Annotated in this window: 50 protein-coding genes and 1 pseudogene (1 of these 51 running past the window's edge); 22 read left to right on the top strand and 29 right to left on the bottom strand. The window is 65.7% G+C overall.

The annotated features are described in order from the left end of the window. Positions 1-39: 39 nt before the first annotated feature. Together ACZ5BM_RS10470 and ACZ5BM_RS10465 are read right to left on the bottom strand one after the other, a co-directional pair. Complete coding sequence (locus tag ACZ5BM_RS10470; protein WP_498907867.1) at positions 40-423, bottom strand: DsrE family protein; 384 nt, start codon at positions 421-423, stop codon at positions 40-42. Further along, positions 420-1,217, bottom strand: coding sequence for a HesA/MoeB/ThiF family protein (locus ACZ5BM_RS10465; RefSeq protein ID WP_498907866.1), 798 nt, complete (start codon positions 1,215-1,217; stop codon positions 420-422). Before ACZ5BM_RS10465 ends, ACZ5BM_RS10470 begins: the two co-directional genes overlap by 4 nt. Before the next feature lie 157 nt (positions 1,218-1,374). On the opposite strand from ACZ5BM_RS10465, the gene ACZ5BM_RS10460 reads away from it, so the two are divergent. The 4 genes from ACZ5BM_RS10460 to ACZ5BM_RS10445 all read left to right on the top strand — a co-directional run bounded on the left by ACZ5BM_RS10460 (position 1,375) and on the right by ACZ5BM_RS10445 (position 5,702). Next, positions 1,375-1,980 (top strand): DUF2939 domain-containing protein, encoded by a 606-nt coding sequence (locus ACZ5BM_RS10460; RefSeq protein ID WP_498907865.1) that lies wholly within the window; start codon positions 1,375-1,377, stop codon positions 1,978-1,980. Positions 1,981-2,057: 77 nt separating this feature from the next. Beyond that, positions 2,058-3,287, top strand: a complete 1,230-nt coding sequence (locus ACZ5BM_RS10455) for a putative DNA modification/repair radical SAM protein (protein WP_498907864.1) — start codon at positions 2,058-2,060, stop codon at positions 3,285-3,287. 43 nt (positions 3,288-3,330) lie between these two features. Next, complete coding sequence (locus ACZ5BM_RS10450) at positions 3,331-4,809, top strand: UdgX family uracil-DNA binding protein (protein ID WP_498907863.1); 1,479 nt, start codon at positions 3,331-3,333, stop codon at positions 4,807-4,809. After that, positions 4,806-5,702, top strand: coding sequence for an alpha/beta fold hydrolase (locus tag ACZ5BM_RS10445; protein ID WP_498907860.1), 897 nt, complete (start codon positions 4,806-4,808; stop codon positions 5,700-5,702). The genes ACZ5BM_RS10450 and ACZ5BM_RS10445 overlap by 4 nt, the downstream gene beginning before the upstream one ends. Here the strand turns inward: ACZ5BM_RS10445 and ACZ5BM_RS10440 are convergent. Both ACZ5BM_RS10440 and ACZ5BM_RS10435 read right to left on the bottom strand, forming a co-directional pair. After that, a complete protein-coding gene (locus ACZ5BM_RS10440) occupies positions 5,690-7,690 on the bottom strand; it encodes a TonB-dependent siderophore receptor (protein ID WP_498911574.1) in 2,001 nt (666 codons plus the stop codon). The genes ACZ5BM_RS10445 and ACZ5BM_RS10440 overlap by 13 nt on opposite strands. 234 nt (positions 7,691-7,924) lie before the next feature. After that, a complete protein-coding gene (locus tag ACZ5BM_RS10435; protein WP_498907858.1) occupies positions 7,925-9,151 on the bottom strand; it encodes an MFS transporter in 1,227 nt (408 codons plus the stop codon). Positions 9,152-9,477: 326 nt separating this feature from the next. Between ACZ5BM_RS10435 and ACZ5BM_RS10430 the strand changes: the two genes are divergently transcribed. Then, complete coding sequence (locus ACZ5BM_RS10430; RefSeq protein ID WP_498907857.1) at positions 9,478-10,914, top strand: hypothetical protein; 1,437 nt, start codon at positions 9,478-9,480, stop codon at positions 10,912-10,914. Between the two features lie 37 nt (positions 10,915-10,951). Here ACZ5BM_RS10430 and ACZ5BM_RS10425 read toward each other — a convergent pair whose 3' ends face one another. Next, positions 10,952-12,010, bottom strand: a complete 1,059-nt coding sequence (locus tag ACZ5BM_RS10425) for a purine nucleoside permease (RefSeq protein WP_498907855.1) — start codon at positions 12,008-12,010, stop codon at positions 10,952-10,954. A 562-nt stretch (positions 12,011-12,572) separates the two neighbouring features. Between ACZ5BM_RS10425 and ACZ5BM_RS10420 the strand changes: the two genes are divergently transcribed. From ACZ5BM_RS10420 to ACZ5BM_RS10410, 3 genes are read left to right on the top strand one after another with little or no spacing between them, the layout of a single operon-like run. Beyond that, on the top strand, positions 12,573-14,360 hold the full coding sequence (locus ACZ5BM_RS10420; RefSeq protein WP_498907853.1) for a copper resistance system multicopper oxidase: 1,788 nt from the start codon (positions 12,573-12,575) through the stop codon (positions 14,358-14,360). Between the two features lie 29 nt (positions 14,361-14,389). Then, a complete protein-coding gene (locus ACZ5BM_RS10415) occupies positions 14,390-15,103 on the top strand; it encodes a copper resistance protein B (protein WP_498907851.1) in 714 nt (237 codons plus the stop codon). Continuing rightward, positions 15,066-15,395, top strand: a complete 330-nt coding sequence (locus ACZ5BM_RS10410; RefSeq protein WP_498911707.1) for a hypothetical protein — start codon at positions 15,066-15,068, stop codon at positions 15,393-15,395. Before ACZ5BM_RS10415 ends, ACZ5BM_RS10410 begins: the two co-directional genes overlap by 38 nt. A gap of 176 nt (positions 15,396-15,571) precedes the next feature. Here ACZ5BM_RS10410 and ACZ5BM_RS10405 read toward each other — a convergent pair whose 3' ends face one another. From ACZ5BM_RS10405 to ACZ5BM_RS10385, 5 genes are all read right to left on the bottom strand, one after another. Next, positions 15,572-16,954 (bottom strand): discoidin domain-containing protein, encoded by a 1,383-nt coding sequence (locus ACZ5BM_RS10405; RefSeq protein ID WP_498907849.1) that lies wholly within the window; start codon positions 16,952-16,954, stop codon positions 15,572-15,574. Then, positions 16,951-17,676 (bottom strand): class I SAM-dependent methyltransferase, encoded by a 726-nt coding sequence (locus ACZ5BM_RS10400; RefSeq protein ID WP_498907847.1) that lies wholly within the window; start codon positions 17,674-17,676, stop codon positions 16,951-16,953. Before ACZ5BM_RS10400 ends, ACZ5BM_RS10405 begins: the two co-directional genes overlap by 4 nt. 74 nt (positions 17,677-17,750) lie before the next feature. After that, entirely contained in the window at positions 17,751-18,947 is a 1,197-nt protein-coding gene (locus ACZ5BM_RS10395) for a DegT/DnrJ/EryC1/StrS family aminotransferase (protein WP_498907846.1), read from the bottom strand. Positions 18,948-19,339: 392 nt separating this feature from the next. Next, on the bottom strand, positions 19,340-19,858 hold the full coding sequence (locus ACZ5BM_RS10390; protein ID WP_498907845.1) for an IS5 family transposase: 519 nt from the start codon (positions 19,856-19,858) through the stop codon (positions 19,340-19,342). An 88-nt stretch (positions 19,859-19,946) separates the two neighbouring features. Continuing rightward, positions 19,947-20,855 (bottom strand): LysR family transcriptional regulator, encoded by a 909-nt coding sequence (locus ACZ5BM_RS10385; protein WP_498907843.1) that lies wholly within the window; start codon positions 20,853-20,855, stop codon positions 19,947-19,949. 153 nt (positions 20,856-21,008) lie between these two features. On the opposite strand from ACZ5BM_RS10385, the gene ACZ5BM_RS10380 reads away from it, so the two are divergent. Both ACZ5BM_RS10380 and ACZ5BM_RS10375 read left to right on the top strand, forming a co-directional pair. After that, positions 21,009-21,362, top strand: a complete 354-nt coding sequence (locus ACZ5BM_RS10380; protein WP_498907841.1) for a DoxX family protein — start codon at positions 21,009-21,011, stop codon at positions 21,360-21,362. A gap of 188 nt (positions 21,363-21,550) precedes the next feature. Then, positions 21,551-22,108, top strand: coding sequence for a flavodoxin family protein (locus ACZ5BM_RS10375; RefSeq protein ID WP_498907840.1), 558 nt, complete (start codon positions 21,551-21,553; stop codon positions 22,106-22,108). Between the two features lie 98 nt (positions 22,109-22,206). On the opposite strand, the gene ACZ5BM_RS10370 is transcribed toward ACZ5BM_RS10375, so the two are convergent. From ACZ5BM_RS10370 to ACZ5BM_RS10350, 5 genes and pseudogenes are all read right to left on the bottom strand, one after another. Further along, positions 22,207-22,566 (bottom strand): transposase, encoded by a 360-nt coding sequence (locus tag ACZ5BM_RS10370; protein ID WP_498911572.1) that lies wholly within the window; start codon positions 22,564-22,566, stop codon positions 22,207-22,209. 97 nt (positions 22,567-22,663) lie between these two features. Then, positions 22,664-22,837, bottom strand: a pseudogene (locus ACZ5BM_RS10365) (transposase); the annotation flags it as partial. Positions 22,838-22,971: 134 nt separating this feature from the next. After that, positions 22,972-25,584 (bottom strand): MMPL family transporter, encoded by a 2,613-nt coding sequence (locus tag ACZ5BM_RS10360; protein ID WP_498907839.1) that lies wholly within the window; start codon positions 25,582-25,584, stop codon positions 22,972-22,974. A gap of 6 nt (positions 25,585-25,590) precedes the next feature. After that, on the bottom strand, positions 25,591-26,229 hold the full coding sequence (locus tag ACZ5BM_RS10355) for a CDP-alcohol phosphatidyltransferase family protein (protein WP_498907837.1): 639 nt from the start codon (positions 26,227-26,229) through the stop codon (positions 25,591-25,593). Further along, the gene (locus ACZ5BM_RS10350; protein ID WP_498907835.1) at positions 26,226-27,272 is read right to left on the bottom strand and encodes a lysylphosphatidylglycerol synthase transmembrane domain-containing protein; all 1,047 of its coding nucleotides are present in this window, start codon (positions 27,270-27,272) and stop codon (positions 26,226-26,228) included. Before ACZ5BM_RS10350 ends, ACZ5BM_RS10355 begins: the two co-directional genes overlap by 4 nt. A 120-nt stretch (positions 27,273-27,392) precedes the next feature. Between ACZ5BM_RS10350 and ACZ5BM_RS10345 the strand changes: the two genes are divergently transcribed. Beyond that, on the top strand, positions 27,393-28,496 hold the full coding sequence (locus ACZ5BM_RS10345) for a 2-aminoethylphosphonate--pyruvate transaminase (RefSeq protein WP_498907833.1): 1,104 nt from the start codon (positions 27,393-27,395) through the stop codon (positions 28,494-28,496). 24 nt (positions 28,497-28,520) lie between these two features. Here the strand turns inward: ACZ5BM_RS10345 and ACZ5BM_RS10340 are convergent, their stop codons facing one another. Continuing rightward, complete coding sequence (locus ACZ5BM_RS10340; RefSeq protein WP_498907832.1) at positions 28,521-28,844, bottom strand: hypothetical protein; 324 nt, start codon at positions 28,842-28,844, stop codon at positions 28,521-28,523. 97 nt (positions 28,845-28,941) lie between these two features. Here ACZ5BM_RS10340 and ACZ5BM_RS10335 point away from each other — a divergent pair, with 97 nt between their 5' ends. Further along, on the top strand, positions 28,942-29,124 hold the full coding sequence (locus ACZ5BM_RS10335; RefSeq protein WP_498907831.1) for a hypothetical protein: 183 nt from the start codon (positions 28,942-28,944) through the stop codon (positions 29,122-29,124). 179 nt (positions 29,125-29,303) lie between these two features. After that, positions 29,304-30,052, top strand: a protein-coding gene (locus ACZ5BM_RS10330) for an IS5 family transposase (RefSeq protein ID WP_498907830.1) whose coding sequence is annotated in 2 segments (ribosomal slippage) — positions 29,304-29,634 and positions 29,634-30,052 — 750 coding nt in all. Because the reading frame shifts where the segments join, the coding sequence is not laid out codon by codon here. Between the two features lie 15 nt (positions 30,053-30,067). Here the strand turns inward: ACZ5BM_RS10330 and ACZ5BM_RS10325 are convergent. From ACZ5BM_RS10325 to ACZ5BM_RS10310, 4 genes are all read right to left on the bottom strand, one after another. Continuing rightward, positions 30,068-30,232, bottom strand: a complete 165-nt coding sequence (locus ACZ5BM_RS10325) for a hypothetical protein (protein ID WP_498907829.1) — start codon at positions 30,230-30,232, stop codon at positions 30,068-30,070. Between the two features lie 178 nt (positions 30,233-30,410). Further along, positions 30,411-31,541, bottom strand: coding sequence for a glycerophosphodiester phosphodiesterase (locus tag ACZ5BM_RS10320; RefSeq protein WP_498907828.1), 1,131 nt, complete (start codon positions 31,539-31,541; stop codon positions 30,411-30,413). Positions 31,542-31,553: 12 nt separating this feature from the next. Further along, positions 31,554-33,911 (bottom strand): TonB-dependent receptor, encoded by a 2,358-nt coding sequence (locus ACZ5BM_RS10315; protein WP_498907827.1) that lies wholly within the window; start codon positions 33,909-33,911, stop codon positions 31,554-31,556. A gap of 127 nt (positions 33,912-34,038) precedes the next feature. Continuing rightward, positions 34,039-35,400, bottom strand: a complete 1,362-nt coding sequence (locus ACZ5BM_RS10310) for an amidohydrolase family protein (protein ID WP_498907826.1) — start codon at positions 35,398-35,400, stop codon at positions 34,039-34,041. Positions 35,401-35,491: 91 nt separating this feature from the next. Here ACZ5BM_RS10310 and ACZ5BM_RS10305 point away from each other — a divergent pair, with 91 nt between their 5' ends. Beyond that, positions 35,492-35,629 carry a hypothetical protein gene (locus ACZ5BM_RS10305; RefSeq protein WP_498907825.1) on the top strand — a complete coding sequence of 46 codons (138 nt, stop codon included), beginning with the start codon at positions 35,492-35,494 and terminating at the stop codon, positions 35,627-35,629. Positions 35,630-35,636: 7 nt separating this feature from the next. Here the strand turns inward: ACZ5BM_RS10305 and ACZ5BM_RS10300 are convergent, their stop codons facing one another. The 3 genes from ACZ5BM_RS10300 to ACZ5BM_RS10290 all read right to left on the bottom strand — a co-directional run bounded on the left by ACZ5BM_RS10300 (position 35,637) and on the right by ACZ5BM_RS10290 (position 39,941). Continuing rightward, a complete protein-coding gene (locus ACZ5BM_RS10300) occupies positions 35,637-37,502 on the bottom strand; it encodes a bifunctional 2',3'-cyclic-nucleotide 2'-phosphodiesterase/3'-nucleotidase (RefSeq protein WP_498907824.1) in 1,866 nt (621 codons plus the stop codon). A 197-nt stretch (positions 37,503-37,699) separates the two neighbouring features. Continuing rightward, on the bottom strand, positions 37,700-39,097 hold the full coding sequence (locus ACZ5BM_RS10295; RefSeq protein ID WP_498907823.1) for a glutamate--cysteine ligase: 1,398 nt from the start codon (positions 39,095-39,097) through the stop codon (positions 37,700-37,702). A gap of 115 nt (positions 39,098-39,212) precedes the next feature. Continuing rightward, positions 39,213-39,941, bottom strand: coding sequence for an RsmE family RNA methyltransferase (locus ACZ5BM_RS10290; RefSeq protein WP_498907822.1), 729 nt, complete (start codon positions 39,939-39,941; stop codon positions 39,213-39,215). Positions 39,942-39,977: 36 nt separating this feature from the next. Here ACZ5BM_RS10290 and ubiA point away from each other — a divergent pair, with 36 nt between their 5' ends. Then, the gene (gene ubiA, locus ACZ5BM_RS10285) at positions 39,978-40,895 is read left to right on the top strand and encodes a 4-hydroxybenzoate octaprenyltransferase (RefSeq protein WP_498911570.1); all 918 of its coding nucleotides are present in this window, start codon (positions 39,978-39,980) and stop codon (positions 40,893-40,895) included. 44 nt (positions 40,896-40,939) lie between these two features. Continuing rightward, on the top strand, positions 40,940-41,383 hold the full coding sequence (locus ACZ5BM_RS10280) for a GNAT family N-acetyltransferase (protein WP_498907821.1): 444 nt from the start codon (positions 40,940-40,942) through the stop codon (positions 41,381-41,383). On the opposite strand, the gene ACZ5BM_RS10275 is transcribed toward ACZ5BM_RS10280, so the two are convergent. From ACZ5BM_RS10275 to ACZ5BM_RS10260, 4 genes are all read right to left on the bottom strand, one after another. Next, complete coding sequence (locus tag ACZ5BM_RS10275; protein WP_498907819.1) at positions 41,362-41,796, bottom strand: MerR family transcriptional regulator; 435 nt, start codon at positions 41,794-41,796, stop codon at positions 41,362-41,364. The genes ACZ5BM_RS10280 and ACZ5BM_RS10275 overlap by 22 nt on opposite strands. A 16-nt stretch (positions 41,797-41,812) precedes the next feature. Further along, positions 41,813-43,603, bottom strand: a complete 1,791-nt coding sequence (locus ACZ5BM_RS10270) for an acyl-CoA dehydrogenase family protein (RefSeq protein WP_498907817.1) — start codon at positions 43,601-43,603, stop codon at positions 41,813-41,815. Positions 43,604-43,732: 129 nt separating this feature from the next. Next, positions 43,733-46,057: a 3-hydroxyacyl-CoA dehydrogenase/enoyl-CoA hydratase family protein gene (locus ACZ5BM_RS10265; protein ID WP_498907815.1), complete on the bottom strand. Its 2,325-nt coding sequence runs from the start codon at positions 46,055-46,057 to the stop codon at positions 43,733-43,735. Beyond that, complete coding sequence (locus ACZ5BM_RS10260) at positions 46,057-47,190, bottom strand: thiolase family protein (RefSeq protein WP_498907814.1); 1,134 nt, start codon at positions 47,188-47,190, stop codon at positions 46,057-46,059. The genes ACZ5BM_RS10265 and ACZ5BM_RS10260 overlap by 1 nt, the downstream gene beginning before the upstream one ends. Positions 47,191-47,354: 164 nt before the next feature. Between ACZ5BM_RS10260 and ACZ5BM_RS10255 the strand changes: the two genes are divergently transcribed. From ACZ5BM_RS10255 to ACZ5BM_RS10230, 6 genes are all read left to right on the top strand, one after another. Continuing rightward, entirely contained in the window at positions 47,355-48,107 is a 753-nt protein-coding gene (locus tag ACZ5BM_RS10255; protein ID WP_498907787.1) for an electron transfer flavoprotein subunit beta/FixA family protein, read from the top strand. A 29-nt stretch (positions 48,108-48,136) separates the two neighbouring features. Further along, on the top strand, positions 48,137-49,069 hold the full coding sequence (locus ACZ5BM_RS10250; RefSeq protein ID WP_498907812.1) for an electron transfer flavoprotein subunit alpha/FixB family protein: 933 nt from the start codon (positions 48,137-48,139) through the stop codon (positions 49,067-49,069). 144 nt (positions 49,070-49,213) lie between these two features. Further along, the gene (locus ACZ5BM_RS10245) at positions 49,214-49,786 is read left to right on the top strand and encodes a chalcone isomerase family protein (protein WP_498907811.1); all 573 of its coding nucleotides are present in this window, start codon (positions 49,214-49,216) and stop codon (positions 49,784-49,786) included. A 38-nt stretch (positions 49,787-49,824) separates the two neighbouring features. Then, positions 49,825-51,867, top strand: coding sequence for a 3-hydroxyacyl-CoA dehydrogenase NAD-binding domain-containing protein (locus ACZ5BM_RS10240; protein WP_498907810.1), 2,043 nt, complete (start codon positions 49,825-49,827; stop codon positions 51,865-51,867). A 104-nt stretch (positions 51,868-51,971) separates the two neighbouring features. Next, positions 51,972-53,621, top strand: coding sequence for an acyl-CoA synthetase family protein (locus ACZ5BM_RS10235; protein WP_498907809.1), 1,650 nt, complete (start codon positions 51,972-51,974; stop codon positions 53,619-53,621). A gap of 174 nt (positions 53,622-53,795) precedes the next feature. Further along, complete coding sequence (locus tag ACZ5BM_RS10230; RefSeq protein ID WP_498907807.1) at positions 53,796-55,271, top strand: FAD/NAD(P)-binding protein; 1,476 nt, start codon at positions 53,796-53,798, stop codon at positions 55,269-55,271. Positions 55,272-55,488: 217 nt separating this feature from the next. Here the strand turns inward: ACZ5BM_RS10230 and ACZ5BM_RS10225 are convergent, their stop codons facing one another. Together ACZ5BM_RS10225 and ACZ5BM_RS10220 are read right to left on the bottom strand one after the other, a co-directional pair. Then, on the bottom strand, positions 55,489-56,076 hold the full coding sequence (locus ACZ5BM_RS10225) for a type II secretion system protein GspJ (RefSeq protein ID WP_498907806.1): 588 nt from the start codon (positions 56,074-56,076) through the stop codon (positions 55,489-55,491). Further along, positions 56,073-56,365: the 3' portion of a type IV pilus modification PilV family protein gene (locus ACZ5BM_RS10220; protein ID WP_498907805.1), read on the bottom strand. It continues 157 nt past the right edge of the window; 293 of the gene's 450 nt are visible here — the last part of the coding sequence; its start codon lies beyond the right edge, outside the window — the gene reads right to left on this strand; it ends in the stop codon at positions 56,073-56,075. The genes ACZ5BM_RS10225 and ACZ5BM_RS10220 overlap by 4 nt, the downstream gene beginning before the upstream one ends.

Genomic DNA, 56,365 nt, shown 5'->3' with positions numbered 1-56,365 from the left:
GCGAAGCAAGAGCCGCCGAAGCAAAGGAGGCCCTTGCGTTCAGGGAGACACGATTTGTCCCGCGCCGACCGCCAGCAGGAAGCTCGGCATCCCCACGCGCTCCACCCCGTCGATCAGCGCCGCGTCGTCGAGACCGATCGCCAGCATCCCGGATACGCACGCCATCAGCCGCACGCCCATCGGCAGCAACGTGTAGCGTAGCGCCTCGAATCCGACCACGCCGCGTGCCTGGAACGCGGCATCCTGCACGGCAGCGTTCTCGAGACCGGTCATATCCCGGGACAGCGCATGCAGGCCGCCCTGGGTCGCGAACAGAACCGTTGGCCTGTCCAAGGCCGCAGCAGTGGCCGCCAGCATCAGACCGGTATGGGCGCGCTCGAACGAGGCGGTCGCCAGCACGACGCCGAACGGCAGGCCGCTCATGCCGCCGCACCCGCATGGGCGGACAGATCGTGGATGGTCGGGCTTTCGCCGCAGAGCGGGCAGTCCGGATCGGGATGCAGGCGCATCCGGGCGAACCGCATCCGCAACGCATCCCAGGTCAGCACGCTTCCCGACAGGGTTTCACCCAGATCGAGGATCTGTTTCAGCACCTCGGTCGCCTGGAGCGTGCCCATCACCCCGGTCACGGCGCCGAACACCCCCGCCTCCTGGCAGCTCGGTGCGCCGTCCGCCGGCACCGGATGCAGGCAGCGATAACAACCGGTCCCGTTCCAGGGCGCGAAGGCCGCGAGCTGGCCGGAGAAGCGCGACACGGAGGCGGAGACCAACGTGCGCCCGGCCAGCGCGCAGGCATCGTTCACGAGATAGCGGGTGCGGAAATTATCCGAGCCGTCGCAGACCAGATCGTAGTCGCCGATCAGCGCCAGCGCATTTCCGGCATCGATCCGCGCGTCATGCCCGATCACGCGCACCAGCGGGTTCAAACGCCGCAGCGCCTCGGCCGCCGAACGGATCTTCTTCCGCCCGATCGTGTCCGTGGCATGGATCACCTGACGCTGGAGGTTGGACAGCTCCACCACGTCGTCATCCACCAGGCCGATCGTGCCCACCCCGGCCGCCGCCAGATACAGCGCCACGGGCGCGCCGAGACCGCCCGCCCCCACGATCAGCACACGCGCCGCCCGCAAGGCGGCCTGGCCGGTGCCGCCCACTTCCGGCAGCAGGATGTGCCGGCTGTAGCGCTGGATTTCGTGTTCGGAGAAATCGAGGTCCATACGCCCTGTTTAACGAACCTCGGCGCGCAAGCCGAGTGCACGAGGCGATTCCCGCCGACGCTGCGAAAGTTTCTTGACCGGGGCGAGGGAAACGACAAAGGATGATGCCCGCACATCGTCCGGCGGAATGACGTGGCCGAGGAACAGGATGCGCACGATGCGAACGACGTTTCCGTCCCGCTTGCGATCGCACCCTCCCCGCTTCGTGCGGGGCCGGCACCGATACGGCGATAGCCGCCTGCGCGCCGTTTCCGCGTTCTGCCTGGTGTTGTCCGTTCTGCTCTATGGCGTGGCGCCGATGGCCACGCTCTGGCAGGCCGCCAACGGCGTACGGACCGGCAATGTCGAGACGCTGCGCGATGCGCTGGACTGGAAAAGCGTCCGGGCCGGTCTGAAACAGGATCTGGCCTCGGCACCGGTCACGGCGCAGCCGGCCTCGGCGGAAGACGAGCTGCCCGCCTTCGGCAGCTCGTTCGTCACCACCGTCGCGTCCCACGCCATCGACAACGAGGTGACGCCGGACTCGCTGATGGCCCTGCTGTCCGGCCGAACCGGAGCGGCGAGCGGCTGGCGCGACGCGTTCGGACGCCTGGTTTCACTCCGGTTCACTGGGCCTACCCAGTTCGATGTCGCGATCCGCATGGGCGACCCGGATGCGGCGCCGGTGCTGCTCTCGCTCGGTCTGGAAAAATGGCATTGGCGCATCACCCGCATCCATCTGCCGTCGGACGATGCCGCCCCGGCGATAACCCACCGAACCTGAGCCGATCGCCCTTCCGTCAGCGGCCCGGAGGCCCCATCTAGGGGGTTCGACCGAACGGAACGGGAACTCTCACGCGCATGGATCTGCTCGGCAAGCTCGAGATTTTGGCCGATGCCGCCAAATACGACGCGTCCTGCTCGTCCAGCGGCACGGAGAAACGCGACAGCCGCGGCGAAACCAAGGGTGTCGGCTCCACGGAAGGCATGGGCATCTGCCATGCCTACGCGCCGGACGGACGCTGCATCTCGCTGCTGAAGATCCTGCTGACCAATGTCTGCATGTTCGAATGCGCGTACTGCATCAACCGCGCCTCCTCCTCGGTGAAACGGGCCCGGTTCACGGTGGACGAGGTGGTGCAGCTCACGCTCGGCTTTTATCGCCGCAACTGCATCGAAGGGTTGTTCCTGTCCTCCGGCATCATCCGCTCGCCGGACTACACCATGGAGCAGGTGATCGCGGTGGCGCGCACGCTCCGCGTCGAACACGGCTTCCGCGGCTATATCCACCTGAAGACCATTCCGGACGCCGATCCGCTGCTGTTGGAAGAAGCCGGGCGCTGGGCCGACCGGCTCAGCATCAACGTCGAGCTGCCGACCGAGGCGGCGCTGAAGGATTACGCGCCGGAAAAGGACATGGGCGGCATACGACGATCCATGGGCCGGATGCGGCTCGGCATCGACGCGGCGCGGGAGAAGCCGCGTCCGGGCGGCGCCAAGCCGCCGCGCTTCGCCCCGGCCGGGCAGAGCACGCAGATGATCGTCGGCGCCGATCCCAGCACCGACCGCACCATCCTGCGTCTCAGCAACACGCTCTACGGCTCCTACGGGCTGCGCCGGGTGTATTATTCCGCCTTCTCGCCGATTCCGGACGCCTCGTCCGCCTTGCCGCTCAAACCGGCCCCGCTCCTGCGCGAGCACCGGCTGTATCAGGCCGACTGGCTGCTGCGTTTCTACGGCTTCGGGGTGGAGGAGCTGGCGACCGACCCGGACGGCAATCTCGATCTGGTGCACGATCCCAAGCTCGCCTGGGCGCTGGAGAACCGGCACATGTTCCCGGTCGACATCAACCGCGCCGACCGGGAAGCGCTGCTGCGCATACCAGGGCTCGGCGTGAAATCGGTTGATCGCATTCTGCTGGCTCGCCGCCACCGGCAGCTGCGCATGGACGATCTGGCCCGGCTGCGCGTGTCTCTGGCCAAGGTGGCGCCGTTCCTGGTGGCCGTGGACCACCGGCCGATGCAGGAGCTGGATTCCGCGCGCCTGTCGCTGAAGCTAGCGCCGAAACCGAAACAGCTCGCTTTGCTTTAATCCTCCCAAGGGGGCGGACACCCCGGGAGGAGCAGGCGGGGTGGTGAAGACGGTCGTTCTCGCGCACGAGGTCGATTTCGGCGGCTGGCGCGACGCGGCCCGCAAGCTGGCTCTGTCCGGCATTCCGCCCGAAGACGTGCACTTCTCCGTCGGCGCCCCGGCCGATCTGTTCGCGCTGGATGGAGAACCGCCCCAGGAACCCGGCACCACGCCATCCGGCACGTTCTCCGTGTCCCGCGCCCTGGTGGAGCTGGCGCAGACGGTGATCCAGGCGCGCGAGCCGGAACGGTTCTCGCTGCTCTACGGCCTGGTCTGGCGCGCGCAACATGGCGAGAAGCGCATCACCGAGCAGGTGACGGACCCGGCGGTGCAGCGGACGATCCGCGTAGCGCAGTCCGTGCGACGCGACACCCACAAGATGCGGGCTTTCCTGCGGTTCCGCGAAGTGCCGGAGCCAGAGGGCACGCGCTACGTGGCGTGGTTCGAGCCGGAGCACTTCATCGTCGAGGCCAATGCGGAGTTCTTCATCCGGCGCTTCGCGACCATGGTGTTCTCGATCCTGACGCCGTACCGCTCGTTCCACTGGACCGGCGAGGAACGGTCCTTCGGGCCGGGGGCGGACCCGAAAGAGGTGCCGGACGACGACGCCCTGGAGCGTTACTGGCGATTATATTACAGCGTGATATTTAATCCGGCCCGGCTCAAGGTCGGCGCGATGATGTCCGAGATGCCGAAGAAGTACTGGCGCAACCTCCCCGAGGCGGCGGCGATACCGGAGCTGATCCGGGGGGCACGGGGCCGCACCGAGACCATGTTGGACACGCCCGCCATGCCGCCCGAAACACGCCCGATGGAGCAGCGCCGCGGGGCGGCGCGCAGTGCCCTGCCGATCGAGCCGGAACTCCCGGATGGCGGCGAGACGCCGGAAACGCTGCCGGCGCTGCGGAAGGCGGCGGAGGCCTGCCGGCGTTGTCCGCTCTGGGAGCCCGCCACGCAGACCGTGTTCGGCGAGGGACCGGCGGATGCGCGGATGATGATGGTCGGCGAGCAGCCGGGCGACCAGGAGGATCTGGCCGGAAGACCGTTCGTGGGGCCGGCCGGGCAGATGCTGAACCGGGCGATCGAGGAAGCCGGGATCGACCGGTCGGTGGTCTACGTCACCAATGCGGTGAAGCACTTCAAATTCGAGCCGCGCGGGAAGCGGCGCATCCATGCCAAGCCGGATATCACCGAGATCAAGGCGTGCTCGGTCTGGCTGGAAGAGGAACGCCGTCTGGTGAAGCCGTCCCTGCTGGTGATGCTGGGGGCGACGGCGGCGCGGGCGGTGCTGGGGCGTGCGGTGACGATCGGGCGCGAGCGGTCGACGCCGATCGCCCTGCCGGAGCGGTTCGGCAGCAACGCGCAGGGGCTCATCACCGTTCATCCGTCCTATCTGCTGCGCATTCCCGACGAAGAGATGAAGCAGCGCGAATACGCGGCCTTCGTGGCCGACCTGAAGCAGGCGCGGGAGTTGTTGCGATGAGCATGAGAACGGTGGAAACGCCGACCCTGTCGATCGGCTGTTTCGTTGCGGGGCCGGAAGACGGGGCGCCTCTGGTGCTGCTGCATGGCTGGCCGGACGATGCGACCTGTTGGGAAGCGATGCTGCCTGCGTTGAACGAAGCCGGGTATCGCACGATCGTGCCTTATCTGCGCGGCTTCGGTCCGACCCGGTTCCTGAGCGACGACACGATACGGTCCGGCGAGATGGTGGCGATGGCGCAGGATCTGATCGATCTGGCCGATGCGCTCGGGCTCGAACGGTTCGCGGTGGTGGGGCACGATTGGGGGGCCCGTATCGCCTATTGCGCCGCGTGCCTGTGGCCGGAGCGGATCGCATCGGTCGCAGCGCTGTCGGTCGGCTGGAACGGCAACGACCCGGACGCGCCCGTGTCGTTGCAGCAGCAGCAGAGCTACTGGTACCAATGGTTGATGGCGACGCCGCGCGGAACGGAGCTGGTGGAGAACCAGCGACGCAGCTTCACCAACTACATCTGGTATAGCTGGAATCCGAACTGGACCGTACCGGAGGAGATGTTCCGCAGCGCCGCGGCGGCATTCGGCAATCCCGATTGGTCGGCCGTCACGTTGCATTCCTATCGGGTGCGCTGGAAGCATGCCGAACCCGACCCGGCCTATGCCGCGCAATCGGCTTACGTGCTCGAGAACCCTGTGGTGGCGGTGCCGACCCTGATGATCCAGGGCGCGATCGATCCGTGCGCCTTGCCGTCCACGTCCGAAAACAGGAAAGACCTGTTCTCCGCGCACTACGATCGTGTCGTGCTCGATGGCATCGGGCACTTTCCGCAACGGCAGGCGCCCGAGCGCGTGCTCGAACACCTGCTGCCGTTTCTCGGCGCGTTCTACCAGCGATAGGTCAGGCGGCCGATGACGTTGCGGCGCGTGCCCCAGTAGCAGCCGAAGGAATTGGAGTAGCACGAGGTGATGTAGCTCTTGTCGAGCAGATTCTGTGCCGTGACCTGAAGCGTCGTGTCGCGCAGGCGGGGGAACAGATGGCCGAGCTGGTATTGCGCCGTCGCGTCGACCAGGGTGAAGGGCGAGGTGGCGTATTCCACCACGTTGTCGGTGATGGTGTTGCCCTGGTAGCGCACGCCGACGCCGAAACCCAGACCGTCGAGCGGGCCGTCATGGATGTCGTAATGGCCCCAGACGGAGAAGAATTGCTGCGGCACCTGCGTCTGGCGTCGCCCGTCGAGATCGCCGCTGTTCTTGTTGAAGGTCGCGTCCTGGTAGGTATAGGCGGCGACGATGTTGAAACGGTGCGTGATATTCGCGTGCGCTTCCAGCTCCACGCCTTGCGAGCGTATGCCGCCGGTCTGGATGGAGAAATTCAGATTGTTCGGGTCGCTGACCAGGACGTTGGTTTCCTGGATATGGAACAGGGCGGCGGAGAAGAAGCCGTCGAAACCGGTCGGCTGCCATTTGGTGCCGACCTCGAACTGTTCGCCGCGCGTGGGCTTGAACGGCGCGCCGGTGACCGAAAGCTGGTTCACCGGCTGGAACGAACGGCTATAATTGAAATAAGGCGAGATGCCGTCGGCGAAAGCGTAGAGGATGCCGGCGCGCCAGGTGAAGGCGCGGTCGCCCTGGTCGAAGTTGGCGGATGAATCCAGCGCGTTGCGCGTGGCGATCTCGGACCAGTCCTCGCGCCCGCCGATCTGCAGATGCAGACGGCCCCAGCTGATCTGATCCTCGCCGAAGATCGCTTCCTGGTTGGTGGAGATGCTGGCGTTGGTGTACTGCGCCAGCGGCGGGATCACGCTGGGGACATAAGGACCGTATATGTCGATCGACGGTGCGGTGCCGGCATAGTAGTTGGCGGTATCGCGCAAATTCTGCCAGTTCACGCCCAGCAGGACGCGGTGTTGCAGGACACCGGTTCTGAACCGGCCATGAAGCTGTTCTTCCAGCGTGATGGTGTCGTAGTGCTCCTCGGCGCCGGAGGAATAGCGCGGTGCGATCCTGCCGTTCTCGTCGTCGAAATTGCCGGCATAGACCTCGTTGTACTCGGTGCCGATATTGGCATAGCGGGCAGCCGAGCGGAGGCTCCAGTTCTGGTTCAGCCTGTGCGTGAGCTGATAGGCGATCGACGCCTGCGTGCGGTTGAAGCGTTCGAAGCTGTCGTCGCCGGTGAACTTGGAATACGGGATCGGACCGTTGCTGTTGGGCAGCACGGTTCCGTACAGCGGGGCGTTGTCGTAATCGCCGCCGCGCGGGTCCTTCTGGAACAAGGCGTTGACGGTCAGTGTCGTGTTCGCGTCCGGCACCCAGGAAACCGCCGGTGCCACGCCGTAGCGCTCGACGCGCGTGTGATGATCCTGCGTGCCCGAGGTGGTTCCCGTGGCAGCGAGGCGATAGAGCCAGTGTCCGCTCCGGTCGATCGGGCCGCCCAGATCCACCGACCCGCGCACGTATCCGTAGGAGCCGCCTTCGATCGACACCTGATGCAGAGGGGTCGCCGTCGGCAGCTTGGAGGTGATGTCGATGATGCCGCCCGGATCGCTCTGCCCGTAGAGAACCGAGGGCGGGCCTTTGAGGATATCGTATCGGTCGACCAGATTGGCGTCGATCTGCTGGTTGGCGTAGGCCGCGCCGTTGAACAGCTTGAGCCCGTCCAGATACTGATCGCCGTTGGAGATGAAGCCGCGGATCGACAGCAGATCGTAGCGCGTGGAAAAGCCGTTCTGCGCTTCGGTGGACACGCCCGCCGTGTAGCGCAGAGCTTCCACCAGCGTGCGGGCGTTCATCTGATCCATCTGCGCGCGCGTGACCACCGACACCGATTCCGGCGTGTCGATCAGCGGCGTATCGGTCTTGGTGGCGGCGCTGGAGGATTTCGGCACCAGGGCGGACAGGCGGATACCGCGCACGGAAAGGGTTTCGTCCGGGTCGGCGGCGTCCGGCTCCTCGCCGATCCGGACGACGGGGGCCTGCCCGGTGTCCGACCGTGTCGCCGGCGCGGTTTGTGCGATGGCGATCAGCGGCCAGAACAGCGCGGAGGCCGGCAGGGCAGCCCCAAGAAGGCGGGCGCGGACAGACATTGATGGCACCAGTTGCGAATGAGTTGCAACCGCGTCTTACGGGACCGAAAGCTGTTGCGCAAGCGTTCGCAGACCGTGCCTGCGTAACAGCATGCAACACACCGCGCTGAGACTGGCGAAAAAGGCCATGCAACCGGTCATGGACAGGGTGCCGAGCGCGGGAAACAAGGCGGAGGCCAGCAGGCTGGCGAGGCTGCCGAACGCCATCTGGATCGTGGTGAGCAACCCGGATGCCGTGCCCGCGACGCGCTTGACTGGTTCCAGTGCGCTGTGCGCGGCACTGGCTGCGCCGAGCCCGAAGAACAGATTGGCCAGCAGCAACAGCGGCACCAGCGTGGCGAGCGTGAGCGTATGCGTGACCGTGAGGGCGACCAGCACGAGATCGACCAGGAGGGCCAGCGCCACGGCGATGCCGAGCAGTTGTTCGGGAATGCGGATGCGCGTGGCGATGCGTCCGTTCAGGAAGGCGCCGGTGATGATGGACAGGCTGGTGCCCGCGAACAGCAGCGCATAATGCGGCCGTGTGATGCCGAACGCGCCCATGGTCACCAGCGGCGAAGCGCTGATGTAGGAGAACAGGGCGGCGAAGGAGAGTGCATTGACGGCGTTGCTCAGCACGTAGGCGGGGGTGCGGAGCAGGAGCCAGAGATCCTCCAGCAATTGCGGCAGCACCTGCCCGCGACGGCGGCCGGAGGGCGGCAGGGATTCCGGCAGCACGGCGAGCATGAGAACGAACAGAAGGATCGCCGCGATCGCCGGCAGGGCGTAGATCGCCCGCCAGCCAAGCAGAGGCAGCAGGGCGGCACCAAGCGAGGGGGCGACCATCGGCGCCGTGGTGGACACGACCGCCACGTTGGCGATGCGCCGGTGTGCGGCGCGGCCTTCGAACAGGTCGCGGATGATGGCGTAGAGCAGCGTGGCGCCCGTGCCGCCGCCGAGTCCCTGCACCACCCGCGCCGCCAGAAGCGTGCCGATGCTGGGGGAAGCCGCCGCCAGCACCCCGCCGAGCGCGAACAGCAGCAGGCCGCCGGCCAGGGGAATCTTGCGTCCGAGCCGATCCGACAGCGGACCTGCCACCAGCGGACCGATGCCGAAGCCAGCCATGAACAGGGACAAGGTGAGGCCTGCGGTACTGGGCGAAGTGCCGAGGCTGTGCCCGATCGCGGCGAGCGCCGGGAGGCCCATGTCGATCGCGAGCGGCGGCAGCGCGCCAATCGCGGCCATGAACAGGGTGAACAGGACTGTGTCTGGATTCAGCCGCATGGAACGGGCTCCGGAGGGGGCTTGGCCGTGGCTGTGGGCGGATGGACGGAACGGCGATGCCGGTGGACGCGAACGGTTGTGCACCGAACACCGTTGCGCCCGATGTGTCGCGCCGGACGGCGATTGAAAGGGGCCGCGGCGGAAAAGATCGGCGCGCCGGTTCCGCCGCGAACCGCTCGAGGCTTCATGACAGTTTCCGGTCTGCGCTTGTCAAGCCGGGGCAATCCGTTCAGCCTGAACCGCAAATCTCCCTGTCACGCCCAGGAAGGATCGGAAGAGAAACGATCCTGCCGAAAAACATACGCAAGGCTTTGGAGAGGAACGCGATGCTCGATATCGACTACCAGCGCTGGATGGACGAGACCAGCCTGGGCCGGTTTCACCGCAGAAGCAGTCTGCTGCGCAAGGTCGACGACGCGATCCGCCTTTATTGCACGACGCGCAGCGAGGACGATGCGTTCAAGATCCGCGCCGCGCTGGACAACTGGAAAAGCCGCAAGCAGCTTCAGAGCGACGATCCCGGCGATCTGGAGAACGAGCGCGCCAATAGCGAACGCGATCGCTACGGTGCGGTCACGGCGCTGGAAACGCAGTTGCAATCGGCGGGGATCGACTACGACGACTACCGGCAGCGGCATTTCACGCCGGACGAGATCGGTGCCTACCAGATGGTGGCAAACGAGAAGCAGGGTGCGCTGGAGCGGATCTTCGCCGACGGAACCGTGGTGTTCCTGGGCAACGAGAACACCACCGGAACGCTGAGCGGCACGTCCTGGTCGAAACGCCTGATCCATCCCGGCGAATATGCGCAGGAGATCGCGGCTGACAAGGCGAGCAGCGCCTGGGACACGGTGAAGGAGAAGCTGCATATTCCGTCCCTGTCGGAAAGCCAGCAGAACTATCTCGATGCCGCCAGACCGATCGCCGAATCCTTCTACGGCGTGGCCAAGGCCGCGTTCGGCGATCAGCTGTGGGACAAGATCAAGGGCACCGGGCTGTATCGGTATATCGACGACATCATCAAGGAGGTGACGGCGAGCGTGCCGCCCTGGCTCGGCACGGTGTGGGATGCGCGCAGCGTGGGCCAGGAATGGGCGGAGGTGACCGACCGGATCTATCATCGCTACAATATCGGCCGTCGCGACTACCAGTTCAGCTTCGGCACGACGCAGAGCGCTCTGGCCGGGATGAAATCGGCGCTGTCGCACGAGATCGGGCATCTGTCCGGCGATGCGGCGATCTCGACCGCGTCGTTCATCGCCAAGACCGTCACCACCAAGCTCGATGCCGGCGCGTTCAGCGGGCCGCTGATCGGTCTCGGCGCGGCGACCGCCAAGCTTGCGCATCGGCTGATCCATCTGGGCGTGCAGTATCGCGCCGTGAAGGCGTTCCACGAGATCCTGGCGGAACCGTCACGGCTCGATCTGACCGTGTTCAAGACCTATCCGTTGCTGGGCGCGTATTTCCTGCATTGCTCGACGTTTTCCGACCTGATCCCGGTCAACAATCTGGGCACGCCGGGCTGGACGGGATCAGTGGAGCGGATGCGCAAGGACGCGCGTTACGTCTTCATCGAAGCGAAGACGCTGATCGACGCCTCGCCGTTCAAGATCATCGGTTTGCAGAAGATCAAACGCGACATCGTGGTGAACGACGACGCGAAATTCGAGGCGTTCAAGGATTACGGCGATACGCTGTTCTCGGGCGTGAAGGATTCGATCGACGAGCTGATCGACACGGCGGTGAAACAGACGGCGAGCTGAGCAGCGGGGCGGGATTTCGGGTCCCGCCCGCCGGCCGTCATCGTGCGCCCGGCACCGTGTCTCGATAGCGGTCCCAATGCGTCGCGAGTTCGCGCACGACGACGCTGCCGACGTCGAACGCCGCGTCGACAGACGGGACGAAGCCGGAATAGCTGCCCTCCTTGGCTTCCGCGGCGAGGAGTTCGGCCGGGGTCTCGCCGGGCGGCGGCATGTCGAAATTGCTGGCGGTGCGTAGCACCAGCACGCGGTCGAGATCGACCTTGCGCACCTGGGCCAGGAAGGTGAGCGCCTGCATCATGCCGGCATCTTCTTCCGCCGTCGTGGCGAACACGCCCTGACCCTTGGTCCAGTACTGCACCCAATCTTCGGCCCAGCGGTTCATGCGTGCGCCGACCCAGAACGTCCCTGCGGCGAGGGTATCGCCGATCGCGACTACCGGCGGCTTCTGCCCGGCCGGAAAGCCGCGATAGGGCGCGCGGAGTTTCCGCAGGACCGGCGTGTCCGGTAGGGCGACGTTCCGGGTCAGTCCGAACGCCCAATCGACCAGGCCGGGATTGAGGGTGAACATCGACGAGCCGGAGATGGATTGTGCGTCCGGCACCGGCTGCTCGAACGGCGTCGCGCGCTGGAGCGGGATATAGCCGGTGGTCCAGTCCTTGGGGATTTCGCGGGCGTCGATCTCGTGGGCGAGATCGCCGTCGACCACGTGCTTCGCCCAGACTGCCGAGCCGGGCGAGCCGAAACGCGGGTCGATCCCGGCGATCCCGGCGAGGATGATGTACGTGTGGCTGAGATCGAAGCGGGGATCGTTACCGATCGCTTCCATCGACGCCGCCGCGCGTGTCGGCCCCTCGCCGGTGACGATTCCGAGCACGCCGAGCGCCGGGTTGAAGCGCAGCGCGCGATAGCCCTGCGGGAACGGCACCGTCTCGGGCAATGGCAGCTTCTCGACCCAGCGCTGGAACTCGCCGGGCTTGTCGCCCGTGTCGGCGCCGAGTTCGAAGGTGGTGACGACCAGCACCTTGATCGGGATCGGTTCGGCCGCGCGTGCGGGGATGCTGGCGAGCAGAAGAAGGGGGAGGAGGAAGCGCTTCATGCGGGGAAGTCTTGTTCCTTTCGCCAGGAAAATGAAGCGGAAAGATGCGACACGTTGTGAATGAAAGGGATTGGTGGCGGTCGCCCTCCCCGGCTATAGGGTGAGGCTCGGCTGGCGGAAGCGAAGGAAGTGGAAGGAATGCGTGCCAATGCCCGTTTCCTGCGCGCCCTGCGTGTGATTCTGCTGCCTTTGATGCTACTGTTCGCGGCACCTGTTCATGCCGACCCTGCCGGGTGCGGTCATCAGGCGGTCACGGCGCCGGCTCTGATGCATGCGACGCTCCAGACGCATCGACACGGCGACACGGACCATTGCGGGCATCAGTCTGGATGTTGCGCGGGGTGCGTCGTGAGCTGGGTCACGCCGCCCCTATCAGCGCTGCCATCAGCGACGCGTGTGTTGCGCGTATGCTTCGCGCTCGTGCCGCGTGACCGGACGAGCGGGCGGGATGCGCCGCCGGATGTACCGCCGCCCAGAACGGAAGCCTGACGGCTGCGAGGCCGAACCAGCACCGCCGGTCGACGCACCGGTTTCACGATTCCGGTTTCTGGAAGATGATTCCATGTTGTTCCGATCTCCTGACGGAGGCGGCGCCCTGTCGCGCCGAACCTTCGTGCGCGGCGCCGCCTTGTCGGGCGCGGCGCTGTTGATGCCGGGCTGGAGTGCCCGCGCCGACGAGCAGACGCAGACACCGCAGATTTTGTCGGGCGACGATTTCGATCTGCGGATCGGTCGGGCTCCTGTGAATATTACCGGACGCACGGTGATGGCACCGTGTTTGAACGGGTCCGTGCCCGGGCCGACCCTGCGCTGGCGCCAGGGCGATATCGTGACGTTGCGCGTGCACAACACGTTGGACGAAACCAGCTCGATCCACTGGCACGGCATCCGCGTGCCGAGCGACATGGATGGGGTGCCGGGGTTGAGTTTCGCCGGGATTCCTGCGGGCGAGACGTTCACCTATCGGTTTCCGCTGCACCAGAGCGGCACCTATTGGTATCACAGCCATTCCGGCTTCCAGGAGCAGCAGGGGCTCTACGGGGCGCTGATCGTGGAACCGCGTGCGGGTGAGGCGCAGCGCTCCGAGCGCGAGCATGTGATCGTGCTGTCGGACTGGACCAATGCCGATCCGGCCGGGATCGTCAGCAATCTGAAGTTCCAGAGCGACTACTACAACTTCCGGCAGCGCACTGTGGGTACGTTTTTTTCCGACGCTGCGCGCAACGGACTGGGACACACGATCAACGACCGGCTGCGCTGGGGACGGATGCGCATGAGCGCGACGGACATCGCAGATGTGAGCGGTGCCATCTACACCTATCTCTGCAACGGCTTGTCGCCTGAGGCGAACTGGACCGGCTTGTTCCAACCTGGAGAGCGGGTGCGTCTGCGGATCGTCAACGCATCGGCGATGACGCTGTTCGACGTGCGGATTCCGGGGCTGGAGATGGTCGTGGTGCAGGCCGACGGGAACGATGTCGAGCCGGTGCCGGTGGACGAGTTCCGCATCGGCGTCGCGGAAACCTACGACGTGATCGTGCGGCCGAAGGAGGCGCGGGCATACACGATCTTCGCGCAGAGCGAGGACCGTACCGGCTACGCGCGCGGCACCCTGTCGCCGCAAACGGGGCTGCTGGCGGCGATCCCGCCGATGGACCCGCGCCCGGTGCGGACCATGCTCGATATGGGGATGGGCAGCATGGGGGGCGACGCGGCGATGAAGCACGCCGCGGGCCAGCGCGAGATACCCGGAATGGAGATGGGACCGGGTGACGGGTCCATGGCGGGCATGGACATGGGCAGCATGGATATGGATCCGCCGGCTGAAAAGGAGTCGGGGGCGGTCGGACTGAAAGGGTCCGTGGGTGTCGACAACGTGGCGATGATGCCGACCGATCGGCTGAACGATCCCGGTGACGGTCTGGAGCATAACGGGCGACGAGTGTTGACGTATGCGATGTTGCGCGCCACGCGTCCGGGAGCCGATCCGAGACCGCCGTCGCGCGAGATCGTTCTGCACCTGACCGGCAACATGGAGCGCTATATCTGGGGATTCGACGGCAAGAAGTTCTCGCAGGCCGAGCCGATCCGAATCCTGCTGGGCGAACGCGTTCGCTTCGTGCTGATCAACGACACCATGATGGAGCATCCGATCCATCTGCATGGTTTATGGAGCGAGCTGGAGAACGGCGAAGATGCGCTGCGGCCCTACAAGCATACGGTGATCGTGCAGCCAGGGGAGAGGTTGAGCTATCTCGTGACCGCCGATGTGCCAGGGCGGTGGGCTTTCCATTGCCATCTGATGTACCACATGGAACTTGGCATGTTCCGCACCGTGGTGGTGTCGTGAGAAGGCGTGCGGGCGTGTGGAGCAGTGCGATGCTGATCGCGTGCTCTGGTGTCGCGTCGGCGCAGTCGCCGGATGCGATGGTGTCTCCCGGCGGCATGCCGCCCGTGATGGACAACGCCATCTACGCCCACGCGATCCTGGAGCAGTTCGAGGATCGCGCCGGCGGCGATGGTCAGTTCCGGTATGACGGGCAGGGCTGGATCGGTACCGATCTGAACAAGCTTTGGGTCAAATCGGAAGGAACCGTCGACAGGAACGGCCGGTTCAGTGACGGGCAACACGAGGCGTTGTTCAATCGGGCGATCTCGACATGGTTCGATTTGCAGGCCGGCGTGCGTGTGGATCTGGATGACGGTCCGACGCGCACGTGGGTCGCGTTCGGCGTTCAGGGTCTGTCGCTTTATTTTTTCGATATCGAGGCGACGGGATATGTCAGCGATCGCGGACGCACGGCGTTCCGATTGCAGGGGTCTTACGATCTGCTGCTGACGAACCGGTTGATCCTGCAGCCGCAAGTAGAGTTGAACGTCTACGGCAAAGCCGATCGGGCGCGACGGACCGGCTCGGGCCTATCCGACATCGATACCGGTTTGCGACTTCGTTATGAGTGGAGCCGGAAATTGGCACCTTATGTCGGTGTGACCTATGCCGGTTATGTCGGTCAGGCGCAGGCTTTCGCGCGCGGGCGGGGCGAAGGCGCGGGTGATGTGCGGTTCACCTTCGGGTTACGATCCTGGTTTTAAGAGCACCATTCTTTTTAACATCATCGAGATAGAGCGCTTCATGACCGATCGGCCATTCGTCGCAAGCCTGCTGCTGGCAGCACTCGTTTCTCCGGCCGTCGCGCAGACGACGCCCCAGACGACGAAACCCTTGACCATGGCGGAGAAGATGCGCGTCTGCGCGCAGATGCGCGACGACATGGCGCATCGTCAGCCGATGTCGGCGGAGGGTATGAAGCTGATGGCGGAGTGCCAGCGCATGGAGCGGCAGAGGGGCCCAGCAGCGGCACCGGCGGCGACGCTGGATCGTTGATGCCGGACCAGGCGCGAGCGGCGAGCCCGGGTCGGCGCTTGCAGCCTTTTCTGAAAGCCGGCGGGAGCGGCGGTGAGCACGGAAGCGCGATCAGGTGGATCGCGTCCTGCGCTCTGCCTCGCTGCTCAGGAGAGTGTTCCTGATTGTGCCGACGATCCGGCCGGGTGGGCGATTTTCTAGCCGTAGATCACATGGCCAAAAACGCGGACGCGCCGCAGGTGAAGGACGCCCGTTTCGCCGACTCGGCAGACGCGAACGAAACGGGCCCTGAACGGCGTTTCGAAGTGGTGCGACCAGGGATTTGCCGCGTCGCTGGAAACCGGGGTGTCTCTGAGTTCCACATGCCGCGTGATCCAGTTCCATCCATCCGTGCTGCCGGAGATGGAGAAATTCTGAAATCGCTCCGAGAAATTGCCACGATTGACGATTTCGACGCGGTTGATCATGCAGTCGTCAAGGAGATCGACCTGCCACCACGCATCGATGCGGTCATCGGTATGGAAGGCACATTCCTCGTGCAGCACGGAACCGTTGGCGCCGCATGCGTCCAGCACCGGATCTCCGGCGCGCGACCACTGGCTGGCTGCGTTGATGATCGCCGGCTTGGCGAAGGCGAGATCGGCGCGATGCGGGAATGGCACGCCGTGACGGCGAAGCTCGGCATGCAGCCTTGCGACCGGACGGTGATCGCCCGTGCGGGCGAAACTGTCGATCAGTGGCGTCGCGATGCTGGCGAGCGGTTCCTGAGCCAGATAGCCCTGCAGAACCGTGCCCTCCTGGAAAAAGTCCGTGGGCGACTGATCATACAACAAGGCCGTGGCCAGATCCGTGGGGCCGAGGACCGGATGCGCCATCGTACCCGGACGACTAGTTTTCGGATCGGCCAGCCGCAGAAAGGGCCTGTATCGGAGCAGGCTCGCATCCTCGAGAAAGGGCGACAGTTCCGCGATGCGAAGGCCGGCATCTCGTAGGACGGTCGGAACGAACGACTCGCAGATAGGCCACGGGCGTTCCTCGAAAGAGGGATGACTGGCCAATACCTGCCGTCCGGTCAGCAGGACTTCGAGGGCTTTCTCGGAGAAGATGCAAACGAACAGGAAGCAGCGGAGCGGATCGTCCTGAGCGAGCGACGCCTCGTAATGGACCCAGTCCGGATGCACCGAAGTCATCTGGTGCGCCAGCGCGTCGATCCTCTGTTCCGCGACGTGACGGATGATCGGTTCGACCGAGAGATTTACCGCGACATCGGACTCGACGATCAGATAATGGCCGTAGCCGGGAAGCCGGATGCGCAACAACAGATAGGTGTAATCACTGTTGTACCACGGCGATTGACCGGCCGGCCGCTCGGGAAGCCCGAATGCACCAAAATCCTGGGTATGGGAAACCTTCTCGTAGGGTCCGACATCGATCTCGCCTCTTTCCTCGTTCACGAGAACGACGTGTCTGGCGCCGGGGCAGTTCGCGAAGAACCGCGCCGCGAGTAAAGCGATGTCGGCGTTCCATTTATAGGCCCGAAACGCGGCGACATAGGACAGGCTGTCGGACGGAGAGGTCATGCTACGGTCCGTGTTCCGATGCCCAGGATATGCAGCCCGCAATCGACCATTGCGGAATCGTCGGCCAGGATCCGCTCGGCTCGAAGCGTCTCCGTCTCGTTCTCTGCCATGTTGCGCGCGAGTCCGGACCGACCGATCGCGGTGGCCCCGGCTGCCAGGCCGTGGAACCGGAGTGATTCCAGCCCGGCTGCCGTCATGTCTGCAGCCAGGTTTGCCCGGTCATAGAGATGCAGCGAAGCGGCATGATCGCCGAAACGGAACAGGCCACGGCGCGTCGACAGCCGTTCGAACGCCTCTTGCACGCGGCCCGAGTGCAGCAGCTCGAGCACCAGGGCGACGAGCGAGTCGACCATGACCGCCACAGTGCCGCCAGGACGCACCCATCCGACGATCCTACGCAACGCTGCTGCAGGGTCATCCGCATATTGCAGCGAGCCGATGGCGATGACGAGGTCGGCACTTCCGGGCTCGATCTCGGCATCCTCCATGGACCGGCAGACCAGATGGAAGTTCGGTCCGAGCTGACGGGTCCGCACGACGTCCACCATGCCCTGAGACCGCTCGATGCCGGTCACGGCGACGCCGCGTGCAAGCAGCCATTCCGCCCAACGCCCCGTCCCGCAGCCCACATCGACGACGTGACCGCCGTTCGGGGGAAGCAGCGCAGCGATATAGTCCCGGCACAACAAATCGTAGACTCGCCGGACGGTCGGTTCCGCCACGCTGCGATCGTAGGAAGAGGCCAGCGCGTCATAGAGCGACGAGCCGGCACCGTCACGGGTCGGTAAGGCAGGCGTCATGCACGAATCTCCTGACGGATGGGAAACGTCAGGAAATGAGGATCCGGAACGTACTGGCGCAGGGCATCGCACACGGACCGGACGTCGCTGTCGGGAATGGCATCCCATAACGGCAGGGACAGCACCCGGGCGGCAATGTCGTCGGCGACCGACAGGGAGGATCTCGGGCAATTCCGGAAAAACGGCTGCTGGGCGACGTGAGGCGAGAAATAGGCGGCAATCTCGATCCCATCGCGCTGCAATGCCGAGATCATGGTTGCACGGTCTTCGAGCACCGCATGCGGCAACAGCACCGGCATGAAGGAACAGCCCGACCGCGTGCCGGCATCGTGCTGGAATTCCCATCCGGGCAGGAGTTCCCTGTAGAGATCGGACGCCCGTCGACGCTGCTCCATCAGCGCCTCGAACACGTTCAGCTTCTCCAGGGCGAGCAGGGCGTGAACTTCGGACAATTTGGCGTTGATGCCGGGCATCGACGACGACCGGGGAGATGCGAAACCGAAATTCGCCATGACGCGCATCTGCGCGATCAAAGCCTCGTCGTTCGCATAGATGACCCCGCCTTCGGCAGTCGCGAAGGCCTTGGTGGCGTGCATGGAGAAGACGACCGGCAGGGCGGAGCCGGTCGCGAATTGTTTGCCGTCCGGACCGTTGCTGCCGAGCGATGCCGCCGCGTCGATGACGACCGGGATTCCCGTGCGTCGCCGGAGCGCTTCGTAGCGATCGAGATCGATATGCGTGCCCAACGTGGCGTAGGGCATGATGAGGGCGATCCGGTCGCCATACTTCGCGATCAGACGTTCCTCGTCGTCAGGACAGGCGCTCCAGTCCGACGCCCTGCTGTCGCAGAACAGCGGAACGAGGCCGCACCAGACCGCCGCCTGTGCGGTCGCCGCGAAAGTGAAGGACGGCATCAGGACATAGCGCGGCGCAGCCCCGTCCTTGCCGGGAACGGCCCCACCGGCCCGATTCCAGAGAACGGCCTGTATCGCCAGCATAAGACCGATGGTGGCGTTGCAGACGGTGAGACAGGCACCCTGCCCGCCGAACATGCGTGCGATGAGCTCTGTTTCGAATCGCGTATTGACCGGTCCGAAATTCGAGAAACGCCCGCTGTTCTCGAGCCGAACCAGTTCGGATCGCAGATCAGACAGACGCGGCGGATTAGGGCGCAGGAACGAAACCAAGGTCATACACCAATTCTATCCGTATTCTTACAGAAGTATTCATTCAGGCGATACGGCGATCCATTTTGGATATAACCGTCGTATTATGAATCTGAGTAAGTTTATTGTTTAAAGGGACGCTAAATTAGCGATTTAATTTTCTTTGAGTTAAAACCAATATATTGAACAGTCAACCACAATAAATCGGATTAACTATTATTTCATCATATTGTATATGGTGTCTTGTTGTGGAATCTTGGATACGCAATACAATTGTGAAATGGCTTCCCATGAATAATCGATATTAGTTAACACATCGTTAAACGGCAGCAGAACTTAATCGATGCCGGAGCCGCATGCCACCGGATCGTTCTTTCGAAATTGATGCGACGAAAGAACGATCCGGTCATCCGGCGTTTCTAGCGTCCGTGGACAAAGCCGATCCAGAGGGACGTGGACGCGATGGAAACGAAACCGAGGTAGGACTGGGCAATTTTATCGTATCGGGTGGCGACACGTCGCCAGTTCTTGAGTGTGTTGAACATGCGTTCGATGAGGTTGCGCCAAACGTAATGCGGCCGGCTGTGCAGGGAGGGCGCCTTGCGGCCGCGTTTGGCCGGAATGACGGCCCGGGTGCCGGTGAAGGTGATCTCCGCACGGACGGCGTCTGCATCGTAGCTACGATCGGCCAGCAGCATCCGTGCCCTGTCCTCGATCATGTGGAACAAAGGTCCAAGGCCCTGGATATCGTGCGCCTGACCGGACGTCAGCACGACGCCGAGCGGCAGTCCGCGCGCATCGCATCGCGCGTGCAGTTTGGTGGAGGACCCACCGCGCGACCGGCCAAGCGCCTCGGACGGGCCAGCATCCTTTTTGATGACAGCGGGGGTGCCAATCCGATCGTCCAACATCGCCTCCAAATGGCAGCGTTGATTCAACCAGTTTCCAAACCGTCAAGCTTTGTTTACGAGACCTAGATACGTCGGCTGCTTCGTGTACGCAGCAATCCTCGCGCACGTCGTCTATTCACCGTTCGACGAAAGGTCCGAGGACCTCGGCTATCCAGTCCATGAAAATGCGGATGCGGCGCGAGAGATTGTCGCGGTGAGCTACCACCAGGGCAACATTGAGCGGTTCGGGTAGATGATCGGGAAGCACCTCGACCAGCGTTCCCTCCGCGATATACCTCCCGACACCCGATAGCGGCGCCTGGATCAGGCCCAGCCCGGCGAGCCCGGCTGCCTCGTAGGTTTGTACGCTATTAACGTGCAGCGCGCCGGGTAGATGGAGCGTCGCGTAATTCTCACCGCTCGGGTACTCCCAGCCGTAAGGTTTTGCGCCGAGCGTCCGGCTGTAGTGGATCGTGCGGTGACCTTGGGCTTTGAGGTCGTCCAAGGTCATCGGGACGCCATGGCGCTCGAGATACGAGGGGCTTGCCGCATTGACCATGCGGAGACGACCGAGCCGACGTGCGATGAGGGTGTCGTCGCCGATCGGCCCAAGGCGCAGGACGCAATCGAACCCTTCCTGCACCAGATCGACCTGACGATCGGTACTGGAGATTTCGAACGTCAGGTCAGGATGATCAGCCATGAATGCCGGCAGCGCCGGCACGATCGTGGTACGCGCCAGCTCGGTCGGCAGGTCGACCCGCAGCCTGCCGCGCAGCGCCGCTCGATCGCCAGCGAACATGGACTGAAGGCGGTCGACCTCCACCAAAAGATCGCGTGCACGCGCGAAGAATACTCGGCCATCCTCAGTAAGCTGCACGCTCCGTGTCGTACGATGAAGAAGCCTCGTACCAACGTCCACTTCGAGGCCGCGTACCGCGGTCGACGCCCTGCCTTTGTGAATACCGAGGCTATGCGCAGCTTGAGTGAAGCTCCCCGTTTCGGCAACGCGAACGAAAATCAGGATCGGTTCGAGGTTCTGCATGGATGCCTGCGATTGATACCGATAACAGCAACAAAGCGTTCAGTCTCATATAGTTTATTGCGGATTGATGCGACAGTAAAAGCGTGCGGCAAAACCTCGCGACTACAAGGATACCCGATGCCGACCACACACCGAGGCACATGGACGGGGCGAATGATGACCGGGGTCGCCTTCGTCGCCTTGTTCGCCGACGGCCTTTCACAACTCCTCGCTCCAGCGCCTGTGACCGCGATGATGCGAGAGATAGGTTTTCCGCCAAACATGGGACCGCTACTCGGCTCGATCATGGTCGGCTGTGCCGCGCTCTATGCCCTCCCCGCGACCGCCGTTCTGGGTGCGATTATGGTAACGGGTTTTCTCGGTGGCGCCATCTGCGCCCATGTTCGCCTTGGGGAGGTCGGATCGCCGCCGGAGATTCTGTCGATCTTCCTTGGGATGATCGCGTGGTCCAGTCTTTATTTGCGCGATCCGCGCCTGCGCGAGGTTCTACCGCTCGTTCGTCGGTAAGCGGCGTCAGAAGTCGTTATGTCCCAACAGAATCACTCCGAGCGATACTGCTGCCCACATCCGGTCATTGTTTCTCTTTGTCGGATCAGTGTGTTCTCTTTAGCTGGCTTTGTAAGCGGCGGCGGACACGCCATTACGGGAAACATACAGCGGCCCATCACGGACCGACGCAGACCACGGGAGCAATTATGGCTACTGCAATCGTCTACCATTCCGGCTATGGTCATACCAAGCGCATGGCAGAGGCTGTCGCCGAAGGCGCTGCCGGCACGCTCATCGAAATCAATGCGGAAGGCAACATTCCAGACGAGGCTTGGGCCATCCTGGAGACCGTTGATGCGATCATCTTCGGTTCGCCGACCTACATGGGTGGCCCGAGCTGGCAGTTTAAGAAGTTCTCCGACATGTCGTCGAAGCCCTGGTTCTCCGAGAAGTGGAAAGACAAGCTCTTCGGTGGGTTCACCAACAGCGCAAGTATCAACGGTGACAAGCTGAATACGCTGCAATATTTCGTGCTGTTGGCGGGCCAGCATGGTGGACTGTGGGTCAGTCTGGCAGTCAAACCGTCGAACACCAAGGCGGCCAAGCGCGACGATCCCAATCGCATGGGTGGCTATATCGGTTCGATGGCCCAGACGGACGCCGACGCCAGCGTAGCGGAAATGTCCAAGGGCGATCTGGAAACCGCCCGCGGCTATGGAGCGCGAATCGCCACCTTGGCCGATCGATTTGCCGTCGCTCGTTAGCGTGCGTGGACAAAGCCGATCCAGAGGAACGCTGAGGCGATGGAGACGAAGCCTTAGTATGAGGCTGCGGTTTTGTCGTATCGGGTTGCGACACGGCGTCAGTTCTTCAGTTTGTTGAGCATGCGTTCGATGCAGTTGCGCCAAACGTAACGCGGTTGGCTATGCCGGGTGGGCGCCTTGCGGCCGCGTTTGGCCGGAATGACGGCCTGGGTGCTGGTCAAGGTGATCTCCGCACGGACAGCATCTACATCGTAGCTGCGGTCAGCCAGCAGTCTTCGCGCCCGGCCTTCGATCATGCGGAGCAGTGGCCCAAAGCCCTGGATGTCATGCGCCTGACCGGGCGTTAGCACGAAGCCGAGCGGCAGTCCGCGGGCATCGCATCGCGCATGCAGTTTGGTGGAGGACCCACCGCGCGACCGACCGAGCCCCTCGGACGGCCCAGCTCCTTTTGATACCAGCGGCGCAGTGGTGGGCCCGCACCACCGTGCTGTCGATCATGTCCGCCGATCGGTCGCGTCCAGCCAGTTCCGCAAGCGTCTCCAGCAGGGAATTGAACACGCCGGCTTCCACCCAGCGGCGATAGCGGCGGAACGCGCTGTTCCATTTGCCATATTCGGACGGCAACCGGCGCCACTGCGCGCCCGTCCGGGCCATCCACATCATGCCGTCGAAGAAGGGACGGTTGTCACCGGCAGGACGGCAGCCACGGCCCCGTTCAGCTGGCAGCAATGGCCCGATCAGGGCCTTGATCCGCTTCGCGGCTCAGGCCACATCCGTGGTGCCGATCCGGTCGTCCAACGCCGCCTCCAAATGGCGGCGTTGAATCAACCAGTTTCCAAACCGTCAAGCTTTGTCCACGAGACCTAGCGGCGGCGCACCGGCAGGAGGGCCGGGACGAACACCATGGTCGCCACCAGGGTGCAGAACAGGCTGAGCAGCAGCAGGCGTCCCATGCTGGCGGTGCCCGGATGGTGCGAGGCGGCGAGCGAGCCGAAGGCCGTGGCCGTGGTGAGTGCGGAGAACAGCACCGCGCGCGCCGTGGGCGAGCCGAGCGGATCGCGCAGGCCGTCGCGCCAGTTCATCACGAAATAGATGTTGAACGAGACGCCGACGCCCAGCAGCAGCGGCAGGGCGATGATGTTGGCGAAGTTCAGCGGTTCCGGGATCGACACCACCAGGATCACCGTGAGCAGCGCGGACAGCATCAGCGGCGCCAGAACCAGCGCGACATGCAGCGGGCGGCGCAGGAACCCCCACAGGATCGCGCCGATCGCCAGCAGCGCGCACAAAGCGGCGACGGCGAAGGCGTGCACGATGGTGTTGGCGCTTTCCACGATGGTCACTGCCGCCCCGGAGGCGTCGGGCGCCACCGAGCGGACCTGCTTCACGAACTCACGCAACACCGCATTGTCGTTCAGCGCGCCCTTGGGGTGGATTTCCATATGGGCGCGGCCGTCCGGCAGCAGATAGTCCCGGCGGATTTCCTCCGGGATATCGGCTTCGGTGGCAGGCCGGGTGACGGAGAGCACCGTGCGGAGCTGTTCGAGCTGCATCGGCAGGAAGCGGACCAACGCGTGGTTTGCGGCGAGCAGGGCGTCGTCTGGAGCGTCGGACAAGGTATGCAGGGAGGCGTCGATCCGCGCGAGCGGATCGGTTGGCTTCATGCTGCGCACCACCGGATCGAGCGCCGCGACCGTTTTTTTCGCGGCCTCGCGGATGGCGGCGACGTCGGGCGGGGACAGGCTGGGCGGCACGCCGATGGTCGGCAGCAGGATCTGCGCCGCATCGGCGATCATCGCCAGCTTGTCCGGCTGGTCGGTGGGCACGAAGCTGTCGAGATAGAGCACGTCGTGCACCAGCGGCAGCTTCTCGAACTTCGCGGCCAATGCGCGGGCATCGGCGAGATTGGGCTCCAGCACCTCGGCGCTGTAGGGCGACGTCGTCGGATCCTTCATCAGCAGATGCAGGGTGCGCATCGACTCTGAATCCGGGTTCTTGGTATGCAGCGGATCTCCGTCGAAGCGCAGCAGCGGAATGCAACAGGCGCCGATCACCGCCAGCACCGCGAACACGGCCAGCACCGGCTTACGGTTGCGATGCAGGATGCCGTCCAGCGGCCTGGCCCAGGCAAATCCGACCTCGCCGCGATGCGGCTTGGGGCGGAACATGGTGAGCAAGGCCGGCAGCACGGTCAGCGTGCAGGCGAAGGCGATCAGCATGCCGACGCCGGCGATGAGCCCGAGCTGCGCCACGCCCACGAAGGCGGTGGGGGTGAAGGCAAGGAAGCCGGCGGAGGTGGCGAGTGCGGCGATCAGGATCTGCACGCCGGTTTCGCGGCCGGTCATGGCCAGGGCGGTGAGGGAGTCCGGCCGGATGCCGCCCGGATAGCTCTGGGCGCGGAAGCGCACGGAGAACTGGATGCCGAAATCCACCGCGATGCCGACGAACAGCACCGCGAAGGCGACCGAGATCAGGTTCAGCGTGCCGACGGCCAGGGCGGCGAAACCGGTCGTGAACAAGAGACCCAGCACCAGCGTGGACAGGATCGGCACGATGACGCGCCATGTGCGCACGGCGAGGATCAGCCAGAGCGCGACCAGCACCAGCGAGCCGATCAGCCCCACCACCATGCCCTGAGCGACGGTGGCGAACTCCTCGTCGTCCAGCGCGACCTGGCCGGTGAGGTAGACATGCACCCTGCCCTGCTTGATGAATTCGAGTTGGTCGATCGCCCGGCGCATCGCGGCCGTGGCGACGCCGCCGGGCTGGAACGAGCCGTAGTCGAGGCGCGGCTGCGTGACCACGAAGCTGTAGCGCCCGCCCAGATCGGCGAGCTTTCCGGACAACAGCCGCTCCCAAGAGAGGGGTGTCGGGTGGCCTGCGGCGGCTTCGGCGAGGTTGTCCGCGAACCCGTCCAGCGAGCCCGCGAAATTCTGCAGATTGGCCTGCCCGCGTGCGACGCCTTCGCCGATCAGGCCGATCGCGGTGAACAAACCGCGTGCGGAGGGGTCGGCGGCGAGAGAGCCGAGAAAGGGCTGCGCCTGGATGGTCTTGTCGAGCAGTTCGGAGAGCGGCTTGGGATCGAGAAACAGCAGGCCGTTCTTCTGGAGATACGGCACCTGTCCGGGCGTGCGCACCGTTTTGAAATGCGCGGTATCGCGCTGGAGGGCGTCGGCGAGTTCGCGGGCGCTTTCCTGAGACTCTTCGGGGATCTCGCCCTGCACCACGGCGACGAGCTGGTCCTCGCCCTGCGGGAAATCCTTCTGCAGCTCGTGCTGGCGCTTCTTCCATTCCAGCTTGGCCGAGAACAGCCCGCCGGTATCGGTGGTGACGCCGAGGCGCGTCTTGGTAGCGAGCACGGCGCCGATGGCAAGCAGCAGGGTCAGCACCACCACCAGACCGGCGCGCCTGGAGCAGAAGGCGGCCAGCGTGCCGAGAGCGTTGGGCAGGCCGTTATGGCGCGAGGAGCCGGACATGATCCGTCAGCCCACCGCGGCCGTGGAGGGAAGGCGCGCGAGCTTGGTGGCGACGATGATCGCCATGACCGTGGTGCCGATCGCGGCGCCGATCAGGATCGGCAGCAGCAGGCCAAGCCATGCGGCCGGCCCGAGCAGATAGAGCGCATCGTCGGGATGGAAGCCCCATGCGCCCTCGAAGGTGCGCTCTCCGGGCACGCGTTCCTCGTAGCGTTCGCTCATCCAGTTGCAGGCGAACATGGCGCCGGAGGCGAGCACGCCGAGCGCGACCGCCCAGCCGCCGAGAGCGTGATGGGAGAACAGATGCGCGTGGGTAAGGCCGATACCGATGCACAGGAAGAACAGGCAGTTGATGCCGTTATCGACCAGATAATCGTATCGATGGCCGCCCGGGCTCATCATGTTGCCGATCCGGGCCAGCTCGCCATCGGCGCGGTCCAGGAAAGCGGACAGCACCCAGAGGGCGCCCCCCCAGCCGATCAGCGCCGCGTGATGCGTGCCGTAAGGCGCCGCCGCGAGGCAGAAGCAGCCGGCGAGGCCGGTGAGAAGGCGCAGCGTGGTGAGGTGGTTGGGCGTGATGCCGGTGCCGATCAGGGGGCGCACCACGGCGCGGGCCATGCCATGGGTCCAGGTATCGTTGCTCAAGACGCGCTCCCGTCATCGAGGGCGGCTTCGAGTTCGGCCTCCCTGTATTCGGTTGTTTTCACGGCCGGCGTTCCGGCCGCGATCGGTTTCCAGGAATGGCCCAGCCATTGCCATGCGGCCAGCGCCGGCAGGCCGAGCACGATCTCGCGCAGGCGCTTGATCAGGGCAAGAGCGATCGATGCTGCGGGTGGGATGCCGAACAGGCCGCCCACCACCACGAAGCCGCCTTCGCTGACGCCGAGCGCGCCCGGCACCACGAAGCCCGCGGCCTTCACGGCCTGGCCCAGCGCCTCGATCACCAGACCGGCGCCGAGGCCGCGATCATGGCCGAGATAGTGCAGAGCGAGGCACACCTCGACCGCGCCGAGCAGCCAGCTGACCATCTGGTTGAACGCGGCCCAGAACACGTTCCGGGGCTTCTTGTAGAGCGACAGCAGGGCGTCGTGCAGGCCCTGGATCTCGCCCATGCCGTTCCAGCCGAACTGGCCGGCCAGCTTCATCATCCCGGTTTCGAGCAGCCTGGCGAGGCCGAGCCACTGGCCGCCGAGAAAGGCCACGCCGACCAGCACGGCGACGCCGATTCCGCCCACCACCTCGTCCGTGACCTGGCTGCGGCCCAGCAGATGCAGCAGCATCAGCAGACCGGAGATGGTGAAGACGATCTGGGTCAGCATCTCCATGGTGAGGTCGCAGACCGTGCCGGCCGTGGCCTGCACCAGCGGCACGCCGCGGCGCCGGAGCAGCGCCACCACCGCGAATTCACCGCCGACCTGCGCCACCGGCAGGAGATTGTTCACCCCTTCCCGCACCCAGCGCAGCAACATGAAGTCGCGCAAGGAAGGACGCGGCACGGTGGCGCCGGAGATGGCGCGCCAGCCCGCCGCCGAGAACAGCACCTGCACCAGATGGAACGCCATCACCACCACGATGCCCCATCCGGCCTGTCCCAGCAGGGACAGCACGTGGTCGAGGCCGAAGCGCGACAGCAGCCAGACCGTCAGGGCCGCGCCGAGCGCACCGCCGAACAGGGTGAGCAGCTTCATGCGTTGGAAATCCGTCTGGCCTCGTGCGGAAAGAAGCGCCGCCCGGGCGCGACACGGAAGCGCTGGCGGTTCCGGCCCGGTTGAGGCAGGAACGTCGATCTGTAACGGAGCCCGGCTTTCTTGAGAACCACGATCAGCACGCCCCACCCCCGCACGCTGCTTCTCACCCCGGGTCCGCTGACCACCAGCGACGCCACGCGGGCAGCTTTGGGGCGCGACTGGGGCTCGCGTGACGACGATTTCATCGCCCTGACCGGCCGTCTGCGCAGCCGTCTCGCGGCTCTGGCCGGCGGTGCCGACACGCACGAGACGGTGCTTCTGGCCGGCAGCGGCACGTTCGCGGTGGAAGCGGCTCTGGGCACGCTGGTGCCGCGCGACGGGCGCGCCCTGGTGCTGGTGAACGGCGCCTACGGCCGCCGCATGGTGGAAATGCTGCGCAGGATCGGGCGCGACCACGCCGTGCTGGAGTGGAACGAGGACCACCCCGTTGACCCCGACGCAGTGGACCGGGCGCTGTCGGCCGACCGGACCATCACCGATGTGGCGGTGGTGCAGTGCGAGACCACCAGCGGGTTGCTGAATCCGGTGGAGCAGGTGGCGGAGGTGGTGCGCCGACACGGGCGGCGCCTGCTGGTGGATGCGATGAGCGCGTTCGGCGCACTGCCGATCGATGCGTCGCGTCTGGGCCTGTCCGCGGTGATGGCGTCCTCCAACAAGGGGCTGGAAGGAGTGCCGGGGATCAGCTTCGTGGTGGCGGAACGCTCGCATCTGGCGCGCTGTGCGGGCAATGCGCACAGTTTGAGCCTCGATCTGCATGCGCAGGCGGAGGGGTTCCGCAGCAACGGGCAATGGCGCTTCACCCCGCCCGTGCAGGTGGCGGCGGCTCTGGATTCGGCGCTGGATCAGCTCGACGCGGAGGGGGGTGTTGCGGCGCGCGGCGCGCGCTACGCGCGTCTGCACCGTATGCTGGTGGATGGAATGGAGGCGCTGGGGTTCCGGTGTTTCCTGCCGCCCGCATTGCAGGCGCCGATCATCGTGACGTTCCGCGATCCGGGTCCGCCGTTCGATTTCGGGTCGTTCTACGCGCGCCTGCAGGAGCGCGGGATCGTGCTGTATCCGGGCAAGCTGACGCGGGAGCCGAGTTTCCGGATCGGCTGCATCGGCGCGATCGACGCCGCGGATATGCGGCGCGTGCTGGAGGCAATCGAGGCGGTGATGGGCTGAAAACGCCCGTTCCGGCCGGCGCGGCTATTCGGCTTTGATCTCGGCGATCATTCCGTCGAACAGACCGAAATAGCGCCGTTCGAGCTCCTCGGAGGTGAGGGAGAATGCGGCCGACGATACCGGAAGTCCGAGCTCCCGGGCGGCGGAGCGGCCATCGTCCAGAAAGGGCGCGTGCAGGTCGGCCGCGGTGACGAGGTCGCCGGCGTTGCGCATGCCGTAATCGGCGACCCAGAGGCAGTAGATCAGCCGGTCATGTGGCGAGAGGGCGGCATAGCCCTCGGCGGCCATCCGCTTGATGACCTCGCCGCCCTCCTCCAGAAGCCAGGTTTCAGCGTCGTCACCTGGCATCGTTTCGCCCGTGCTTTCGATCCGACGTTATGTCGTTGCGGGGACGAACGATCCGGGCTTCCCCGCGTTCCGTTCGCCGGGACTCGGAGAAACGTTCATGACTCTTCTGCTTATCATCCTGTTGATCCTCGCCTTGGGCGGCGGCGGATACGGGTTCAGGTCCGGCTGGTATGGCGGCTCGCGCTCGGGCGGCCGCGGTTTCAATGGGCTCGGACTTCTGCCGATCATTCTGATCGTGGTCGTCGTAATCCTGCTGTTCCGCGGCGCCGGCGGCCCGTAAGCCTTCCGGTCGGGGAAAACATCTCTAGCCACGGATAGATGCGGAGCGCCTTCGACGGGGGCGCCCGCATCGCCGTGCGTGACGATGGATCGGATACCACCAGCCTAGGTTCTGGACCCATAAATTTCTTGGAGCGACGCGGCGGGGTGTGATTCACGGTTCTCAGGGAGGATCGTGTGATGGCGGACCTGTTCTGGCTGACCGAGGCGCAGATGGCGCGGCTTCAGCCGCTGTTGCCGAACAAGCCGCGCGGTGTGCCGCGGGTGGATGATCGCCGCGTCATCTCGGGGATTATCCACGTGCTGCTGAGCGGTGGCCGCTGGGTCGATGCACCCGGCGTCTATGGACCTCGCAAGACGCTCTACAACCGATGGGTCCGCTGGGCCCGGGCCGGCGTCTGGCGCGGGGCGTTTCAGCAACTGGCAGAAGCGGGTGGGCCGGCGTCCGAATTGATGCTGGACAGCACCCACGCCAAGGCTCACCGCTGTGCCGCGGGCGGCCAAGGGGGGCACTGACGCAGGCGATTGGTCGGTCGCGCGGCGGGCGCACCACCAAACTGCACGCGCTGGTCGACGAACATGGGCGACCCGTCGCACTGGCTATCACGCCCGGGCAGCGCGGAGACGCGCCAATGGCGATCGGCTTGATCCGCCAGGTTCCGCCCTCTCGCATCCTGGCCGCAGACGCCGCCTACGACAGCAGTGCTCTGCGGGCGTTCCTGATCGAGCGCGGCACCATGCCGGTGATCCCGAACACTGCCACTCGCAAGCAGCCGTTTCCGTTCGATCGCACCCTCTACAGGCGTCGCAACGTCATCGAGCGCACGTTCTCGCGCCTCAAAGACTACCGACGCATCGCCACCAGATACGACAAACTCGCCGTCACATACGATACCGCCGTCTGCCTCGCCGCAACCGTCATCTGGTGATTGTGAGTCCGGAGCCTAGGAGCGGCCGAACGCCAGCATGGCGAGGAAAAGCGATGCTACGAGCACCGAAACAAGCCAGCCGATCCACCGCAAAAGACGATCAGGTCGATCCTTGAAGCGTTCGGCAATGAATTCGATGGCTGACCGTCCAGCAATGATATCGAAAAGCCCGTCCAGCACGCGCCATAGCCGGAACTAACCTTTCTGCATCATCCAAGTGGGTATTTCCCATGGAGCACGGGGCGATAGCGTCGCCGTCCATCCGTTGAGAGACGCGCGCTGCTGCCACCGCACTCAAACGGACAGAAGTCTTCCTGCTTCTTCTTTCTCAGAACAAGCAGGCTCTCCGTGACAAACCTTAGATCCGATCCACCGCCTGACGGCCGATGGCGGGATCGTCGGTAAAGAAGCCGTCGATCCCAGCATGGATATGGGCGCGGATTTCCTTGATCGAACCTTCAGGATTGCGCGCGCCATCGCCTGCGCCGTTGCGGCAATCCGTAGGCAGGAAGTGGTTCTCCGGGCGGAAGGTGAACGGGTGCACCAGTAGGCCGGCCGCATGGGCGTCGCGGACCAGCGCAGTCGGGGTTCCCATGCGTTTGTCGGCAGTGGGCGGGATGATCGCGTCCTTGTTGGGACCGATGACGTCAGCGTAGGTGGCAACTTCAACGAGGCCACGCGGACCCATCATGTCGGCCCAGCTGGTGAACCGGGCATTGCCGGGACCGGACAGGAAACGTCCACCGGGCTGATCCATGAGCTGCATCAGACGGATGTTCTTGTGCGCGCGGCCGAGGTTTTGGCGCAGGATGCGCAGGCTGTCGCCGTAGAAGCACTGGATTTCCAGCGGGCCGTCGAAGGCGGTGCGGTGGCGCTCCATCGTGCGCAGGAACAAGTCTTCCGTGTGCAGGCCGACGCTGCGGAAGAACGGAGTGGATTTGAGCTCCGGGATCAGGCCGATGGGACGGCCGCGGGCGGCGGACTCGGCCGCGACGAAATCCATCATCTCCTCGAAAGTGACGATCTGGAACTGGTCGTTGTAGCGCGTGTTCTGCGGCCGCAGCTTCGGCAGACGCTCGCGGCACCAAAGCGTCTTCAGTTCCGGCAGGGTGAAGTCGATGGTGAACCAGCCGGTTTCGGTGACGCCGTCGATGGTACGCGTGGTGCGGCGCGAGGCGAACTCGGGTCGCTCCGCGACGTCGGTGGTCTCGGCGATGTTGCTTTCATGACGTGCGACGAGCACGCCGTCCTTGGTCGGCACCAGATCCGGTTCGACGAAGTCGGCGCCGTCCTCGATCGCCAGCGCGTAGGAGGCAAGCGTGTGTTCGGGGCGCAGCGCGCAGGCACCGCGATGGCCGATCACCAGCACCTTGGGTGCCAGGGACGGTGTCGCGTCCGGTTCCGCCGCATGCGAGGTGCGAACCGAAGCGAGGCCGGCGGCGAACGAGACGCCCCCGGCCAGAAGCGCGCGTCTGGACGAGGACATCATTGCATTCATCTCTCAGAAATGGGTCGACAGGGTGACGAAATACATGCGCGGCGGGATCGGGAAGGTGTTGTAGGTCCCGGAAGCGGCGCCGACAACAACCGTGGACACGCCACGTTGGTTGTTCAGGTTGGTGATGTTGCCCTGGATGTAGATGTCCTTGAGGTAGGCGCGCGCCGGAAGCGGAATGCGGTATCCCGCCTCGAGGTTGAGCTGGAAGTAGCTCTTCACCGACAGATCGTTGGTGTAGGTGGCATAGCGCTTGCCGACATAGTCGCCGCTGAGCTGCGCATCGAACGGACCGTAATTGGCGGCGATCACGCTCTTGTTCAACCAGGCGGGCGTGCCGGGCACGTTCTTGCCCGACGTCAGAACGGTGCTGGAGCCGGACTGGTAGTTATCGTTATAGACGGATTTGTTGTACGAAATCGCGTCGTAGATCGAGAAATGCGGGCCGAACAGCAGGGTGGCGGCGACGTCCGCGCCATCCGTCGTGACGCTGCCGACGTTCTCCAGGATCGCGGCGCCGCCGATGATGGAGGTGATCACCGGCGTCGGGCTGATGCTGAGCAGCCGGTTGGAGAAATCGACGTGGTAATAGCTGGCCTGACCCTGGATGCCGGTCAGCGGACCGAAATGCAGGTCGCGGTGCTCGCGCAGACCGATTTCGTAGGTCCAGGAGGTTTCCGGCTTGCCGGTCCGCTTCAAGAGATCGAACGCGCCCTGGCTGCCGACGCTGAAGGGCGACGCACCGCCGCCGCCATAGACCTGATACTGGCGCACGTTCTTCTGGATGTTGGCGAAGAGCTGCTCGTGATGGGTGATGTCCCAGACCGCGCCGAAATCGGGCAGGAACGCCATCTCGGTGTCGATGTTGCCGACCGGCATGCCGGTGGAACCGACCAGCGAACCGAGCTTCGGCTGAACCGGAACCTGTCCGCTCGCATATTGCAGGCTGCTCTTGAAGCCCGCCTGCAACTGCAGCGTCGGCAGGATGCGCCAGTCGTCCTGGATATGGGTCTGCACGACCGTATCGGCGACCTGGCTGTAATACTGCGTGATCAGAGAGCCGTCGGGACGCTGATAGGGCGTGGACGGATCGTTCGCGAACAGCGGATACCAGCGGCGGATCGCGGACGAGCTGTTGCGCTCGATCCAGAGCCCGGCTTCCAACGTGTGCCGCCCGAGGGTCCAGTCCAGTGCGCCGATATAGCCGCCGCGGTTGATGAGATATTCGGTGGTGCGCGTGGCGTAACCGGAATTGCCGAAGATCTGCTTCAGGTTCTGGCCGGGGAAATACACGTTGAAAAGGGCCGGAAGGCCGGCCGCGCTGATCGGGCCGGCGACGACGCCGACGCCGTTGTCGTGGTGGTAGTAGAACTGGTTCGACCACACCAGATTATCGGTGAAGTGGTGATCGAGCTTGGCGTAGGCGAGCGCATCCTCGCGCTGGGCGTCGCTGTAGTAATTCCTGTAGTTGGCGCCCGCGGATTTCGGCGTGGCGCCGGTGGCGCTGAGGTAGTTCAGCGCGCTGTTGAAGTCGGGGTAGAAGAACGGGCGCGTGTAGGGCGCGCTGGTTTCGCCGGCGACGTGGCTGGTGGAGTCTTCGTTCGGCTCGATCTTGGTTGAGTAGTCGAAATAGAACGTGAGCTTGTCGCGCGAATCCTCGTGCACGAACTTGCCGTTGACCTGATAGCCGCCCTGCTGACCGTTGAAGTCCCAGGCGCGCGCATCCTGTCTGGCGAACGCGACATAGGCAGCATTGCCGTTACCGAACAGACCGGTGTCGACACGCGCGAAGGTGCGGTAGGTGTCATAGGAGCCGAAGGTCTGCGCGACCTGTCCGCCGAATGTCTTCTTCGGATCGGAGGTGAAGGTGTCGATGGTGCCGCCGAGATTGCTGGTGGACGCGGTGGCGAGATCGCCCGCGCCCGACGACAGCGTCACCCGCGACACGTCCTCGCTGATCACGGCGCGCTGCGGCGAGAGACCGTTGAAGTTGCCGTAATTCTGGTCGCCGAGCGGAACGCCGTCCAGCGTGTAGCCGAGCTGCTGCGCGTTGAATCCGTGGATGAACAGGGTGATGTTCTGTTCGTTGTTTCCCCACGGGTCCGAGGTCTCGTAGACCACGCCTGGAAGAGTCTGAAGCGCCTTCAGCGGATTGATACCTGGCAGGATCTTCTGGATTTCTCGGCCGCTCAGCGACACCGCAGAACGCGCGGAGTGCTTGGCGACGACCATCACCGTTTCATTGTCCTTGGCCGTTCTGGCGGCGCTGGACTGCGTCGTCTGCGCCTGGGCGTGTCCCATCGGCAGCAGCAAGGAGAGCGTGGCGCAGAGGGCGCTGGAGGAAAGCAGGAAACGGGACAACACGGTTGTTATATCCTGTCGGGCGATGACAGGCGTGTGAGCTAAAGTCCCGCCGCCGCACGAGCAACGGCAAATCGATTTTGCAACGGAATGGTCACGCAGCCGTCACGAAACCACCGTGAACGAATGTTCAGCCAGCCAGAAGCGTTCGGCTGAGTGCGTTGTGCTGATCGATGAGACGTCCGAGATCCAGGGAAAGAAGAGCGCCGTCCAGGACGGTGATGTGTCCGTTGACGACGCAAAGCGACACGCGCTCCGGCGCGCAGAACAGCAGCGCCGCGACGGGGTCGTGCAGCGCGCCGGCATACCCGTGCGTGCGCAGATCGAAGGCGGCCAGATCGGCCGCCATGCCGGTCGCGACCACGCCGATATCGTCACGGCCGAGCACCCGTGCGCCGCCGCGCGTCGCCATCTCCAGAACCGTGCGCGCTTCCATCAGCGGTTCCGGGCCCTCATGCAGAACGCGTTGCAGCAGCATGGCCTGACGCGCCTCGCCCAGCATGTGCGCCCCGTCGTTGGAGGCCGAACCATCGACGCCGAGCCCGACCGGAACGCCCGAAGCGAGCATGCGCCGGATCGGCGCGATGCCGGAGCCGAGGCGCATGTTGGAGCAGGGGCAGTGGGCGATTCCCGTTCCAGTCGCGGCGAAACGGGCGATTCCGGCGTCGTCCAGCCGCACACAATGGGCATGCCACACATCGTCGCCGAGCCAGCCGAGATCCTCTGCATATTCGGCCGGCGTTCTGTTGAAGCGTTCCCGGCTGTAGGCGATGTCTGCGGCGTCTTCCGCCAGATGGGTGTGCAGGGTGGTCCCGGTGGCGCGGGCCAGGGACGCGGATTCGCGCATCAGGTCGCGGCTGACGGAAAACGGCGAGCAGGGCGCGACCACCACGCGGCGCATGGAGAAGCGGCGCGGATCGTGCCAGCGCTCGATCATGCGCTGCGTGTCGCGCAGGATCGCGTCCTCGGTCTCCACGAGCGAATCCGGCGGGAGGCCGCCCTGCGATTCGCCCACGCTCATGGCGCCGCGTGCGGCGTGGAAGCGCATGCCGGTCGCCTCTGCGGCGTCCATCTGATCGTCGAGGCTGATGCCGTTGGGGAACAGATACAGATGGTCGCTGCTGGTGGTGCAGCCGGACAGCATCAGCTCGGCTATCGCCATCCGTGTGGAGACGCGGATCATCTCCGGGGAGAGGCGGCTCCAGATCGGGTAGAGCGCGCGCAGCCAGCCGAACAGCGACCGGTTCTGCGCCGCCGGCACCGCGCGGGTGAGGCTCTGGAACATGTGGTGATGGGTGTTCACCAGTCCCGGCAGGAGGATATGGCCGGACAGATCGATCACGCGGTCGGCCGGGCCTTCCGCCGCCCGTCCGATCGCGACGATCTGGTTCCCTTCCACCCGGACGGAGGCGCCGGGCAGTTCGCGGCGTTCATCGTCCATGGTGAGCAGGAGATCGGGACGCTTCAGCAGCAGCGAGCGGGGCTTGGCCATGCGGCAGCGTGGACCGGCACGCCGACGGGACGCAACCCGGGCCCGCCCCGCACGCTGCGCTTCCGAACTCTATCTCGTTCGGAGATCAGCCATGCTGCCGCGCGCTTTCGCGATCCTCGTTCTGTTCGGCCTGTCGGCCTGTGCCGCCATCGGCAATATCGACACGGCGGCGATGCAGACCACCAACAAGGCGGTGGGCGCCCCGGTGAACGGGCCGTCCACACGCTGATGCGGGTTCAGGCGACGGTGAGGCCGTAGCGGACGTAGCCGCCCTCCCCGTCGCCGAGGCGGTGGATGTCGTTGCGGCCCTCCAGATGGCGGGCAGTCTCGGCGTTGCCGTCGAAGACGAGCGTGACCGGTTTGGAAAACGGCTTGAGGTGCCAGATCGGGTCCGGCTTCGGCGACACGGTATGCGCCTGGGTGATGAAGCGGACCAGCACGTCGCGCACCAGATCGGGTGCGTTCAGCACCACATGGTTGCCGCCCGTGCCGGCGAAGCCGCCGCCGCCGGAGGCGCGGTAGTTGTTGGTGACGACGAGGAACTCCTCGTCCGGCCGCACCGCCTGACCGTTGTGGGACAGAGCGCTGATGCGATGTGCGTCCGGTGCGACCAGTTTGCCGTCTCGATCGAAGCGGGCCGGCTGGGTGAGATCGACCTCGTAGCGCAGCCCGGCGATGGTATCGAACAGATAGCTCGCCGGCTGCGGCGCCAGCAGCGGTTGCGGCACGTTCTTGTTCGGATCGACCTGCGCGAACAGGTTGAAGGTGCGTTCGAGCCAGTCGCGGAGTTCGGCGCCGTTCAGCTTCACGACGCAGACCGTGTTGGCGAACATGTAGAGGTTGGCGATATCCTTCATGTCCATCGGGCCGGCGGGGATATCGACGAAACTGTCCGGTCCCGCGCCGCCTGCCTTGAAGGGCGATGCGGCGGAAAGCAGCGGCAGCTTCGCGTAGGGCGTGTCGGCGATCAGCGGGGCGGCATACCAGAGCTGAGCCTGGTTGATCAGGGACAAGGCGGCGTCGTTGCCGAGCACGGACAGGAAGGTGTTGATCGGCACGGTGGTGTTTCCGACCGGCTGGTCCATCCAGCGGAGCGTGGCCTCGTGTTCCGGGCGGGCGGCATCCAGAATGATGCGGTCGTCCACGACCAGCGGGATCGCCTGACGGCCCTCCCGCCGATAGATCGGCCGCGCCTCGACCTGCGCGTCCCGCACCGACCAACGGCCACTTGCGTCTCGTTGCAGCGACAGATCGACCACGCCGAGATGGCTACCCCAGAAACCCGGCATCACCGCCGGCACGCCGCCGAGACGGCCGCGTGCGGCATCCACCCCGTCGATCCCGGCGTAGTCCGGGCCGGGGAACACGCGATGGGCGTGTCCGGTGAGGATCACGTCGATTCCGGGCACGGCGGCCAGATGCAGCGCCGCGTTCTCGGCCCCCGCCACCGGCGCACCGCCGGCGATGCCGGAATGGCACAGCGCGATCAGCAGGTCGCAGCGCTTGCGGAGCGCCGGCACATGGGCGCGTGCGGCTTCGACGATGTCGCCGGCCTCGACCTTGCCCTGCAGATGGGCGCGGTCCCAGACCATGATCTGCGGGGTGACGAGGCCGATCAGGCCGATGCGCAGCGTATGGGGCTTGCCGTTCGTATCGATGACGTTGCGTTCGATCACCATGGTCGGCGGCAGCAGCGTCCCGCCCTGCGGCAGGGTGACGTTGGCGCAGACGAACGGGAACGACGCCGTCTTCATCGCCTGATGCAGGAAATCGAGTCCGTAGTTGAACTCGTGGTTGCCGAGCGTGGCGCCGTCGTAGCCGAGCCGGTTCATGGCGCGGAACATCGGGTGACCGTCGCGGTCGTTCAGATGTCCGGGCAGCGCCATGTAGTCGCCGAGCGGATTGCCCTGGATGATGTCGCCATTATCGAACAGGAGGCTGTTGGGCGCCTCGCGACGGGCCTGGGCGATAAGCGTCGCGACCTTAGCCAGACCGACGGAATTGTCCTGCCTGGCATTATAGTAATCGTAATCGTAGACGAACATGTGCAGGTCGGAGGTTTCCAGCACACGCAAGGACACCGAAGCAGCGTCTGCGCTCATGGATCCGTCGTTCGCGCCAGCTGCACGCCCTCCCAGAAAGGAAGCGGCAGCGATCCCCGCTCCGCCGAAAAGAGTCCGACGGTTGAGTTTCGTCATCGAACGATCCGGTCTTGAGTGATCGTGCCGAGGATCGCAAGGATCGTACGGTTTATGATGAAAAATAAACGATCGCGGTCGCGCACGGGAATACCGGCCGATCAGATCGCCGCTTCGGCAAAGATGCGGCTGGCGTCGCCGTTCCAGGCGCCGCGGAAACGCTCGAGCCAATGCTGGGCCTGATTGGGTGCGCCGTCGACGATCGGCAGCAGCGGGTCGAGGAAACGGCGCTCGTCCTGCGCTTCCGCATCCACGAGCCGGCGCGCGCGCAGACCGTCCGCGGCGATCGCGACCGCACGCGCGGCCAGATCGCGGGCGATACTGTTGGCGAACGGTGCGTCCAACCCCTGCGCCGGGACCGCGGCGCGCAGGGCGGCGTAGCTCTCCCAGGGCTGTTCGCGCACCAGCGCATCGGCGGCGGCCAGCGCCGCCTCGTCGTAGAGCAGGCCGGTCCACAGGGCGGATTGCGCCACCATCATGGGCAGAGACCCGGCATCGGCGCCGCGCATTTCCAGGAAGCGCTTCAGGCGGACATCGGTGAAGACGGTGGTGAGGTGATCGTCGAAATCGCCCACGGTGGGGTGGATGCCGGCCAGGGCGGGATTGCGGCCCGCCATCCAGTCGCGGAACGAGGCACCGGCGACGTCGATCAGCTTGCCGTCCCGCGCCACGAAATACATCGGCACGTCCAGCACCCAATCGACATAGGGGCCAAAACCGAAATCGGGCCGGAAGAACAAGGGCGGCATGCCGGAGCGGGCGTTGTCCGTGTCGGTCCAGACCCGCGCGCGCGTGGACAGGAAGCCGTTCGGGCGGCCCTCCTCGAACGGCGAATTGGCAAAGAGGGCGGTGGCGATCGGCTGCAGCGCCAGCGACACGCGCAGCTTGCGCGCCATGTCGGCCTCGGAGCCGTAATCCAGATTCACCTGCACGGTGCAGGTACGCAGCATCATGTCGAGGCCGAGCGAGCCGACCATCGGCATGTAGCGGCGCATGATGCCGTAGCGGCTCTTGGGCATGAACGGCATCTCGGCCCGAGACGCGGTCGGGTGGAAGCCGAGCGGAGCGAAACCGAGCCCGAGTTCGGCCGCGATCGGGTGCAGGGCCGCGACATGCGCGTCCAGCTCGGCCTTTGTTTCGTGTAAGGAATGGAGCGGACCGCCGGACAGCTCGAACTGGCCGGCCGGCTCGAGGGAGAGCGAACCGCCCTTGTTGCGCCCCTGCCCCTTGAGGCCGATCAGCGCGTCGTTGTCGCGGATCGGCTCCCAGCCGTCGCGATCGGCGGCGAAGCCCTCCAGCAGCGCCTCGATTCCGTGCGGCCGGTAGGGGGGCGGCGCGAGGGCGGGACCGTGCTGGCTGCCCGGTAGGCGGAAGCCGAATTTCTCGTGTTCGGTGCCGATACGCCAGTCTGCGCGCGGCTTGGCACCCTCGGCCAGATGGGCGGCGAGTTGCTCCGTGGAGCGGATCGGGGTGTCGTCGGCGTCACCAGGGTTCGACATCTGCCCGCCTGCATCCTTGACCGAAAGGCGCGCAGGCTGAGAGGCCGGCCGCCGAGGAACTCATTCTCTATGGCGTGGCCGCCGCCGGATCAAATGTGACGGCCGCGTTCCGGTTTCAACCGAGCAGGGCCGACAAACCGGCCAGCGCCGCCGTTTCGGCGCGCAGCACCAGTGGACCGAGCCGGATCGGCACCACGAAGCCGCAGCGGGCCAGCATACCGCGCTCGACCGGGGAGAACCCGCCTTCGGGGCCAACCAGAAGGGCTGGCTGCACGGCCTCCGGCGTGTTTCGGCGCCACTCGGAAGGAGAACGGCGCGTATCTGCGCCATCAGGGGCGCGTTCGAGCGCCGCCAGCAGCGGGTTGGCGTGGTCCCAGCCGCCGAGCAGATCGGGCAAACGTACCGGCTCGGCGAAGTCGGGCACCGACAGGCGCTCGCATTGTTCGGCTGCCTCGGTGGCGATGGCCAGCCAGCGTTCCAGGTTCACCCTGGCCGTGTTGGTGCGCTCGGTGAGCACCGGGCGGATCGACGCGGCGCCCAATTCCGTCGCCATGCGTACCACCAGATCCGTGGCGTCGCGCTTGATCGGCGCGAACAGGAGGATAGGGCCGGGTTCCGGGGCGGGCGGGCGACGCTGCGTACCGACCGTCACCTGACAACGATCCTTGCGCAGCGTGGCGATCGAAGCGTCCCACTCTCCGTCGCGCGCGTTGAACACGGTGACGGCGTCGCCCGGGCTCCGGCGCAGGACGCCGCCGAGGTAATGCGCCTGCCCCGCCTCCAGCGCGATCGCAGCGTCGCCGGACAGGATCTCGGCGCAGTAAAGGCGGGGCTGATCCTGCATGCGATGGGCTCCGATTGACCGGGGTGACGCACCGCCATAGCAGAGCGCATGGCTCATACCGACATACGCGTCACCGGATGGATCAGGTTTCTGCCGCCGTCCCTGCGTCCCTATGCGTTGCTGGCGCGTCTGGACCGGCCGATTGGCACGTGGCTGCTGTTTCTGCCCGGCGTGTGGGGCATTCTGCTGCCGCAGGGCGTGGCGCCATGGGAACGCGTGCGTCTGCTGGCCTTGTTCGCGATCGGCAGTCTGGTGATGCGCTCGGCCGGCTGCGTCGTGAACGACATGTGGGACCGCGATCTGGACCGGCAGGTGGAGCGCACACGTGGGCGCCCTCTGGCGTCCGGTGCGCTCAGAATGCGCCATGCGGCGGTCTTTCTGGGGTTGCTGCTGGTGGCCGGGTTGGCGGTGCTCTTGTCGTTGAACCCGCTCTGCTGGGCGTTGGGTGCCGGCTCGCTGGTTCTGGTGGGACTTTATCCCCTGGCCAAGCGGGTGACGTGGTGGCCACAACTGGTGATGGGCTTCACCTTCGGGTTCGGCGCGCCGATGGGCTATGCCGCCGCCGCTGGACGGATCGACGGCACAGCCCTGGTGCTCTACGCCGCCGCCATCCTGTGGGATCTGGGCTTCGACACGGTGTACGGCTTCCAGGACATGGAAGACGACGCGCTGATCGGAGTGAAATCCACCTCGCGCATGGTGGCGGCCTATCCGCGGCGGTTCGTGGCGGCGTGCTATGCGCTCACCCTGATCGCGCTGCTGCTGTCGGGCGTCATGGCCGGGCTCGGGGCGTTGTTCTACGGTGTGCTGCTTCTGCCGGCGCTGTTGTTGTCGCGTCAGGTGCGATCGCTGGAGATCAGAAGTCCGGCACGCTGTCTGGCGTTGTTCCGCAGCAATCGCGAGGTGGGACTGGCCGTATCGCTGGCGATCCTGGCCGGGCGGGTGGTGCTGTGAGCGGGGTCCGGATTCGCCGCTTCGCGCCCGGAGATACCGCGGCCGTGATCGCGCTCATCCTGGGTATCCAGCGCGACGAGTTCGGCCTGTCGATCACGGCGTCGGATCAGCCGGACCTGTCCGACATTCCGGGATTCTACCAGACCGGCACCGGCGACTTCCTGTTGGCCGAGCTGGACGGGCGTGTGGTGGGCACGATCGGGCTGCGTGATATCGGCGATCGTCAGGCGGCGTTGCGGAAGATGTTCGTGGTGCCCGACGCACGTGGCCGCGAGCATGGCACGGCGCAGAAGCTGCTGGATCGCTTGCTGCGGGATGCCGGCGAACGCGGCGTGCGCGAGATGCTGCTGGGCACCACCGAGCGTTTCCTGGCCGCGCATCGCTTCTACGAGCGCAACGGGTTCGTGCCGGTCGCCGTCGAGGCATTGCCGGACACGTTCCCGCGCATGACGGTGGATACGCGTTTCTACGCGCGCCGCCTGGGTTGAATCTTCAACGGTGCTTCGTCCTGACCCGGAGCATGCGGCGCTGCCAGAAGGTCGGCGGTCTGGTGTTCGATCGCCTGCAGCTCTTCAAGCGTATGGGCAATCGCCGTCTGCATCCGCTCCAGCTTGTTCATCCGGTCGCGCACGGCATGCAGCAGCGCCTCGTGCTGCACGCGATGCATCGGATCGACATTGTAGAGGTCGAGGAAGTCCTTGATCTCCCGGAGAGAGAAACCAAGGCTCTTGCCGCGTAGGATCAGGCGCATGCGCGCCCGTTCCCGGTAGGAATACACGCGCGTCGATCCAACGCGGGACGGAATGATCAGCCCCTTGTCTTCATAAAAGCGGATCGCACGTGCGGTGATGCCGAGCTCTGTCGCGAGCTCGGTGACGGTGTAGAGGCGCTCGTCTGTCATGCTGCTCCCGGCCGGCTCAGAAGGCCGCTTCGGCAAGCGCCATGGTGGACGCCTTGCCGCTCTTGATGGCGAGGAACAGGCTGGCCGTCTGCGGCAGGATGCGGTCGAAGAAGAACTGCACCGTGTCGAGCTTGGCCCGGTAGAAACCGGTCTCGTCGGCCTTCTCCTCGACGCGTTCCGAGGCGATCGCGGCCGATTTGGCCAGCATGAAGCCCATCGCCACCAGGCCCATCAGACGCAAATAGTCGGTCGCCGCCGCGCCGGCTTCCTCCGGATCGCGCAGGGCGCGCTCGCCGATCGTGCCCGTCGACAACTGCAGCGCGCCAAAGGCCCGCTCCAGATGCCCGACCAGCGCACCGATCTTCGCATGGGTGCGGTTCTGCTCGATCCAGTCCGCTACCGGATGGAAGAAGGACCGTAGCAGGCGGCCCATGTTGGACGGCATCTTGCGGCCGACGAGGTCGAGCGCCTGAATACCGTTGGTGCCTTCGTAGAGCATGGCGATGCGGGCATCGCGCGCATACTGCTCGACGCCGTGCTCGCGGATATAGCCGTGACCGCCATAGATCTGGATGGCATGGCTGGCGATCTCGAAACCGAGATCGGTGAACAGCGCCTTCACCACCGGAGTCATGAGCGCCACGAAATCGTCGGCGTTCTGACGCTCGGCGGCGTCCTTGGCGTGCTTGCTGAAATCGACCGCCTGCGCCACCCAGATGCCGAGCGCGCGACAGCCCTCGACGTTGGCGCGCATGGTCATCAGCGTGCGGCGCACGTCCGGATGCACGATGATCGGGTCGGCCGGCAGGTCCGGCCGTTTGACGCCGGAGAGCGAACGGCCCTGGAGCCGATCCTTGGCGTAGAACACGGCGGCCTGATAGGCGGCGGACCCGACGCCGAGGCCCTGGATACCGACGCCCAGGCGCTCCTCGTTCATCATGGTGAACATCGCCGCCATGCCCTTGTGCGGCTGGCCGATCAGCCAGCCGGTGGCGTCGTCGAAGCTCATCTGGCAGGTGGCGGAGCCTTTCAGCCCCATCTTGTGCTCGATGCCGGTGCACAGCACGCCGTTGCGCTGGCCGGGATTGCCGTCGGCATCGGGCAGAAATTTCGGCACCAGGAACAAGGAGATGCCCTTCACCCCCGGCGGTCCGTCCGGCAGCTTGGCCAGCACCAGATGGATGATGTTCTCCGACAGGTCGTGCTCGCCGGCCGAGATGAAGATCTTGTTGCCGGTGATGCGGAAGGAGCCGTCCTCGTTCGGTATCGCGCGCGTGCGCATCAGACCGAGATCGGTGCCGCAATGCGACTCGGTGAGGCACATGGAGCCGGTCCAGGTGCCTTCCACCATCTTCGGCAGATAAAGCGCCTTGAGATCGTCGGAGCCATGCGCTTTGAGCGCCTGCACCGCGCCATGCGTCAGGCCCGGATAAAGCGAGAAGCTGAGATTGGCGCCGCAGGTGATCTCCTCGACCAGCTTGGAGATCGATTCCGGCAGGCCCTGGCCGCCATATTCCGGTTCGGAGGCGAGCGACGGCCAGCCGCCCTCGCGGAACTGGCGATAGGCGTCCTGGAACCCGGCCGGCGTGCGCACGACGCCGTTCTCGGCGTGACAGCCTTCCAGATCGCCGGAGGCGTTCAGCGGCAGCAGCACCTCGCTGGAGAAGCGTCCGGCTTCCTCCAGCACGCTGTCGGCCAGATCGGCGTCCACCTCGGCGAACGCCTCGATCCCCTGCAGCTTCTCCAGCCCGTGCAGCTCATGCAGCACGAACCGCATGTCTCGCAGGGGCGCCTCATAGACTTGCATGATGCGTTTCCTTCCTGTGCCTGGGCTCTTCGCCCGGCGGCGCTTCCCGCCGCTTCCGTTTTCCCGAGGGTGGAACCCCTGGCGGAAAAACGGAAGCGTCCGGGCGGAAAACGCCGCTCCGTTCTTGGTTCAGTTGCGAAGCGGCTTGCCGGTGACCAGCGTATGCTCGATGCGCTGCAAGGTCGGACCGGTGCGGATCAGGCGCATGAACGCCCGACGCTCCAGCGCCAGCATGTCCTCTTCGCTCACCACGTCGATCGCGTCCGCCTCGCCGCCGGTGAGCAGTTCCGCCAGCGCGCCGGCTACCACCACGTCATGCGGCGTGGCGATGCCGCGCTTGGCGAAATCGTGCACCGCGAGACCGAGACCGGTACGTCCGCCTTCGCCGGCCAGACGGAATTCCGGCTTGGCGGGCGGGACATAGCCGTCCACCAGCGCCAGCGCCTTGGCTCGGGCATCGAACAACAAGCGATCGCGATTCATCGTGATGCTGTCGGCCGGACGCAGGATGCCCATCTGGCGCGCTTCCGCCGCCGATTTCGAGACCTTGGCCTGGCTGATGGTTTCGAACACCGCGGCCACCACCGGCATCGGCCCCTTGGGCACCCCCGGCAGACGCGACACGCGTTCCATCATCTCGCCACAGCCGCCCCAGCCCGGGATCAGGCCGACGCCGGTTTCCACCAGACCGGCATAGGTCTCGGCATGGGCGACGATGCTGTCGGCATGCAGCAGAACCTCGCAGCCACCGCCCAGCGCCAGACCGGACGGCGCGGCGACCACGGGGAAAGGCGCGTATTTCATCGCCTTGAACACGCGCTGGCCTTCGGCGACGGTCTTCTCGATCTCGCCCCACGCGGCGATGTTGGCAGCGAACAGCACCGTACCGAGATTGGCGCCGGCGGAGAAATTGGAACCGTCATTGCTGATCACCAGGGCCTTGAAACCCTTCGCGACGATCTCCAGGCTTTCCTTGAGCACGGCGAGAATCTTGTCGTCGAGCGCATTCATCTTGGAATGGAACTCGAGGCAGGCGACGCCTTCGCCGATATCCCAGAGTGAGGCCTGCTTGTTGCCGGCCAGACGCTTGCTGCTGCGCTTGATGTCGTCCAGCGACAGGACGCCGTCGCGTTCGGGGATCTTGTGATACTGCCCGTCCGTGCCGAAGAATTCGCGAACGCCGTTCTCGATCCGGTAGAACGTGCCTGCGCCGACCGCGCGCAGCAGTGTCGGAACAGGATGCCCTTCCTGCTCCAGACGCGCCGCCACCTTGGCCGGTCCGATCGCATCCAGAAGTTCGAACGGTCCCTGCTTCCAGTTGAAACCGAGACGCATGGCCGCATCCACCGACACGATGTCGTCGGCGATTTCCGGCACCAGCTTCGCGGCATAGGCGAGCGTGTCGCCCATCACCCTCCAGGCGAATTTGCCGTATTTGCTGTCGGAGAACATCAGCGCAGCAGGATCGCGGCCGAGTGCGTCCGGCAGTTTCGCGGTCTGGGCCGGTTCGTAGACGCCCGTGACCAGGCCGATGGATTCGCGGATCTTCTCGCGGCCGGACTCGCCTTTGTTGATGCGATAGAAGCCGCCCTTGCCCTTCCGCCCGGTATAGCCGTCAGCGATCATCTTCTTGACGAAGGCCTGCTCGCGCACGGTGGCGTGGAACGCGTCCTCCTTCGGCAGCGCCTCGGTCATGGAGTGCGCGATATGCGGCATCAGGTCGAGGCCGATCAGATCCAGCAGACCGAAAATGCCGGTCTTCGGGATACCGAGCGGACGGCCCATCACCGCATCCGCCTCGGACACGGTGAGGCCCTGTTCCACGGCCTGATTCACGCCGTGCTGGAGCCAATACGTGCCGATCCGGTTGGCGATGAAGCCGGGCGTGTCGTGGGTGACGACCACGCTCTTGCCCATGCGACGATCGATGAAATCGACCACGCCGTCGAACAAGGCCGCGTCGGTGTTCGGACCCGTCACCAGTTCCAGCAGACGCATATAGCGGGGCGGGTTGAAGAAATGGGTGATGGCGAAGCGACGGCGGAACTGCTCGCTGGCGCCGTCGAGCAGCGCGGCCAGACGGATGGTGGAGGTGTTGGAGGAGATCGCCGTCTCCGGACCGCACACCTTGTCGAGTTTGGCATAGAGCGACTGCTTGATGTCGAGGCGCTCGATGATGGCCTCGACCACCCATTGGCAGTCTGAGATTTTCTCGAGGTCATCCTCAAGGTTGCCGACTTCCACCAGCTTGGCGGCGTCGCGGCTCATGAACGGCGCCGGCTCGGTCTTGAGCATGCGCGCCACGGCGCCGCGCGCGATGGCGGAGCGGTCCTCGCCGTCCTTGGCGATGTCGAGCAAAAGCACCGGAACCCCGGCATTGGCGACCTGCGCGGCGATTCCGGCGCCCATCACGCCGGCACCGATCACGCAGACCTTCTTGATCGGCGCGCTCATCAGATGCGCTCCAGCACGGTGGCGATGCCCTGGCCGCCGCCGATGCATTGCGAAGCGAGCGCGTAGCGGCCGCCGGTGCGAGCCAGCAGCGACGCCGCCTTGCCGACGATGCGCGCGCCCGTGGCGCCGAGCGGATGGCCGATGGCAATGGCACCGCCGTCGATGTTGACGATCTCGGGGTTCAGCCCGAGATCGCGGATGCAGGCCATCGCCTGCGACGCGAATGCTTCGTTCAGCTCGACCACGTCGAGGGCCGAGGCTTCGATGCCGGCGCGGCCGAGCGCCTTGCGCGAGGACTGGATCGGGCCGAGGCCCATGGTCTCGGGCTGACAGCCGGAAATCGCCACGCCGCGGATGCGTGCGAGCGGCTTCAGCCCCTTCCGCGCGGCGTAGTCCTCGCTGCACACCAGAACGGCGCTGGCGCCGTCGGTCAGCGGCGATGCGGTGCCGGCGGTGACGGTGCCGTTCTTGTCGAAAGCGGGCTTGAGACCGGCCAGACCTTCGGCGCTGGTCTCGGGACGCAGGCAGCCATCGCTGTCGACCACGCCGGTCTTGGTCTTGATCGGCACGATCTCGTCACGGAAGCGGCCTTCCGCCTGAGCCGCGGCGGCCTTGCGCTGGCTGCCCACCGCGAACTGTTCCTGCGCTGCGCGGTCGAGTTCATAGAGCCTGGCGACGTTCTCGGCCGTCTCGCCCATGCCCATATAGGCCGAGGATTTGGCGGCCAGGGCCGGGTTCGGCATCGGGTTGTAGCCGCCCATCGGCACGCGGCTCATGCTTTCCACACCGGCCGCGATGAACGCTTCGCCCGCGCCAAGCGCGATCTGACCCGCCGCCATGTGCACGGATTGCATGGAGGAGCCGCAGAAGCGGTTCACGGTGGCGCCGCCGACAGAAAGCGGCAATTCCGCCAGCAATCCGATCAGACGGGCGACGTTCATGCCTTGCTCGCCTTCCGGAAACGCGCAACCGACGATCAGATCCTCGATATCGGCCGGATCGACGCCGGTCCGTTCCACCAGACCGCGTACGACCTGTGCCGCGAGGTCGTCACCGCGTACGCGGGCGAGCTGGCCTTTGGAGGCGAAATGGAACGGCGAGCGCGCATAACCGGCAATGACCACGTTTCGCATGGATCTCGTTTCTCCCGATCGAGCCGATCGGCGCATCGCGGCGTCCGTATCGGCGATATACCTCACCTATACGTCAACTAGGGTGGCGCATGCAAACGTCTTGACGCATACGTCAACCAGGGCGAGGAAAGAGTCCGAAATCGGTTCACCCCGTGGGAGCGACCATGAAGTTACTGGTGCCTGTGAAGCGTGTGATTGACTACAATGTGAAGCCGCGTGTGAAGGCGGACGGCACGGGTGTCGAGCTTGCCGGCGTGAAGATGTCGATGAACCCGTTCGACGAGATCGCGGTGGAGGAAGCCGTCCGTCTCCGGGAGCGGGGTGTGGCGACGGAGATCGTGGCGGTGTCGATCGGCGTGGCGCAGGCGCAGGAGACGCTGCGCACGGCGCTGGCGATGGGCGCCGACCGGGCGATCCTGGTGCAGTGCGACGTCTCGCCCGAGCCTTTGGCGGTGGCGAAGATGCTGCGCGTCCTGGTGGAGCGCGAGCAGCCGGGCCTGGTGGTGATGGGCAAGCAGGCGATCGACGACGACATGAACGCCACCGGCCAGATGCTGGCCGGCCTGCTCGGCTGGCCGCAGGGCACGTTCGCCTCCAAGGTCGAGAAGGACGGCGATGCCCTGCTGGTGACGCGCGAGGTGGATGCGGGGCTGGAGACCGTGTCGCTCAACCTGCCGGCGATCGTCACGGTGGATCTGCGCCTGAACGAGCCGCGCTATGCGTCGCTGCCCAACATCATGAAGGCCCGCAAGAAGCCGCTGGAGACGTTGAGTGCGGCCGATCTGGGCGTGGACCCGGCGCCGCGCCTGCACGTCGTGAGCGTGGCCGAGCCGCCGGTGCGCAAGGGCGGCATCAAGGTCGGCAGCGTCGCCGAGCTGGTGGAGAAGCTGCGTGATGAAGCGAAGGTCATCGCCTAGATGACCGCCCAGGAAAAGGTGATTTAACGATGACCGCTCTTGTTCTCATCGATCATGCCGGCGGCCAGATTTCGCAAGGTGCGCGCGCGGCCGTGGCGGCGGCGGCGAAGCTGGGCGAGGTGCATGTGCTGGTGGCGGGCTCCGGCATCGACGCCGTGGCCGAGGCGGCCGGGCGCATCGCCGGTGTGTCCCGGGTGCTGAAGGCCGATCATCCGTCGCTGGACGCGCTGCTGCCGGAGCCGCTGGCGGCGCTGCTGCAATCGCTGGCCGGCCCCTACGACCATCTGCTGGCCGGATCGGGTGCCGTGGGCAAGAACGCGATGCCGCGTCTGGCCGCCCTGCTGGACGTGCAGCCGATCTCCGACATCTCCGCCGTGGTGGATGCCGAGACCTTCGTGCGGCCGATCTATGCCGGCAGCGCGCTGGCGACCGTGCGCTCGACCGACACCAAGAAGGTGCTGACCGTGCGCACGGCGAGCTTCGATGCCGCCGCCCCCGAGGGCGGCACGGCCGCGATCGAGGCCGTGAGCGTGCCGGAGCTGCCTGCCCTGTCGCGGTTCGTGTCGGCGGAGCTGTCCAGCTCCGAGCGTCCGGAGCTGGGGTCGGCCCGCGTGGTGGTGTCCGGCGGGCGCGGCATGCAGAACGGCGAGAACTTCAAGCTGCTGGAGCCGATCGCAGACAAGCTCGGCGGCGCCATCGGCGCATCGCGCGCGGCGGTGGATGCGGGGTTCGTGCCCAACGACTACCAGGTCGGCCAGACCGGCAAGATCGTCGCCCCCGACCTCTACGTCGCCGTCGGCATCTCCGGCGCCATCCAGCATCTCGCCGGCATGAAGGACAGCAAGACCATCGTCGCCATCAACAAGGACGAGGACGCTCCCATCTTCCAGGTCGCCGATTACGGACTCGTCGCTGACCTCTTCTGCGCAATCCCAGAACTCAACAAAGCACTCCAGGGATAGGACTGACGCTTTTTCATCTTCCCGCAGCGTGCCCGGATCAACCGGGCTTTGGCCACAGAACGGTCGCGCGGGGAACCGGCCGGAGGCACACGCCTCCGCCGAACGGCCGGATCACGAAACGGCCAGGATCGGAAGGAAACGACCATGAATTCGACAAAGATTTTCGCCTCCCTGCTTCTCGCCGCCACGATCTGTGCCGGCACCGCCGAAGCGCGCACGGTGGGTGGGGTCACCTTCCCTGATACGGTGCAGCAAGCCGGTCAGACGCTTGAACTGAACGGCATCGGCAAGCGAGTCTTCGCCCTGATCGTGGACGGGTATGCCAGCGCGCTCTACGTGCCGAAACCGGCGCATACGGCGGACGCGATCCTGGCCGAGCAGGGGCCGAAACTGCTGTACACGCAATTCCTGCATGCGGCGTCGGTGAATCAGATCCGCAATGAATATACCTCGGTCTACAACGCATACTGCTCGAATCACCCGTGCAGCGCGGCTAGCAAGCAGACCTTCGACAAGGTTCTGGCGAGCGTTCAGCCGGTGAAATCCGGCGACACCGCATCCTATCTGATGGATGACGGCAATCTTACGCTGAGCGTCAACGGCAAGACGGTGCTGACGGCGCACGATCCGGAATACGTGCACGGCATGCTGGATTCCCTGCTGGGCGCGGCCTCTCCCACTTCCGGCTATCGCAACGGCCTGCTTGGAAACAATTGAGACTGGGCAACGCTAACGAGAAAGCGGGGAACACCGCGATGATCAGGACCGAAACCCACGGGACGGTTCGCGTCCTGACGATCGACACTCCGCCCGTTAACGCGTTGGGTCTCACCACGCGACGCGCCATTGCGGACGGGCTGCACGGCGCGATGGCCGACGACACGATCGACTGCGTGATCGTGTCCGGCAGCGGCAGGATGTTTTCCGCCGGCGCGGACATCACCGAGTTCGACGCGCCACCGCAAGCGCCCTGGCTTCCCGACCTACTCGATTCCGTCGAGCGTTCGCCGAAGCCGGTGGTGGCGGCAATCCACGGCACAGCCCTGGGCGGCGGGCTCGAACTGGCGCTTGCCTGCCATTACCGCGTGGCGGCGCCGGGCACGAAGCTCGGACTGCCGGAGGTGAAGATCGGTCTACTGCCGGGCGCGGGCGGCACGCAGCGACTACCACGTCTGGTCGGCATCGCCGATGCGCTTGCGATGATCGTGTCCGGCGATCCGATCGACGTGGAACGGGCGTACGCGGTCGGTCTGGTAGACAAGGTCTGCGGTCCGGACACGCTTCTGACCGATGCGCTGACGTTCGCGCACGACGTCGCCGTGCCGAACGGGGTGCGGCGCACTGCCGACCGCGCGGTCGGCGATACCCCAGGGATCATCGAGGCGTTCATCGAGAAGAACGCCCGCAGGCTGCATGGACTGGACGCGCCCGCCGCCTGTATCGACGCGATTCGCGATGCCGCTACTTTGCCGTTCCGGGACGGCATGGCGCGCGAACGGGAACGCTTCCTCCAACTCGCCGCCGGAACGCAATCGCGTGCGCTGCGGCACATCTTTTTCGCCGAACGCGCCGCCGCCCGGATCGACGCGCTGCCGCGCGAGACGGCTCCCTTGCCGATCGCACGTGTGGGAATCGTCGGCGCCGGCACCATGGGCGGCGGCATCGCGATGAATTTCCTGTCCGCAGGCCTGCCCGTCGTGCTGGTGGAACGCGAGCAGGCGGCGCTGGATCGTGGACTCGCTACCATACGCGCGAATTACGACCGCACGGCCCGTAATGGCAGGATGTCTCCGGTGCAGGTGGAGCGGTCGATGGCGTTGCTTTCACCGAGTTTGCAGATGGAGGCTCTGGTCGATTGCGATCTGGTGATCGAAGCGGTGTTCGAATCCATGGCCGTGAAACAGGGGGTGTTCCGCGCCCTGGACGGGATCGCCAAGCCGGGTGCGATCCTGACCACCAATACCTCCTATCTCGACGTAGACGCGATCGCCTCGGTCACGACCAGGCCGGACCATGTCTTGGGGCTGCATTTCTTCTCGCCTGCCAACGTCATGCGTCTTCTGGAAGTGGTGCGCGGTGCACGCACGGCGCCGTCGGTTCTGGCCACGGCGATGGCCCTGGGCAAGCGTCTCGGCAAGGTCGCCGTTCTGGCCGGCAATTGTCACGGCTTCATCGGCAACCGCATGCTGGCACCGCGTCAGCGGCAGGCCGAGCGTCTGGCGCTGGAAGGCGCCACGCCGGAACAGATCGACGCCACCCTCGTGTCGTTCGGACTGCCGATGGGGCCGTTCGCGATGGCCGATCTGGCCGGGCTCGATCTCGGCTGGAGCCAGACGGAATCGAGCGGTTCGGCGATCCGCGACGCGATGTGCGCAGCGGACCGGCGTGGCCAGAAGAACCGGCGCGGCTTCTTCGATTACGACGAGAACCGCAAGCGGACCCCGTCCGATGCCGCCATCGCGCTGATCGCCGACCTGGCCCGGAAACAGGGCGTTCCCCAGCGCATGCCGGACGAAGCCGAGATCCGCGAGCGGCTGCTGTTCCCGATGGTGAACGAGGCCGCGCGCATTCTGGACGAAAACGTCGCGCAACGGCCTTCGGATATCGATGTGGTCTGGTGCCTCGGCTATGGCTGGCCGGCCCGGACCGGGGGGCCGTTGTTCTGGGCCGACACGATCGGCCTCGACACCGTGATCGACGGGCTGGAACGCCATGCCGCCAGTCTGGACCAGGAGGGTTCGATCTCGCCCCTGTTGCAGGAACGGGCGAAGAAAGGCGGCTTCCATCGTTCCTCTTGATCGGCAACACCGCCGGCGCATAGTGCGTCGGCCAACAAGCGGAACCAATCCGCGGCGAGGCCGGGCCGTTTTTGTCGCGGCAACCGGCCGGGGGAAACCGACCGATGAGCTTGCGTTTTGCCGAGCGGGCGCCGGACGCCCATACCCATCAGCTTCTGATCGCCCGTTTGCTGGATTCCGTTCTGCAAACGGCGCCCGACCAGGAGATCGTGTATCGCGACCGGGTGCGCCTCACCTATCGCGATTTCCGTAACCGGATCGGCCGTCTCGCCAACGTTCTGAGCGCCGCCGGTGCCAGCGAAGGCACGGTGGTGGCGGTGATGGACTGGGACAGCCACCGTTATCTCGAGTGCTATTTCGCCGTGCCGATGATGGGCGCCGTGATCCAGACGGTGAACGTACGCCTTCCGCCGGCGCAGGTGCTCGACACGCTGGATCGCGCCGAGGCGGCGATCCTGCTGGTGCATCGCGATTTCCTGCCGCTTCTGGAGGCGATGGGCATGCTGCCGGAGCGGGTCCGGGCCATTGTGCTGCTGGAAGAGGAGCGCGGCGATGTGTCGGTTCCGCCCGGCTTCATCGGCGAATACGAGCGGCTTCTGGCCGGCGCTTCGCCGGAACACGATTTCCGCGAATTCGACGAGAACGCGATCGCCACGACGTTCTTCACCAGCGGCACCACCGGCCGGCCCAAGGCGGTGCAGTTCTCGCACCGTCAGATCGTGCTGCACACGCTGGCCGCGCTCGGGCCTTGGGGGAACAGCCCCGGCACGCGCACCTTCGGCATCGCCGACGTCTACATGCCGCTGACGCCGATGTTCCACGTCCATGCGTGGGGCATGCCTTACGTGGCGACCATGCTCGGCGTGAAGCAGGTCTATCCGGGCCGCTACGAGCCCGACACCATCCTGACGCTGCACCAGACCGAAGGGGTCACGTTCTCGCATTGCGTGCCGACCATTCTCGGCATGGTGCTGGATGCGGCCGGGCGCAGCGGCGCCGATCTGTCCGGCTGGCTGATGATCATCGGCGGCGCGGCCCTGCCGCCGACCTTGTTCCGTGCCGCCCGTGCCAGGGGCATGGAGGTGGTGGTCGGCTACGGCATGTCGGAAACGGCGCCGATGCTGACCATTTCCCGGACGCTGCCCGGTGTGGAAGAGGAAACCGCGTTGTTGAGTGCCGGCATGCCGGTGCCCCTGGTGGCCTTGCGCATCATCGACGAGCGCGGCGAGCCCGTGCCTGCGGACGACACCACACGCGGCGAGCTGGTGGTGCGTGCGCCCTGGCTCACCCAGGCCTATGCAGGCGACGATGCAGCCTCGGAAGCGTTGTGGCGCGGCGGCTGGCTGCACACCGGCGACATCGCAACCCAGGACCGGTTCGGCACCCTGCGCATCCGCGACCGCCTCCGCGACGTGATCAAGAGCGGCGGCGAATGGCTCTGCTCCACCAGCATCGAGCATGTCCTGGTGGAGTTGGACGGCGTGGCCGAGGTAGCGGTGGTGGGTGTGCCGCATGCGCGCTGGGGCGAGCGTCCGGTGGCGGTGGTGGTGCCAAAGCCCGGTCTGACGGTCAGCACGGACGCGGCGAACGCGCTTCTGGACGTCGAGATCGCGGCCGGGCGGATGAGCCGCTACGCCAGGCTCGAACGGGTGGATCTGGTGGAGGCCCTGCCCCGCACCAGCGTCGGCAAGATCGACAAGAAGGTGTTGCGCGCGGCCCGCGCGGCAGCAGCGGAAACGGCCCCCGCCGTCTGAGTCCTCTCCCCAGCCTCCCTCGGGGGGCTTCCGCCTTTCGGCGGGAGATGGCTTGATCGCCCTCCCTTCGGGCCGGCCCATGCCGGTCCCGGCCGGGTTCCCGCGCCCTTGCGGGCCGGCCGCCCCATCCCTGCGCCGTTCCTTCCGGGACGGCTGAACGCGAAGGAGAGCGCCATGGACGACGTTGCCGCCACCCTGGCTCCCCCTTGTCCCGAACCGGCACCCCCGATGCTGGATGCCACCCTGCCCTCCGGCGCGTCGGTCAACATCGCCATCATCGGCGCGGGCTTCAGCGGCACGCTCCTGGCGCTGCATCTGCTGCGTCGCATGCCCGAACATGCCACCGTGGCGCTGATCGAGCGCAACAACCAGTTCGGCCGTGGGCCGGCCTATTCCTCCGGCAACGCGTCGCATCTGTTGAACGTGCCCGCCGGCAAGATGAGCGCCTTCCACGGCCAGCCGGGCCATTTCCTCGACTGGCTGCAATCCCTGTCCGATGCCGAACTGAGCGGCATGGTGCCCAGCGCCGGCACCTTCGTGCCGCGCACCGTGTTCGGCCGCTACGTTCGCCATCTGATCAATCAGGAGCTGAAGGTTCCGGGACGGCGCGATCAGCTCAAACTGGTGCGCGGCGATGTGGTGGACATCAGCGAGGAACCGGGCCGTCTCACCCTGACGTTGGATCGCGGCCGCACCATCACCGCCGACCGCGCGGTGCTGGCGGTCGGCAATTTTCCGCCTGCCGCCCCACCCGTTTCCGACCCGACCTTTTACGACGATGCGCGCTACAAGCCCGATCCCTGGGCGGCGGATGCGCTGACCGACCTGGATCCGGACGCGCCGGTTCTGCTGATCGGCACGGGGCTGACCACCATCGACACAGTCATCTCGCTGCTCGATCAGAACCATCGCGGGCCGATCACCGCCCTGTCTCGGCGCGGATTGGTGCCGCATCGTCACGTCCCGGCCGGCAGCGTGCCGCCGCCGGAAACCGATCGCTTTCCCACACGCGTGAACGATCTCGCACGCGCCCTTCGACGCAACAGTGCGCGGCAAATGGACGCGGGCGGCACCTGGCAATCGGCGATCGACGAGATCCGGCCGGTGACCATGGAATTGTGGCAGGGCATGAGCCTTGCCGACCGGCAGCGCTTTCTGCGCCATCTGCGCCCGTGGTGGGACACGCATCGCCATCGCGTCTCCGGCCCGGTCGCCGATCGCATCGCCCAGGCGCGGGAGTGCGGCCAGCTCCGTATCCGCGCCGGACGCATCCTGCATTATCACCACGAACATCCGGACCGGCTGGTGCGGATCGGTTTCCGACCGCGCTTCTCGCGCGAGATCGACCATGTGACAGCGGCACGGGTCGTAAACTGCGCCGGCCCGGATGCCGATTACAGCCGCATTCGAGACCCGCTGGTGCGGACCCTGCTCGGACGCGGTCTGGTGCGGCCGGATCCGCTCTGCCTGGGTCTCGACGTCACCGCAAACTGCGCGCTGACCGATCGCGAGGGAGCGATCTCCCGCCGCCTGTTCGCGGTGGGGCCGGTGACCAAGGGCGCATTCTGGGAGTTGACCGCCGTGCCGGATATCCGCCATCAGGCGGAAACCCTAGCCGGGCAGCTCGCAGCCATGATCAAGCCGCGCTAACGCGGCTGGCGACCGTTCGTGTCGGGTGTGATCGACGCAAACCCCACGCTGCTCGCACAGTCTAGGGACGGTGCGAGCCACCCACTCGCGTCTTGGCATCATCGAGCACCGTACTGAGATACGGTACGCCCGTGACGAAGGAACCGGGATTGTAGCGCCACCGCCAGTAAGCAGCGGGTCAGATGCTCGATCGTCCATCGTTCCCGCGTGCCGTCTCTCATCCCGGCTGGTGCAGCACCGGGGCGGCGACGATATCCGGCCAGCGCCGCGTATCGCCGTCGGGAAACACGATCCTGATCCGCACCAGTTCGGGAAGGTCGACGCCGTCCCAGCTGGTGCGCCAGGTGCCTGCGGACCAGTAGCTCAGGTCGACCGACTCCACGCCGTCGAGCAGCACGGTCCGGGTCGGTTCCGGTGCGGGGCCGACCGGGACCACGTGCCGATAGGGCAGCGAGAACAGCACCAGCGCGTGGCGATCGACGCCCAGGCGCAGATCGGCCATCTCCTCTTCGTCCCCGCCCTTTCCGCCATGCGGCGGCATCGGTGCCCGGAACACCATGCCGTGCGGCTTGCCGACCAGGGTGCGTCCGTCGGTGATCGTGCCCGGATCGGCCTGCTCGATCAGCCGGCGCAGCGTGCGATCCACGGCTTCGAGGCGGCCGGCGGTTTCGGCCATATGGGTCTGACGGTCGAAGGCGGACACACCGAAACGTGTGCCGTGGCTCAGCGTGAGCAGCAGGATGCCGAGCACCACAAGAGCGACGATGATTTCGAGCAGGGTGAAGCCGGCTTCGCGACGCCTCATGGGCCGCCCCCTGCCGCAGCGCCGAGACGCTGGGTACGGAGCACGACGCTGCGCTCGCCGCCTTCCTGGGGCCAGCTTTCGGTCACGACCACATGATAGAGCGCAAGCCTCGGCGCGGCCGCGGCGCCGGTCTGCCCGGCGGCGGTCTCGGCCGGGGCGATGGTGATGCGCCAATGAAAACCGGTGCCGTCCTCGCCCTCCTGGGTGGCAGGGCGCAGCGGAACGCCGTGCCCGACCGTGGCGAGGTGGGACTGGGCGCGGGACAGGGCTTCCATCATCCGGTCCGCCG

The sequence above is a fragment of the Lichenicola sp. GTC18331 genome (genome assembly GCF_055386855.1).
This window is presented reverse-complemented; position numbering and strand designations above follow the sequence as displayed.

Bases quoted from the DNA above. Each gene is read 5' to 3' on its own strand.
- ACZ5BM_RS10470 (WP_498907867.1), bottom strand. From the start codon at position 423: ATGAGCGGCCTGCCGTTCGGCGTCGTGCTGGCGACCGCCTCGTTCGAG.
- ACZ5BM_RS10465 (WP_498907866.1), bottom strand. From the start codon at position 1,217: ATGGACCTCGATTTCTCCGAACACGAAATCCAGCGCTACAGCCGGCAC.
- ACZ5BM_RS10460 (WP_498907865.1), top strand. From the start codon at position 1,375: ATGCGAACGACGTTTCCGTCCCGCTTGCGATCGCACCCTCCCCGCTTC.
- ACZ5BM_RS10455 (WP_498907864.1), top strand. From the start codon at position 2,058: ATGGATCTGCTCGGCAAGCTCGAGATTTTGGCCGATGCCGCCAAATAC.
- ACZ5BM_RS10445 (WP_498907860.1), top strand. From the start codon at position 4,806: ATGAGCATGAGAACGGTGGAAACGCCGACCCTGTCGATCGGCTGTTTC.
- ACZ5BM_RS10435 (WP_498907858.1), bottom strand. From the start codon at position 9,151: ATGCGGCTGAATCCAGACACAGTCCTGTTCACCCTGTTCATGGCCGCG.
- ACZ5BM_RS10430 (WP_498907857.1), top strand. From the start codon at position 9,478: ATGCTCGATATCGACTACCAGCGCTGGATGGACGAGACCAGCCTGGGC.
- ACZ5BM_RS10425 (WP_498907855.1), bottom strand. From the start codon at position 12,010: ATGAAGCGCTTCCTCCTCCCCCTTCTTCTGCTCGCCAGCATCCCCGCA.
- ACZ5BM_RS10420 (WP_498907853.1), top strand. From the start codon at position 12,573: ATGTTGTTCCGATCTCCTGACGGAGGCGGCGCCCTGTCGCGCCGAACC.
- ACZ5BM_RS10415 (WP_498907851.1), top strand. From the start codon at position 14,390: ATGCTGATCGCGTGCTCTGGTGTCGCGTCGGCGCAGTCGCCGGATGCG.
- ACZ5BM_RS10410 (WP_498911707.1), top strand. From the start codon at position 15,066: ATGTGCGGTTCACCTTCGGGTTACGATCCTGGTTTTAAGAGCACCATT.
- ACZ5BM_RS10405 (WP_498907849.1), bottom strand. From the start codon at position 16,954: ATGACCTCTCCGTCCGACAGCCTGTCCTATGTCGCCGCGTTTCGGGCC.
- ACZ5BM_RS10395 (WP_498907846.1), bottom strand. From the start codon at position 18,947: ATGACCTTGGTTTCGTTCCTGCGCCCTAATCCGCCGCGTCTGTCTGAT.
- ACZ5BM_RS10385 (WP_498907843.1), bottom strand. From the start codon at position 20,855: ATGCAGAACCTCGAACCGATCCTGATTTTCGTTCGCGTTGCCGAAACG.
- ACZ5BM_RS10380 (WP_498907841.1), top strand. From the start codon at position 21,009: ATGATGACCGGGGTCGCCTTCGTCGCCTTGTTCGCCGACGGCCTTTCA.
- ACZ5BM_RS10375 (WP_498907840.1), top strand. From the start codon at position 21,551: ATGGCTACTGCAATCGTCTACCATTCCGGCTATGGTCATACCAAGCGC.
- ACZ5BM_RS10360 (WP_498907839.1), bottom strand. From the start codon at position 25,584: ATGTCCGGCTCCTCGCGCCATAACGGCCTGCCCAACGCTCTCGGCACG.
- ACZ5BM_RS10350 (WP_498907835.1), bottom strand. From the start codon at position 27,272: ATGAAGCTGCTCACCCTGTTCGGCGGTGCGCTCGGCGCGGCCCTGACG.
- ACZ5BM_RS10340 (WP_498907832.1), bottom strand. From the start codon at position 28,844: ATGCCAGGTGACGACGCTGAAACCTGGCTTCTGGAGGAGGGCGGCGAG.
- ACZ5BM_RS10335 (WP_498907831.1), top strand. From the start codon at position 28,942: ATGACTCTTCTGCTTATCATCCTGTTGATCCTCGCCTTGGGCGGCGGC.
- ACZ5BM_RS10320 (WP_498907828.1), bottom strand. From the start codon at position 31,541: ATGATGTCCTCGTCCAGACGCGCGCTTCTGGCCGGGGGCGTCTCGTTC.
- ACZ5BM_RS10310 (WP_498907826.1), bottom strand. From the start codon at position 35,400: ATGGCCAAGCCCCGCTCGCTGCTGCTGAAGCGTCCCGATCTCCTGCTC.
- ACZ5BM_RS10305 (WP_498907825.1), top strand. From the start codon at position 35,492: ATGCTGCCGCGCGCTTTCGCGATCCTCGTTCTGTTCGGCCTGTCGGCC.
- ACZ5BM_RS10300 (WP_498907824.1), bottom strand. From the start codon at position 37,502: ATGAGCGCAGACGCTGCTTCGGTGTCCTTGCGTGTGCTGGAAACCTCC.
- ACZ5BM_RS10295 (WP_498907823.1), bottom strand. From the start codon at position 39,097: ATGTCGAACCCTGGTGACGCCGACGACACCCCGATCCGCTCCACGGAG.
- ACZ5BM_RS10290 (WP_498907822.1), bottom strand. From the start codon at position 39,941: ATGCAGGATCAGCCCCGCCTTTACTGCGCCGAGATCCTGTCCGGCGAC.
- ACZ5BM_RS10275 (WP_498907819.1), bottom strand. From the start codon at position 41,796: ATGACAGACGAGCGCCTCTACACCGTCACCGAGCTCGCGACAGAGCTC.
- ACZ5BM_RS10270 (WP_498907817.1), bottom strand. From the start codon at position 43,603: ATGCAAGTCTATGAGGCGCCCCTGCGAGACATGCGGTTCGTGCTGCAT.
- ACZ5BM_RS10265 (WP_498907815.1), bottom strand. From the start codon at position 46,057: ATGAGCGCGCCGATCAAGAAGGTCTGCGTGATCGGTGCCGGCGTGATG.
- ACZ5BM_RS10260 (WP_498907814.1), bottom strand. From the start codon at position 47,190: ATGCGAAACGTGGTCATTGCCGGTTATGCGCGCTCGCCGTTCCATTTC.
- ACZ5BM_RS10255 (WP_498907787.1), top strand. From the start codon at position 47,355: ATGAAGTTACTGGTGCCTGTGAAGCGTGTGATTGACTACAATGTGAAG.
- ACZ5BM_RS10250 (WP_498907812.1), top strand. From the start codon at position 48,137: ATGACCGCTCTTGTTCTCATCGATCATGCCGGCGGCCAGATTTCGCAA.
- ACZ5BM_RS10245 (WP_498907811.1), top strand. From the start codon at position 49,214: ATGAATTCGACAAAGATTTTCGCCTCCCTGCTTCTCGCCGCCACGATC.
- ACZ5BM_RS10240 (WP_498907810.1), top strand. From the start codon at position 49,825: ATGATCAGGACCGAAACCCACGGGACGGTTCGCGTCCTGACGATCGAC.
- ACZ5BM_RS10235 (WP_498907809.1), top strand. From the start codon at position 51,972: ATGAGCTTGCGTTTTGCCGAGCGGGCGCCGGACGCCCATACCCATCAG.
- ACZ5BM_RS10230 (WP_498907807.1), top strand. From the start codon at position 53,796: ATGGACGACGTTGCCGCCACCCTGGCTCCCCCTTGTCCCGAACCGGCA.
- ACZ5BM_RS10225 (WP_498907806.1), bottom strand. From the start codon at position 56,076: ATGAGGCGTCGCGAAGCCGGCTTCACCCTGCTCGAAATCATCGTCGCT.